The following is a 57,671-nucleotide window of genomic DNA, read 5'->3' on the forward strand; positions in this document are numbered from 1 at the left end:
AAAACGTAAAAAGGTTTAACCCACACGGTTAACCCCACCGAGTCGACGCATTAGCAATTGACGATAACACGGTCAGACCGAGAGCAATTGAATCTGGTTAGTTGGGAAGTACATCTTGCTCGAAAGAGTCAGTAATACTGTTTAACGAATGAGATCTTTGCTCAAGCGCAAATCATCAGGGCGATAGCCAAAAGCTGTTTAGGCAGCAAGCTAGTCAAACGCCGAATGTAGAGCAGCTGTCAGATCCACTGTTGTTGTCGGATTACTATTGCTTGACAAAGGGGAGTCCATGTAGCCCAACTAAGGGGCTGATAATTGTTGGCTAGAATGTGGAGCGAAGCGGAACTGAAGCCAACGGTTAGCAGTCCCTCTTAAGTTACTTGTTAGGTTGCACGCTACTAAACATTAAACCGCTATAAACGACGCCACTAATGCACGACAACACAAAACAAAATAATGAAACCAATTTAATTTTTAACTGAGGTGGGAATTACGAAGGAAATATAACTTATCGGCGCTCCCTGCCCAACAACTGCTCTTACGTTACACCAAAACATGTAAAACGTACAACCGCCCTACTTAGCCGATTCTGAAACATTGAGATGCAGCGGAAAACTTAGCGAACCTGATTAAACAACCAAACCTAAACGACCAGCTGATGCTTATTGATTTAGCGCAATGTGAGAATATCTATAACTGCCGATAAGTGACAACCTAACGCCCTGTTAAGGTGTGAGCAACGCAATACCGAAGCTAGCGCATACCGCCTTAAACACAAAAAGCAACGCATAGTAAAAATGCCACGCGTTGCGAATCACTCTTAAACAGATTGTTAGGCTTATTACCTATTCTCTGGGTGAATTTTTTCAACTAGTAATTGAACAATCTGGTCTTTATTCAGAGGAAAAAAGTTTATATTTTTCTGTATTTCTTTGAAAACAGGGAGCATTCGATAATATGTATCTAAAGTCGGACAATGTGCATTTAAGTAACGACCTTTAAACTCTTCAAAGCGATCTAGATCGTTTATAAGAAATGAAGCAACGCCCATGTACTCGGATTCATTGTTACCATCAAATCCATTAAACTTGGGATCCTTACCAAATGGATGCGCATCAGTTTCCACTTGCGCTTTTTGTTCATCGGTTAACTGACTATAGCTATACTCAATAACACTCCACATTTCTAAGATATCTAATACTTCTTTAACGATTTCTGGCGTTTCTTGCTGCTCAAAAGGTATACCCGAGTATTTCCATGGAATACTCCATGTATTTTCACTGAATATAGAGGAACGAATGAACTCTGGATCAATCTCACCTTCTACACCGGCACTGTCATACAACTCACTTAGCATTAGTAAAATAAGTTTCTCGCCATCTGTAATTTTCATATTTAGTCCCTAGTAACCGATTCTTTTTTATCATCTGAGAGGTTTTTAACAACAGGCATAAAACCATTAATCTTGTAGTAAATCCTTTTCCCTGCCTCTTTCTTTTCTGCAAAACTTTTTGCTTCCGATAAGTTTTCAATATCGTCTTTCAAGTCTTCGTATAACTTTTGTGCTTCATTGTCCATGAAGAACGCGAAGTGAGCACTTTGCTCATTAATGTAGCGACAATACTCTTCCACTTCACTTGCTATATCGGCACAGTTAATACCCTTAATTGAAGACGAATTGCAAGCAGGACCTACTTTTGATACCCGTTTCAAAATTCGCGAAGTTTCACTATAGACTTGTGAAACTTCAACGAGTTTCCTCTTATCAACAATTTCATCTTTGACTTGCTCCGCTTTAGAAGCCGCTTTGTCTGATTTGACTGCTTCTTTCCATGCCCATACAGCCCCTCCAATAGAAGCAATACTTCCTGCAACGGACAGCCATGTTTCGATGCTTCCCAAAAATAATCCTCCATAGCCAACTGATAAGCCTAACGCCTCATTCAGAGGCAAATAATTGTTGGCTAAAATAGCGACGCAGGAGCAAAGCCAACTGTTATTTGTCCTGCTGTAATGACTTGTTATATTTTTTATACAACAATGCTGCACTTTCGGGCTTGATAGCCTCATCTAGACTTAAGTAGCCCCATAGAAAAGCTGATAATACGAAAATAAGATAAACAGGGAAGCTTGAAGTATCATCGAATGGAACTTGAGGAATTATAACAATAAGACCTATAGCAATAAAAAACGATACAAAATACGCACAATATAATGACCATTTTTTAACTGTTAACCTTCTGGTGGTTATCTTGTTTTTATAACGTATTTCTTTATAGTCATCACAAAACTCGATATAACGCCTCCCCTGTATATAAGACAAAATATCAGATGTTGGAGTCTTAGATTTTAAAAAGAAGTTAATTACCGGATAATCAATTAGTACACCAAACCTATTTTGAAAAATTTGTTCAACGGTAAAATGATATTTAGGCGAACCATTTTTTTCTATTTCCGCAATCATTTCCGAAATTCTGGTAGTTTTTTCTTCTCTACTGCGATCTATTCGACTCTTGATTACTTTAAACAAAAACACAAATAGCAATACGATTAGAGCTCCCATTTTGGGAGTGCCTAATTCACCATAGCCGAATCTTATTAATGCTTCCATCGCTCACCGTTTCCTGAGAAAAATATAACAGCTTATTATATAGCTGCTCGATAATGTTCCTGTTCAAATTAAACTTAGTAGCAAGGATACTAAGCCAACCGACTGTTTATTATGAATAATAATATATAGTTCCTATTAATTTATTCTATATCAATAGGGCAAAATTGAGCGTCTTAATGTAGAGGTCTCTACAATCTTTTGCTAAGTATCATTATTTCAATAACTTAACAATATCTTAGAATTTTATCGAGCAAAGAACTATCATTTTTTGCTCACTTTACTCGCAATTTTTCAAAAAAGAATTATAACTGTATATACATACAGCTATAATTAAGCGATTCCTATGAAGAAGCCAACTTTTATTGAAGCTATCAGAGAACAAATTAGAGTTCGCCATTATAGTTTGCAAACCGAGAAATCTTATCTCTACTGGGCGCGCTATTTCATCCGATATACCCAAATCAAAAATGCACGCGAATTAGCGCCTTCTCATATTGAGTCCTTCCTGTACTATTTAAGTAACCAACGTGGGGTTAGTGCTAGTACACAAAAACAAGCATTGTGTGCACTTGTGTTCGTATTTAAGCATGTTCTTGAAGTTAATACTGATAACCTCAATTTTCCTTATGCGAAAGCCCCTAGCCGTATCCCTCAAGTATTAGATGCTCAACAAGCCAAGCTCATCATTAACCTAATGAATGGTCAGTACAAAATGATAGCAAGCATCCTATACGGGAGTGGACTTAGGCTTAATGAAGCACTCAGTTTAAGAGTGAAAGATATTGATTTCACTCACCGTACAATTTTTGTTTTTAGAGGCAAGGGGCAAAAGGATCGTGTCTGCTTGTTACCAGACTGCGCTGTTGATAGTCTTAAGGAGCAAATTGAAAAAGTTAAAGAAATACATCATAACGATATTAAAGCTGGTTTAGGCTTCACTTCATTGCCACCCTCATTGTTTAGAAAGTATCAGCAAAGCATTAAACAGTTTCACTGGCAGTATATATTCCCAGCTTCCCGCCTCTGTGTTCACCCTATTGATGGCTATATTTGCCGTCATCATATTCATCCGTCTGCATTTGGCCGTGCATTAAGAATTGCAACAATACAGGCACAAGTAACTAAACGAGTCACAGCACATACTTTCAGGCATTCGTTCGCAACTCAATTACTGCAACACGGAACAGATATAAGAACCGTACAAGAGCAGCTTGGACATAAGGATCTTAAAACAACTCAGCTTTATACCCATGCGGCGGGTATCAACCAAACAGGTATAGTCAGCCCAATGGACAGATAAATGACTTAAAACCTGGAATAATGTCATAGTAAAATACGGCGGCATCTAGCTTCAGTGTTACTTTATCCCCGAATTAAAATGAGATGGGCTATTTTAATTGGCGTTGCTCTTTCAATCATATTTTAATTAATTTTTGCTAAGTCGATAGGTTATGAGCCAAAAGTTAACGAAATCAGACTTTTACTCACAATGTGGCATAAACGAGTTATATCCCCTACATTGACGAGCTACAAACCTGTTAACTCTATAGTCAAACTCACTCAAATTCTAGAAAGCAAAAAGCCCGCTACAAAATAGCGGGCTTTTCTAAATATGGCGGAGAGATAGGGATTTAAACCCTACACTCATGCGCAACAAACCTTTTAACTCTCTAAGCAAACTCACTCAAATTCTAGAAAGCAAAAAGCTCGCTACAAAATAGCGGGCTTTTCTAAATATGGCGGAGAGATAGGGATTTGACCCTTACATTGATGCGCTACAAACCTGTTAAGTATATTCCGAAATAACTTAAAACCCAGAAAGCAAAAAGCCCGTCACTTTGCAGTAACGGGCTTTTCTAAATATGGCGGAGAGATAGGGATTTAAACCCTACACTCATGCGCAACAAACCTTTTAACTCTCTAAGCAAACTCACTCAAATTCTAGAAAGAAAAAAGCCCGCTACAAAATAGCGGGTTTCTCTAAATATGGCGGAGAGATAGGGATTTAAACCCTACATTGATGCGCTACAAACCTGTTAAGTATATTCCGAAATAACTTAAAACCCAGAAAGCAAAAAGCCCGCTACAAAATAGCGGGCTTTTCTAAATATGGCGGAGAGATAGGGATTTGAACCCTACATTGATGCGCTACAAACCTGTTAACTCTCTAATCAAACTCACTCAAATTCTAGAAAGCAAAAAGCCCGCTACAAAATAGCGGGCTTCTCTAAATATGGCGGAGAGATAGGGATTTAAACCCTACATTGATGCGCTACAAACCTTTTAATCTCTAATCAAACTCACTCAAATTCTAGAAAGCAAAAAGCCCGCTACAAAATAGCGGGCTTCTCTAAATATGGCGGAGAGATAGGGATTTGAACCCTAGATGGGCTACAAACCCATGCCGGTTTTCAAGACCGGTGCATTCGACCACTCTGCCATCTCTCCGAACGAGCGAGATAATAGCTATCTCCCTCACGTGTGTAAAGTAGAAATTGAAATAAATCGTTCATTTGGCTATTTGAGCAGCAATTTGCGCTTAAACGTCGAAAAATAGCGCTACTTCTCCATTTTAACGGGCGTTAATCCTTTAGCACGATCATCAATTGCATCATCCAGTTTAAAGCCTGCTTGCTTCCATGTTTGTGCTTCTTCAGGATTAAACTTCTCTTTTGACCACTCTGATGCAGACTCAACATCAAAACTTGCTTTGCTCCACTGCTGAGATTGTTCAGCATTAAAACCACTCTTACTCCAAGTTTGAGCTTTAGCAGCATCAAAGCCAATCGCTTTCCAATCAGCAATTTCTCGCTCGGACATACCTTTCCATGACGGTGCAGATGCGCAGCTAAACAATAAACCAGCAAGTGCTACAACAAGTAACTTTTTCATTTAATACTCCTTCAACAGTAAACTTATGTAACTGATTAAAAAAACATCAAATAAACTATAGTTAGCGATATGCTCAGTTTCAAGAAAGCGGCAAGTAAATCTGAGTAACCCTATTTAGTATTCACAATGACATGCAATGAAGTAATAAAAAAGGCCACCTTAGGTGACCTTTCTGATTCGTGAGTTTAGTTGACTTGTATCACGTTGAATAATAATGCTTAACTACGTTGACGAGTCGATTTAGGACGCGCGGCAGTTGTTTTGTGCTTTCGTACTGCTCGGCGAATTTTCGCGCCTTTAACTTTAGCACGTGCAACACTGTGCTTATCAGTGCCTAATAAAGTACGTGTTTCTGGCTCTAATCCCGCAAGCTGACGTAAGTAGTTAACCTGTTCCATATCCAGCTCTGTCCAACCACCACGTGGTAAGGCTTTTGGTAACTCAACCATGCCATAACGCACACGAATAAGTCGGCTTACCTGAACCTCTTGAGATTCCCATAAACGACGGACTTCACGGTTGCGCCCCTCTTTAAGAGTCACATGCCACCATTTATTGAGTCCTTCACCACCAGCAGGTTTGATACTGTCAAAGTTTGCTGGCCCATCTTCAAGAGTCACCCCTTTACGAAGACGCTGCACAGCGGCTTCTGGCACATCGCCAAAGGTACGCACTGCATATTCACGGTCGACTTCATTTGAAGGGTGCATTAGACGGTTAGCTAATTCACCATCAGATGTGAATAATAATAGACCTGAGGTATTGATATCCAAACGCCCTACCGCAACCCAACGTGAATCACGTATTTTAGGTAAACGATCAAAGACGGTTGGTCTACCTTCTGGATCTTTTCGACTACAAATCTCGCCTTCTGGCTTATGGTAAGCCAACACGCGACAAATAATATCATCTTCAGTTTTGATAACGATGGCACGGCCATCAATGCGTATTTTAGCATCTGCTTCAACGCGATCACCTAAACTGGCAATTTCTCCGTCTACACTAATACGGCCTGCAGCAATCCATGCCTCCATCTCACGACGGGAGCCATGGCCTGCACGGGCCAAGACTTTCTGCAATTTTTCGCTCATCTAGTTCGACTCTTCTGTTTGTTGTGGCGCTAATGAAACCTTTTCAAACAACGCCTGCAATGACTCATCATCCGTTAGCGACGGTAAGTCTGCTAAGGTTTTTAAGCCAAAATAAGATAAAAACTCTGTCGTGGTTGCATATAATGCAGGTCGCCCTGGCACTTCTTTATGACCAACGGTTTTTACCCAATGTCTATCAGCTAAACTCTTTATTATGTGGCTGCTGACGGCCACACCTCTTACATGTTCAATATCACCGCGCGTTACTGGCTGCTTATAAGCAATCACCGCTAGGGTTTCTAACGTCGCACGTGAGTATTTAGGGGATTTTTCTTGCCACAAAGGTTGTAAGAATTCACTCAACAACTCTTGGGTTTGAAAGCGATAACCACTGGCAACTTCAACCAGTTGTACCCCACGCTCTTGATAATCTTGCTGTAACTCATCAAGACAGCTTTTAATTCTGACTCGTGATACATCAAATTTGACTAAAACGGTTTCTTTAATCGCTTTAATACTTAACGGTTTACCCATCACAAACAAACTGGCTTCGATTAATTGCTTTAATTGAATGTCATTTATTTGCATGATGTCCTTTCTCATATCAACACTTGGTTGTTAAAACGCTTTAACGTAAATCGGTGCTAACGGTTCGTTTTGCACTAAATCAACCAACAACTCTTTGACTAATTCCATTAACGCTAAAAAACTCACTACCACACCAGCCTTTCCTTCACTGACATCAAATAAATCAGTAAATGGCACAAAATGTTCTGTTGAAAGTTTAGCTAATATTTGGCTCATTCTCTCGCGTGTCGATAACGCTTCACGCTTAACATGATGATGTTCGTTCGCATCAATGCGTTTTAACACTTCCGAAAACGCTTGAGCAATGTCAACTAGCGATACTTCTGGCGGCATGATGACTGGCTTGATATTCGGTGCTGTTTTAGCTTGTGCTAAAAACACATCTCGTTCCAATCGCGGCAAACCGTCTAAGTCAGCAGCTGCCTGCTTTATCACTTCATAAGCTTTAAGTTGGCGGATAAGTACCACGCGAGGATCTTCTTCATCTTCCTCTGCGGTCGCGACTTTAGGTAACAGGAGTCGAGACTTAATTTCTGCCAAGGTTGCTGCCATAACTAAATAATCAGCAGCGAGCTCTATACGTGCTTCAGTCAAAATATCAATATAAACTAAATATTGAGTCGTAATTTTTTCAATTGGCAGGTCAACAACATCCAGTTTTTGCTTGCGAATTAAGTACAATAATAAATCGAGAGGACCTTCAAAGGTCTCCAAAAACACTTCCAGTGCTTCTGGCGGAATAAACAAATCGGTCGGCATTGCATCTATTGCTTCGCCGCGTACAATCGCAAGAGGTAAACTTTTTTGTATCCCCTGCATTGAACAATTCCTTTATTAATATTCTCAATGTAATAAGTTTCAGCAAGTTACATAAAAACAGCTAAGCGATTTAAAAGTAAACTTGCCGCTGCGACTCTTACTACTAGCGCATATTGTTGAAGCTAGAAATTACCAAACGCGCGATTATACGCACTATTGGCAAGGGTTGAAACAACTATCCATTAATCTTGTGGCTAAAATCTAACACTTGTCGGTGGCATTACACCAAGCGTCAAGCGCAGGCATCTATCAACACCTGCAACAAAGACTTACTCAAATAAACTCGTATCACCTGCACCTTCACGGATAATATCAATGTCACCTTCTGACATATCAATCACGGTGGTTTGGTTTTCAGCTAAATAACCACCATGAATAATTGCGTCTACGCTGTGTTCTAATATATCTCGGATATGTTCAGGATCTGACTCTGCAAACTCTTCATCAGGCATCACCAAACTGGTCGACATAATTGGTGCTTCAAGCGCCTCTAATAAAGCCAAGGCAATTAAGTTATTTGGCACACGAATACCAATGGTTTTCTTTTTATCGCACTGTAAACGGCGCGGCACTTCCTTACTCGCTTTGAAGATAAAGGTATATGGCCCTGGAGTGCAGCTTTTCAGTAATCGGTAAGCTTGATTGTCCACACGAGCAAAATTAGCCAATTCAGATAAATCTCGGCACATTAGTGAGAAGTTATTATCATTTTCAATTTTACGAATACGCACCATACGGGTCATGGCATCTTTTTCGCCAATCATACAACCCAGTGCATAACCTGAATCTGTCGGGTAAACAATTACCCCACCTTGCTTTAAAATGTTCACCGCTTGGCTAATTAATCTTGCTTGCGGGTTTTCGTCATGTATATAAAAAAATTGGCTCATGTTCGCTCCGTCCAAGATTCTGTTTGCCACACCCACTGCACACCAGCAGGTTGGAATAAATTTTTGCCTAACTCAATCCAATTGCTTGGGAAATGAAAATCACTGCCAATTGAACCCGCTAGGTTGTTCAAATGACTTAAAGCGACTAAGTTAGCGCGATCATCAATGCTCTGTTGGCCTAATACCACTTCCATCGCATCGCCACCAGCCTCTTTATACTCTCGTACTAAGCGCTTTAACCACTTAGCTGAAAGCTTGTAACCACTGGGGTGTGCCAATACCGCTACGCCACCAGTTTGATGAATAATGTCAATCGCATTGGCCATGTCAGCCCAGTTATTGGGGACATAACCTGTTTTACCTCGCGCTAAATAGCGCTTAAAAACACTCGGCATATCTTTAGCATAGCCGTTTTCTGCTAACCAACGAGCATAATGGCCGCGACTAATAGCTGCGCCTGCGGCAAACTTTTTAGCACCTTCATAAGCACCTTCAATTCCGGCTTTGGCTAAACGGTTACCAATTTCTTGGGCTCGTTCTTCACGTAATTCACGTTGACGAGTTAAAAAATCCAGCAAAATTGAGTTTTCTTTATCCATATTTAAGCCAACAATATGAATATCGAAGTTGTTCCATCGAGTAGAAATTTCAACACCATCAATTAATTGTAGTGGTGTTTCATGTTGTTGGTTGAATTGATGCGCTTCAGCAAGTCCTGCCACAGTATCGTGATCTGTGATGGCGAGCATTTGAACGCCCTTTTCGATGGCACGTTCAACGAGTTCAGAAGGAGTAAGTACGCCGTCAGATGCGGTCGTATGGCTATGAAGATCGGCCAAGAGTGTGTCTGTTATCATAACGTTATTGTACTTTAATCTTTGTTGAAAAGCTTAACCCTATCGTGATTATTTGCTACATATTCAGCAAATTGATGGCCCTTTGACCTCAATGAATAAAAAAAAGCTAAATTTGAGAAATATTCAATTGACATTAAACGCCAGCTAAGGTCTTCTATAAGGCATACGTTAGCCAAACGCATTTTGCTAACTTTTTTAGATAACGACTACATTCAAGAGAATTAATTTACATGACCAACTTTAACGCACGTAACATCAATTGGTGGTGGCACTTCCCAAATTAACGGGTGGTGTGAAGCGTTGTGGTTATTTAAATAACACAAGATTTTACTAGAAAGCCCGCAGAGATGTGGGCTTTCTTGCTATTTACGGCTTGCACTCTGAAATAAAACTAACGCAAACCAAGCACGAAATTGCTTTAAAAAGAGTATCGAGTATGAAGAATCAATATCAGAGAGAGGCGCAATAAGCATTATGGAACATCAGTTTGCCCATGTCGTCACACAAAAACAATCGTTAGCATATCATGCTGATCCGCTTAGTCTTTATCAACATGTTACTGCCAATGCGCCGCACACCATGTTGCTTGAGTCGGCTGAAATCGACAGTAAAGATCACTTAAAAAGTATCGTGCTCACTCACGCCGCGATGATGGTGAGATGTGACGGCTATAAGCTTACATTCAGCGCGTTAACCGATAATGGTGCTAGCTTACTTTCTCCTATCAGTGCCTTTTTCAAATCAAGTGAGCAGCAACAGCGAGACAAAGTACTCACCGTACATCTTGCCAAGGCTCAAGAGCGACAGGATGAAGACGCACGATTAAAGTCTACCTCGCCGCTTGATGGGTTAAGAATGTTTATTCAGCACATTCAGACCGACAAAAAAGATGCTTTTGAAGATTTATTTTTAGGCGGAGTCTTAGCTTACGATTTAATCGATACCGTTGAACCTTTGCCTGAAGTCCCCAATGCTGATAACGATTGTCCTGATTACTTATTTTATCTCGCAGAAACCTTGATATTGGTTGATCATCAGCAACAAGATGCAGAAATCATTACTCACCAATTTTCAACTGATACTCAATTCGCTAAAACTCTTTCTCAGCGGGCAATTGACGTTAAACAGCAGTGCCAAACGCTTGCCCCCGTTCAACCATTAGTTGCCATCGACGCTGAAACTCGCGTCAATATCAGTGACGATACTTTCAAGCAAACGGTTGTGGATTTAAAAGAGCACATTGTTGCAGGCGATATATTTCAAGTTGTTCCCTCAAGAAGCTTTAGTTTACCTTGCCCGAATACTTTAGGGGCATACCGAGCGCTGCGTTTAACCAACCCTAGTCCATATATGTTTTATTTCCGTGGACCTGATTTCACTTTATTTGGCGCTTCGCCTGAAAGCGCACTTAAATATGATGCCGCCAGTAATCAAGTTGAAGTTTATCCTATTGCAGGTACCCGTAAGCGCGGTAAAACTGTCGATGGGCAAATTGACTATGATCTAGACAGTCGTATTGAGCTTGAATTGCGTCTTGATAAAAAAGAGCTCTCAGAGCATTTAATGTTGGTTGATTTAGCCCGAAACGACATTGCACGGATCAGCCAAAGTGGCAGTCGCAAAGTGGCAGAGTTGCTTAAAGTCGACCGATACTCACATGTTATGCACTTAGTTAGCCGTGTGACTGGGCAATTACGAGAAGATTTAGATGCTCTGCATGCTTATCAAGCTTGTATGAACATGGGCACCTTAGTGGGCGCCCCTAAAGTGCGTGCATCCCAACTAGTGCGAGAAGCAGAGCAAGCTCGCCGCGGCAGTTATGGTGGCGCGGTAGGATACATTAACGGCCTAGGTGATATGGATACCTGTATCGTCATTCGCTCTGCTTTCGTTAAAAATGATGTGGCCTTTATTCAAGCTGGTGCTGGTGTGGTATTTGATTCTGACCCACAAGCCGAAGCTGACGAAACCCGCCAAAAAGCACAAGCCGTGATTTCAGCGATAAAAATGGGCGGTGGGCTATGAGCACTCAACAAGCAAACGCTAATAAGATGAACACGAATAATATGAGCATTAGCAATATGAAACTGTATCTATTAGATAACTTTGACTCATTCACCTACAACTTAGTGGATCAATTTCGTAGCTTAGGATTTGAAGTACTTATTTACCGTAATGATGTCAGTGCCGATTATTTAGCTGAAAAACTGATAGCAGAGCAAGGACAAGCAGCATTAGTATTATCACCTGGCCCTGGCGCACCACATGAAGCTGGCTGCATGATGGAGTTAATTGCAAAAGTTGCTGGCAAAGTGCCTATGTTAGGCATTTGTTTAGGGCATCAAGCAATGGTCGAATATTACGGCGGTAAAGTTGAACGTGCGCCATTTGTCGTTCACGGTAAAGCCAGCCCTACAATTCATAATGGCGAAGGTGTATTTGCAAACTTGCCTTCTCCACTGCCAGTGGCTCGTTACCACAGCCTAGTCGCTACCCAAGTCCCCGATTGTTTGTCTGTCATTGCGACCACTGAAGACATGCCAATGGCTGTGATTCACCCACAAGATAAAGCGGTTGGTTTTCAGTTTCATCCTGAATCAATTTTAACCACGCTTGGCAGTACGCTACTGACGCAAACCCTGACTTACCTCACCCATACAATTGAAAGCAACAATAGCCCTAAAGGAGCCTTATAATGTCTCAGCTTCAACCACTATTAGACTCTCTTTATCAAGGTAACGCCCTTACCCGTGAACAAAGTGCACAATTATTCAGTGCTATTGTCGAAGGTGAAATGGATCCTGTTGCCATGGCTGGTATGCTTGTTGCCCTTAAAATGCGCGGCGAAACGATTGAAGAAATTACAGGCGCTGCAGATGCCCTTCGTCAAGCTGCTAAACCATTTCCTCGTAGCGCGAAGTCGCTCGCTACTGGGGTGGTTGATATTGTTGGTACGGGTGGTGACGGTCATAACACCATTAATATCTCAACAACGGCCTCTTTCGTCGCAGCTGCAGCTGGCGCCAAAGTCGCTAAGCATGGTAATCGTGGCGTATCCAGTAAATCTGGCGCATCGGATGTGTTGTCACATTGCGGCATCGGCTTAACCATGACACCTGAAGCCGCCAGTCAGTGTATCGAAGACTTCGGCTTATGTTTTTTATTCGCCCCACACTACCATGCAGGCGTACGTCATGCTGTACCAGTAAGACAAGCTCTGAAAACCCGTACTATCTTTAATATTCTTGGCCCGTTAATCAATCCAGCCAAGCCAGAGTCAATGCTGCTGGGCGTATACTCACCTAAATTAATCGCGCCAATTGTGAACGTGCTTAATGCACTCGGTGTTAAACGTGCCATGGTGGTTTATGGCAGCGGACTGGATGAGGTCGCCTTACATGGCGAAACCCAAGTTGCAGAGCTTAATGATGGGCAAATTCGTTTTTACAAACTTAACCCACACGATTTAGGCGTAGAACCTGCACCGATATCGGCACTAGAAGGCGGAGAGCCAAGTGATAATGCGCTGATTACACAAGCGATATTAAAAGGTGAAGGTCAACCAGCCCACCGAGATGCCGTTGCCATCAATGCAGGTTGTGCCTTGTATGTCAGTGGTGTGTGCGACTCTGTGCAGCAAGGGACTCAACTTGCCCTTGAAACCATCAATAGCGGCAAAGCTTACGCCGTATTAACGCAACTTGCTGAAGCAAGCCAGCAAGAGGAATCTTAATCATGCCTGAAGTTGTTAATCGCACAGCGAAAGAATCCAATGTATTAACCAAAATTGTTGATACTAAAGTCGCACATATTGCTTCATTAAAGCAGCGTTACCCAGAAGCGACTCTGCAACCTAAAATATCAGACCGTAGTCTATTTGACGCTCTTAAAGCCCCTAATGCGGGATACATTTTTGAATGCAAAAAAGCCAGTCCTTCAAAAGGGCTTATTCGCCCAGATTTTGATGTCGAAGCCATCGCTGATATTTATGGTAATTACGCCGCTGGGATTTCAGTGTTAACTGACGAGCAGTTCTTCCAAGGCGATATTGATTACATTCCACTTGTGCGGGCTCGAGTCTCTCAACCTATCTTGTGTAAAGACTTCTTTGTCGACCCATATCAAATCAAACTGGCAGCCCATCAAGGCGCCGATGCTGTCTTGTTGATGCTGTCTGTCCTTGATGATGAGCAATACAAATTACTGTCTGCAGAAGCGGATAAATACAATTTAGATGCCTTAACCGAAGTCAGTAACCAAGCAGAACTTGAACGTGCCATTGATCTTAATGCGCGTATTGTAGGTATTAACAACCGTAACTTACGTGATTTAAGTACCGATTTAGCCACCACTGAAGCTTTAGCACCACAAATACCTAACGATAGAGTCATTATTAGCGAGTCTGGTATCTATACCAACCAACAAGTGAAACGACTCAATCCATTGGTAGACGGTTACCTTGTTGGCAGCTCTATCATGGCGCAAGACAATATTGACCTTGCCTGTCGACAGCTCATTTTTGGCCATAACAAAGTTTGCGGCTTAACGCGTATCGAAGACATCAAAGCGGTAGCAAATTCAGGTGCTGTATTCGGTGGCTTAATTTTCCACCCAGCATCGCCACGCAGTGTCAATGTTGAGCAAGCTGCAGAGTTAGTTAAACAAAGTCAGCAAGCACAAGTCGGATTACATTTTGTCGGTGTCTTTGTTAACGCAGCTAATTCAGACATTGTGGCTACAGTAAAGGCGGTAGGATTATCAGTGGTGCAGTTACACGGTAACGAGTCGACCACTGAAATCAACGAGCTGAAACAGTTACTGAACAATGCGCAACTGGACTGCCAAATTTGGAAAGCAGTGAGTGTAGACAGTGAAACCAATACCCTTGGCGACAAACCACAAGGGGGCGATCGTTACTTATTCGATAGCAAAAATATCACTGGATTTGGCGGCACTGGCGAAACCTTTAACTGGCAATCGTTACTCGACACTTCTGCTATGACTTCTTCAGAACGAGAAAACAGCATGCTTGCAGGTGGGCTAACACCTGAAAACGCATTTGATGCTAACCAGCAAGGTTTTTACGGATTAGATCTCAACTCTGGTGTTGAGTCAGCACCAGGCATTAAAGATGCGCAAAAAATTGCAATGGCATTTGCCGCTATCAGAAAAAATTAATCACCATGGCTCAGAAGTAGCCCTGGCATCAAACAGTTAACAATATTACGAAATAGCCAATATGGATATTTCACCTAAATTTGATAAGGAAGACCCAATGACAAAGCTTAAGCTTGACCCTTATTTTGGCGAATATGGCGGCATGTATGTCCCGCAAATATTAGTTCCAGCGTTAAAGCAGCTAGAAACCGCATTTGTTGACGCCCAAGAAGATCCTGAGTTTCAAAAAGAATTTACTGAGTTACTGAAAAACTATGCCGGTCGCCCTACCGCATTAACCTTAACCCGTAACTTAAGCCCTAACCCTATGGTTAAAATCTATCTAAAACGTGAAGATTTACTCCATGGTGGCGCGCACAAAACTAACCAAGTGTTAGGTCAAGCATTGCTGGCTAAGCGTATGGGCAAAAAAGAAATCATTGCTGAAACAGGCGCTGGACAGCACGGCGTTGCAACGGCACTTGCCTGTGCACTGCTAGATCTTAAATGTAAGGTTTACATGGGCGCTAAAGATGTAGAGCGTCAATCACCAAACGTATTCAGAATGAAATTGATGGGCGCTGAAGTGATCCCTGTTACATCTGGTTCTGCAACCCTTAAAGATGCGTGTAATGAAGCTATGCGTGACTGGTCTGCAAGTTATGACAAAGCGCATTACTTACTTGGCACTGCAGCTGGGCCGCATCCATTTCCGACAATCGTGCGTGAATTTCAACGCATGATTGGCGAAGAAACCAAAAAGCAAATTATTGAAAAAGAAGGCCGTTTACCTGATGCCGTTATTGCATGTGTTGGTGGGGGCTCAAATGCTATTGGTATGTTTGCAGACTTTATTGAAGAAACCGACGTTGAGTTAATCGGTGTCGAACCCGCAGGTAAAGGCATTGATACCCCACAACATGGTGCACCATTAAAACACGGTAAAACCGGTATTTTCTTTGGTATGAAAGCGCCGCTGATGCAAGATACTGACGGTCAAATTGAAGAATCATACTCAGTTTCTGCAGGTTTGGACTTTCCATCAGTGGGGCCGCAGCACGCTTATTTGAATGCCACTGGTCGCGCACGATATGAATCAGCAACCGATGATGAAGCCTTAGAGTGCTTCCAACTGCTTGCTCGCTCAGAAGGGATTATTCCTGCGCTTGAATCTGCCCATGCCATTGCTTATGCAGTAAAAATGGCAAAAGAAGCCACTAAAGAAACAATTCTGGTGGTTAACTTATCAGGGCGTGGCGATAAAGATATCTTTACCGTCTCTGACATCTTAGAACAAAAAGCCTCAGCTGAAGCGGCGAAATAAGGACTTATTATGACTACTCGTTATCAAGCCGCTTTTGACCAATTAGCGCAAAAACAACAAGGTGCATTTGTACCGTTTGTCACCTTAGGCGACCCAAGTGTTGGCCTATCTTTAAAGATCATTAAAACCCTAGTGGATAATGGCGCAGATGCCCTTGAACTTGGCTTCCCATTTTCAGATCCACTAGCAGATGGCCCTGTTATTCAAGGTGCTAACTTACGTGCGCTAGAGTCAGGCACAACGGTTGCCGATTGTTTCTCACTTCTGTCGCAAGTACGTGAATTATACCCAGAGATGCCAATTGGTTTGCTGTTATATGCCAACTTAGTGTTTGCCAATGGCATCGACGAATTCTACGCAAAAGCAAAACAAGCTGGCGTCGATTCAGTATTGATTGCCGACGTGCCAGTTGAAGAATCTGCGCCATTTAGCGAAGCAGCACACAAACATGGGGTTGCCCCAATCTTCATTGCGCCGCCGAATGCGGACAGCGACACCTTAAAAATGGTGAGTGAGCATGGCCAAGGTTATACCTACTTGTTGTCACGTGCAGGTGTAACAGGTACGGAGTCAAAAGCAGGTCAGCCAATTAATGAAATCCTTGCCAAGCTTGCCGAGTTTGATGCGCCGCCTCCGTTATTAGGTTTTGGTATCGCCGAACCACAACAAGTAAGCGAAGCCATTAATGCAGGCGCTGCTGGTGCGATATCTGGCTCAGCGGTTGTCAAAATCATTGAGCGAAATAAAGATGATGAAAAAGCTTTATTAAGTGAACTCGGCGAATTTACTCGCAATATGAAAGCGGCAACACACAAGTCATAAATAATGGTTTTACTGCGGAAAAGTTAAGCTTAAATTAAGACTAAAGATGCCACTCAACCGAGTGGCATTTTGTTTTGATGTTTATGAACTTTTATTAACCCACAATCAAGGTAAAACCGCCAAACACAGACCTGAAGCCCTTCATATCAACCTAGCAGCCATGCTAGACTCTGAGCTTACTATTTTCACTATGATTAATATAAAACCCTGTTCTATCAGTGGGGAGCAATATTAGTCTGTAAATTGACTTATTTAGGCCTTAGCATCATATGAAACAATTGCTTGATTTTCTTCCGTTGGTCATCTTTTTTGCCATCTATAAATTTTATGACATTTATACAGCAACAGGCGCACTTATCGCTGCGACAGCTGTGCAACTTATTGTCAGCTATATCCTATACAAGCAAGTTGAAAAAATGCATCTAATCACCTTTGCAATGGTGACCTTTTTTGGCACCTTGACGTTAATTTTCCATGATGACGCCTTCATCAAATGGAAAGTCACCATTGTTTATGCCTTCTTTGCTATAGCGTTATTAGTTAGCCAGCTCATCGGCAAACCTATTTTAAAAAGTATGCTCGGCAAAGAAATGAAATGCCCCGACAAAATTTGGGCAAATGTAACCTGGTACTGGGTAGCATTTTTCGTCGCTTGTGGTCTAGGTAACATCTACATTGCCTTTAGCTTGCCCCTAGAAACCTGGGTAAACTTTAAAGTATTTGGCTTAACGGCCCTGACATTAGTCAATACCGTGGTTACTGTGATGTATTTATACAAGCACATGGAACACGATGAATCGGAACAAATAAAATAATTCAAGGAACCTATCTATGTGGTACATGATTTCGTCACAAGATGTAGAAAACAGTCTAGAAAAACGCATGAGTGCACGCCCAGCTCACCTTGCAAGGTTAGAAGCATTAGCCGCCGAAGGCCGCCTATTAGTTGCTGGGCCACATCCTGCAATTGACAGTGAAGAGCCAGCCGAAGCGGGATTTACAGGGTCGCTCGTGGTAGCAGAATTTGACTCATTAGCAACAGCAAAAGCATGGGCAGACCAAGACCCATACATCGAAGCGGGTGTGTATGCGAACGTTATTGTTAAACCTTTTAAGCGAGTACTTGTGTAATGAAAATTGTCTCATTTAACATCAATGGTATTCGTGCGCGCTTACATCAACTGCAAGCATTAATTGATAGCCACCAGCCAGACGTTATCGGTTTGCAAGAAACCAAAGTACATGATGAAGCTTTCCCCGTCGCTGACGTTGAAGCCATGGGTTATCACGTACATTACCATGGCGGTAAAGCCCATTACGGTGTTGCTATGCTATCAAAGGCCGAGCCAATCGAAGTCATTAAAGGCTTTAAAGATGACGGTGAAGATGCCCAGCGCCGAATGATAATGGGTAAATTCAAACAGGCTAATGGCCGCATTATTACCGTAATGAATGGTTATTTCCCACAAGGTGAAAACATCAGTCACGAAACCAAATACCCAGCTAAGCGTAAGTTCTACCAAGACTTAATGCAGCACCTTGCTGACAACCACACCCCAGATGAAGACATTGCCATTATTGGTGATATCAACATCTCACCAGTGGATTTAGATATCGGTATTGGTGACGTTAACGCTAAACGCTGGCTTAAAACCGGTAAATGTAGTTTCCAACCAGAAGAACGTGAATGGCTGCAACGTTTAAAAGACTGGGGCTTAGTCGATAGCTTCCGAGAGTTACACCCTGAGCGCACTGAACGTTACTCGTGGTTTGATTATCGCAGTAAAGGCTTTGACGATAACCGCGGTCTACGTATTGATGTAGTCATGGTCACCAAGTCATTGTTACCACGCTTAACCGAATCTGATGTGGATTACGATTTACGTGGCATCGAAAAGCCATCAGATCACGCGCCTATTTGGAGCACCTTTTCAGACTAGTGACTTTCTAAGCACTGAAAAAGCTGAATACTAAAAAGCCTAACTTTATTAAGTTAGGCTTTTTTATGGGGATAAACTTGAGCGACTAAATACTAATAGAACGAATACACCGTACCAGTATATAGCTAACGCCGCCATAAGCGATTTAAATTGGTTAGCTAAAACTGTAAGGGACGAACATAACCAACTGATTTATAAGCATTCCCTATAACCTTATTATACATGCTTTACACCGCCCTATTATTTTACTTTTCTAGGCTCTGGTGGCGGAGGTATTACCTCAGAAGGACTTTTAACGTCCAACAATTTAGGTATATTAAGTTTAATACTTTTACCTCCACACATAACAAGGCCACCACCTTCGGTGGTGGAATAATTTAAGTAAATATCATAATTATTTACCGAGTCAGGATGTACAACTATATCAGCCTCTTTATACCCAGGATACACAAAAGCATCGGTGAACTTTACGCTAATATGTTGCTCATTCTTTTTGTACATATAGATAGATGTTAAGAAATACTCTCCATTTTTTTCAGGCGCAAAAATTTGATAAAGCCTAAGTGCTTCTAGTTGATATTTTTCATCAAATTTAGCAAAAGGTACATCTTCGCTTTGCTTGCCATCGCCACAGGCATGAGATGGTAAAGAGAAAAATATAAAAAGAAATAAAGATAAGAATTTTTGCACGGACTTCCTTGTATGTATAACGCCATGCTAATAAGTGAACCATGTGCTGGCGGGCGATTTGCGCAGCAAATGACATGACAACTATGGTGAATCTAGATTTAGCAGCTTGTTAAGAGGCAATTTATACCTCAAATTCTCAGGTTTTTTGGCATCTTTCCATAATATAGTATCGAGATAATCAGGTTCGAACCAATCATCCCAAAACTCAAGAGCATAGTACGCATTAAGAAACTGCTTCATAATTCCTGAACCGTGTATTTCTGCACCAATCCACCCATTATCTCTGCAATCTTCATGTGGAAATAAAATACTGGATATAACTGGTTTCCTATTTCCTAGCACTTTCCAAATACGTTTAGTAAGAAGGTCCTTAGTTGTAAATTGGCAAGCTATTAACTTCGTTTCATTTAGCTCAAAAATTTCATCCATTGAAGGATAATGCTGAAACCTAATCTTAAAAAAAGCACATGTAATTGAGTTAAGGACTTCCGCCTCACGCCCAACAACTTGGCCAATAGAAAATGTCCCATCACTTAACTCAACAATAAAGATATTTCCTATATCCCAAGTTTTCTTAGCCACTTCCCTTTGCCTCTTAACGACTTGTTATGTTTTGAACAACAATGAATTAAATAAACTCACTGCAATGATTGAAAAAAATAGGCCTGTAAAACCCAGAAATACTAAGTAGAAAATCAATATAAACAAGCTTGGCTCACCAAAGGCGCTTACTAATAAAGAGTTTTGTTGTTCTACAGTGACCCCTTTTAATAGCTCATAAATAGAAAAGGCCAAAAATGACATGATTCCACATAATACGAATCTTGTTTGATATGATACCTTCACTTCCCAATCAGAAGATTGAAGTTTCAATAAGCCACTTACAAATGCTAAGAATTTAAAAATAACCACACCCTCAGTAGAAGCATAACAGCGTATTAGCGATAATTCAGATAAGCACCCTTGGGAGTTTTACCAAAACTCAATCACACATAGATTTATCAATAACTTTAATAACTTAACAGTCAACGTTAACTAAATCAATCAGCTTAACTATGAATAAAAACGAGAATTGAGTTAACCAAGAGTTATTTTGGGTCGTTATGTGAATATTCATGATTAAAATTTTAAAATGAGATTTCGGTTACTGACATAAAATAATCATTCACTCAACGCGAAAAGGCGCTCCCAACGCTGCTTATAAATGATGAAGCCAATCACCTCTCAATGAGTTAGGAAAGACTGACTTATCTCGTCAATTATGTATGCTAGTGGGCTAACGTCCCTATCTCTAGTATCACAAGCATTAACAGGTTCACATAATGTTTAATGCGCTTTCGTAAACGTGAGAAATGATTCTGCGGTTGCTGATGGCACTTCAACCATAGGCAAGTGCCCCACATCCGTCATAACGGCTAATCTGGCATGTGGAATAACCTGCTTGAGAACCGATGCCCCTGATACATGCAATACTCTATCTTTGTCTCCCCACATTACGAGTACAGGTCCTTTATAATTATTCAAGACCTTATCAAGAGGTAAATCTGGGTGCGGTTCACCATTTTTCATTCTATGAATTTGTTCAAATATTTTGCTATTTATTGCTATATTCTCACTTACTTGACTTGCTAAATAACGAATAATTGGCGATGGGATGAATGGCGGTTCGACAAATAAAAAATCAAATAACGCTGAGAATTCCGCTTCTGTTTTCGGTAAAACAATGGGGGCTAGTCCCTTCTTAGTCGCAGCAAACATGTCACTGATTTGGGCAGTTTCAACTCCAAATGGGCTTATAAGCCACAATTTATCAACTGAATTAGGATATTGAGCAGCAAAATTTCCTGCAATGTATCCCCCCATAGAACTACCCGCTAAACTAAACTTTTCTAAGCCAATTGCCGCTGTTATGCGATGTAATCTATCGACCTGAGAAGCAACATCGTAGTCTAATGCTATATTCTTTGTGCTATTGCCAAATCCTGGTAAATCAATTGCGATAACATCAAATTTATCGACTAAATAGCCCGATAAACGATTCCAGTTATCTTTATCTGCGCCAAAACCATGCAGTAAAACTAATTGTGGTCCGCTACCTCCTCGCAGATATTCAATTTCAAGTTCCCCAACATTAACTCGATTAACGTCTAGGCTAGCCATATTGCGTTCAGTTTTGATTAGGTAATGAAATAATGTCGAAACTGGCGTGACGGTATACAAAAAAACTAAGCTGACACTGAGCCCCAACAATAAAAAAGTGAAACGTTTTTTCATGTAGTCAATTCCTTTTAACATTACAACAAGCCTTCCTTCACGACATTTTATAAAAACTTAAACCATAAAAAGCCCAAGCTAGTTAATAGCTTGGGCGTAAATACGACGATAAATACTTCGTCTACATTTTTAACACTTTACTCAATGGCAAATCGCGATAACGTTTACCAGAGGCTGCAAATATCGCATTGGTTAAACTCGGGGCCACTGGCGGCACGCCGGGTTCACCAACGCCTGCAGGTTTGGCATCTGACTCAACAATTATGGTTTCAATTTCTGGTGACTGACCGATGCGTAGCAGCGGATAGTTATGGAAATTAGATTGCTCGACTTTACCGTCTTTGTAACTAATTTCGCCCATCATTGCGAGGCTTAACCCAAATATGATCGCGCCTTCCGTTTGCGAGTGCACTCTATCTGGGTTCACCACTGTGCCTGCATCAATGGCGGCGATACTCTTCAGAACCTTTAGCTTATCGCCATCCATTTCAACTAATGTGGCGACAGCAACATAACTGACGAAGCTGCGATGCACGGCAAAACCCCAGCCTTGATTGGTTTTGATTTTAGGCTGTTTAGCCATAGCCTTTTCAACGGCATCAATCACACCTAAATAGCGGCCAATATCAATGGGGAAATCTTCTAGCGTCTCACCATAGTTACCGTATTTCACCACTTGGTTTTCAAGCTTTTCTTGTCGCGGTTTGCCCAATAGCTCACGCCACATGCTAATACAGGGTTTGCCTGCATTAACAGCAAGTTCATCGACAAAGCTGCCGACACCAAAACCATGCTGAATATTACACACTGAGCGCATCCAACCGATACGGGAATGCGCAGTAGCTTTGACTGATTCCAATTGAATTTGGCTTAAGTTAAACGGCATATCCGAAAAACCAAGATCTAACTCCCCTGCTGATGGCATATCGACGCCTTCAGCAAAGGTCGAGCTAATTGATGGAAAACCTGTACGGGCAAGTAACGCCGTTGGGGCTTTATTGCCATCTAACTTAGCTTGGTAATGCTGCGCACTAATCGCATGGTAATACCCGTTTTGAATTTCATCTTCACGGCTCCATAACAGCTTTACAGGTTTGGCGATTTTTTGTGATAACCACGCGGCCTCGGCGCTAAAGTCAGGTTTTGATTTACGGCCAAAACCACCACCTAGTAAAGTGACATTCACTTTAACTTGTTCATCTTTTAAACCTAAAACGCCAGCGACATTCTTTTGAGTACTTTGCGGCGTTTGGGTCGATGCCCACAACTCACAGCCGTCTTTGGTGACAGATGCTGCAGCCGCTGGCGGCTCCATCATGGCATGGGTTAAATAAGGCACGGTATAAACCGCTGACAAGCTATTATCATCGCTCCAACCGGTCACTGAGTCACCTAACTGTCGAATCACAGTCCCTGGCTCACCGACCCGTTTAACAAGCTCTGCTAAATCGGCATCCGAGTCATATTGGCTGTTTGCTGATTCTGTCCATGTGATGTTTAAGGCTTTTCGCCCTTGCAGCGCACTCCAGCTATTGGTTGCGATAACGGCAACGCCCCCTAATGGCTGAAATAACGGCGCACCTTTTGATATCGGGATTTGAATCACATCCAACACCCCTGCGACTTGACGGGCGGCGCTATCATCTAAAGTAGCCACATCACTACCTAATACTGGCGGGCGAGTAATTGAGGCGTGCACCATTCCTGCTACTTTGACATCAAAACCATACTCAGCTTGGCCGTTAACCATATCGTCCATATCAACAATCGTGGGCGATTTTCCGATATGGGTAAATTTTGACGCAGGCTTTAATGTGACACTATCAAGTGCGGGTGTTGGTAGAGCGGACGCTGCAATCGCGAGCTCACCAAATGATAAGCTTTTACCATTGGTTTTGTGATGCACTTTACCCGCTTTTGCATACACATCTGATGGAGAGACTTGCCACTGGTTAGCGGCGGCTTGCTCTAACATGCTTCTTGCTGTTGCGCCCATTTGACGCATTTTTTGATAATGCTTACGAATACTGCGGCTGCCATCGGTGTTTTGACTGCCAAACTCTTCATCTGCTAGGCCTTGTACGACAACAATTTGATCCCAATCGGCTTCTAATTCATCGGCTAAAACTTGTGGCACACCTGTTCTGATCCCCTGACCCATTTCTGAGCGGTGACAGGTTAAATACACCTTATTATCTTCGCCAATGGCGATAAAGATATTCAGCTGTGCTTGCTTACCTTGGGCTATTGCCTCTTGAGCTATAGCCATAGGGCTCCAAGCTAAACCTGATGCCCCTAGTGCTAAACCGCCTCCTACTGCACCAAACAGCTTTAGCACATTACGGCGACTAATATTCTCTACTGCGGTAAATGTGGTCATGGTTATGCCTCCACTTTACTATTGTCTGCAGCGGTATTGATCGCAGCTTTAATACGGGGATAAGTGCCGCAGCGACAAATATTGCCTGACATCGCATCATCGATTTGCGCGTCAGAAGGTTTGGCTGTGGTACTAAGTAATGCTGCAGCAGACATGAGTTGCCCTGCTTGGCAATAACCACATTGCGGCACATTGTGTTTCTCCCATGCCGCTTTTAACTTGTCAGCTTCAAGTCCTTCAATGGTCGTAACAGACTTACCTGCGGCCTGCTTAATGCTGGTTAAACAACCGCGAACAGGTTTACCATCAACATGCACAGTACAAGCCCCACATAGACCGGCACCGCAACCATATTTAGTACCAGTTAATCCTAAGATATCTCGTAGTGCCCACAATATCGGCATATTCGGATCTGCATCTAAGGTGAAGCTCTTTCCATTAATTTCAAGTGTTTGCATCTCTTGTGACATCACTTACTCCTTGTTAGCCAACCACCAATTAAGATCGGCTTTAGTATCAATATCAATGGCGGCTTGCTCTAACGGTAGTACTGCCAAGCTTTGATTTGATAAATGTTGTAATAATAATTTTTTAGCACCAGCATCACCTGGTAATTGTTGTAGTTGTTGAAAATCTTCAGACAAAAATATCGCAGGTACTCCAGGATTTTGTTGGTAATACGCTGCTGTGGTTTGACCAAAAAGGCAAAACACACGAAAAAGGCTCATATAGTGTTGTTGAGTGATAGCAACTTGATCAGCCAGAGATAGCAATAAAGCATCGGCATGTTGTGCTTGGGCATATTCCGCCGCCATCGCAACTGAACTGCCAATACCTGTCTGCCAATCTGGGTTGACTAGGTACTCAGTGTTACTTGGTAATAAAGGAAGCAAAGTATTTTTATGACCACCGAGCATCACAGCTGGTTTATCCATGCCCATCTGCTCAGTTGCTTGCGTCAGTTCATCTAAGCTGTGAGCTAGCAAACTTTGGTTTTTAGCCTGAACATCAGGATCGTTCACTTCTGGACCTGACACCAAAGCAGCAAGCTTAGCGCCATCAAATCGGCTGCTTTGTCCTGCCGCTAACATCACTGTGGTAATTTTGGGAATAGAAGACAAAAAAGTCATCAGTCCATCACCCTATCAAGTCTACTGACATCATCTTGTTGCGCAAAATGATGATGAAGTACTCCATGACACTGAGATAAAATACTCAAAGCGACTGAGCTCGGTAGCTCCCCACCAATCGCTAATCCGGCTGGAGCTGAGATAAATCCACTAAAATCTTGTGGGCGTAAACCTGCCATGGCAAACACTTTGTCACGTCGATGACCAGGTCCAAGTAATGCAATATATCTGATTGCTGTCGGCTGTAACGCCGTTAATGCGTCGCTATCTAGCTCAAGGTTATGGTTCATCACAACGGCAGCATCTAAGTGAGAAAAATCACTCTGCTGACATTGTGTTAATGGGGTTTTATTAATTTTGGCGGTTGGAAAGTCATAACTTCTTGCATAGGCCGTGCGGCTATCAAAAACGGTAACTTTCCAGTCTAACTGATTTGCCATGGCTGCTAATGGTTGCGCATCTAATCCACCACCAAAAATGCCAAGATGAAAAGGTGCTCTAACTGGCACTTGTAGAAGTTCACCTTGCTCGTTTGTTATTTGGGTTGTTTTAGTTAACGAAGAGGATTGTAACTGCACTGCAGGAATAAACTTCCCTCGAGTATTTGCGGCATGGGAACCGTCGTCATTCAGTGATAATTGATAATAGCCCTGTTGGCCGACAGTGAGTTGCTGATGTAGCTCATGCAAACCTAGGTATTGGTTATCAGCCAGTAAAGGAACCATCATAATGTGCACAATGCCGCCACAGCCTAACTGATAGCTGGTGTCATTTTCATCGGTAGCATCATAGGTAAGTTGCAATACTTGTTGTGATTGAATCGCATGTTGGGCATGACGACGTAAATCAGCTTCTAAACATCCACCGCTGAGCATTCCTAATGTTTTACCCAAAGGATCGAATAACATCATTGCCCCAGGCTTACGGTAAGATGAACCTTCAACAGAGGTAATAATGGCTAATGCCCAATCTAATTGCGGCTTTTCAGCCCAAGTATCTAACAATGATAATAAGTGATGTGCCATAAATCCTTGCCTATCATTTTAATTCCTTTTCGCACTTATTGCGCTAACCCCACAAGGGAGCTGACAACATAACGCTGCCAAAGCGAACTGACCTTTGCACCTCAAGTCATTGGATATAGACAAACGAAAATGAGCATACTGCAAAGCTAGTCTGTATAAGCTAACAAAGGATTGGCATAAAGCAAAGATTAGTAACGCCTAATTAAAATACCGTTTACGATTTAGTCGGCGTATTACCAGCAAGACGGGGCTCTTGCTGGCTTATGAAGTAGAAGTAAAAGCGTAATAAAATGTAACAATAACTGAATCAATGACCCATTAATTATTGATAACGGTTTAACCAAGCAGCTGATCTGCTACAAACGGGTTATGCTGACGTTCTTCTTCAAATGTTGACATCGGCCCATGGCCCGGAATAAAGCTGACTTTATCGCCTAATAGCCAAAGCTTTTGAGTAATTGAATGAATTAATTGCTTATGGTCAGATTGCGGAAAATCAGTGCGACCAATAGAGCTTCTAAATAACACATCGCCAACCCAAGCTAAATGCGACTCAGCAGAGTGAAATACAATATGGCCAGGTGTATGGCCGGGACAATGCAATACCGATAAGGTTTGTTCGCCGATTGTCACCTTATCACCTTCATTGAGGTATTGTGTCGGCTCAAAGGGGTCGATATGCGGAAAACCAAAGTTTTGACTCTGTTTAGCTAGATTATCAAACCAAAACTTGTCGGCACTATGTGGGCCAACAATATCAATATTTAATTGATTAGATAACATTTTGGCGCCGCCAACATGGTCAATATGCCCATGTGTTAATAATATTTTCTCTAAAGTAAGCCCAAGTTTTTCGACTTCAGTGACGATGCGGTCAATGTCACCACCAGGATCAACGACTGCAGCGAGTTTGGTTTTTTCACACCAAATCACACTACAATTTTGCTGGAACGGGGTCACTGGAATGATTTGGTATTTCATGTCTTACATCCTCACTTTAGCAGGCGTTTGCTTTGTCGCTATTATGCGTTAAGTGGCGCAAAAAAGTTTGATCTATCTTTGCAATCAACAAAATAAATTGACGAAAAATGATATTCAAAAGCCACTTGAATTAAATCACTCGGTTATTAACACGTGAAAAGCGATTAAAAGGTCAAATAATCAACAAGTTAAAAACGCTGTAAATGATAACAAACATAAATCAGTAAAAGCGAAAGGTAAATTACTAATATACCCTCAGTTTTTGATTGTGATTGATAGTTAAGCTTTCTACAATACTACCTTTCTCTAGCCTTTATTCACAGGTACAGCATGCAAATGGATAGCATACTTTCAGGTATTGTTTCAAAGAAACATTTTTTCTCGGTTCCCTTAAATTATCAACAACCTGAAGGCGAGAAAATTACTGTATTCGCCCGTGAAATTGTTAGCACTGAAAACCAGCATAAAGACTTACCTTATTTGGTTTATTTTCAAGGTGGGCCTGGCTTTGGCGCTGTAAGACCTGTTGAAAACAGCGGCTGGATTAAACGTGCATTGCAAGAGTTTCGTGTTATTTTACTCGATCAGCGTGGCACTGGCTTATCAACCTTATTAAATCATGTCACCCTGAGCCATTTATCCCCTGAAGCACAAGTTGAATATGTCAGCCAGTTTCGCGCCGACAATATTATACGGGATGCTGAAACGATTCGATTGCAGCTAACTAACAATACCCAATGGAGTATTTTAGGCCAAAGTTTTGGTGGCTTTTGTGTGCTGCAATATTTATCAGCGGCGCCAGATTCAATTAAAGAAGCCTATATTACGGGCGGCATTCCTTCATTAACGCGCCAAGCTGACGATGTCTACCAAGCCACTTATAAGCGAGTGATTAAAAAGAACAATGATTTTTATCGCCGCTTCAGTGACGCTGCCAAACTGACTGCCGAATTAGCTGAATTTATTGAAAACAACAACGTTATATTAGCCACGGGTGAGCAGTTAACGGTTGAGATGTTGCAGTTATTAGGCGTTAACCTCGGTATGGAACAAGGGCCTGAAGCAGTTTATTACTTGTTGGAACAAGCCTTAATCGACACCGCAAACGGTAAGAAAATTAACCCGTTATTCTTGCATCAATTTTGCCAATTGTTAGATTTTAACACCAATCCAATTTTTGCTTTAATGCATGAATCAATCTATTGCCAGCAGTTCCATCAACGTGGCGCAAATTGGTCAGCACATCGTGTGCGAGAACAATTTCAGCAATTTAACTATCAAAAAGGTCAACGATTGCTCTTTACTGGTGAAATGATTTATCCATGGATGTTTGAACAATTTAATCAGCTTAAGCCTCTTAAAGACTTAGCTGATGCTGTTGCAGCCAAATCTGATTGGACTAATTTATATGACGTCGATATTTTGATGCAAAATACGGTGCCGGTAGCTGCGGCTATTTATAGCGAAGATATGTACGTTGATATGAACTACAGCCTTGAAACAGCGGCATTAGTCGATAACTTACAGTATTGGGTGACTTCGGAATATGAGCATAATGGGATCCGCGTCGATGGCGAGCACATTCTAGATAAATTGATTTCATTAAATCGCTCTAAAAGCCTGAGATAAATACTTTTAAGCTGAAAGCAGCGTCAGATCACACTATTGAACGCTAAATTAATCTTCAGTTAAGTAAGTGCATCCATACTCAAACCTGTTCCGCCCTTTATGTTGTGAACTAGTGAATTTTATGAGTAGGTTCTTAATGAGCTTACTCATTTTTTTTTGCCTTTAATTTATTGAATTTAAAAATAAAGATTATAAAGCAATAGGTTGGATTAACCTTGCACTGTAAACACAAATAAAAAAGCCAAAGCAAACTCAGCTTGCTTTGGCTAATCAGAAAATCCCTTATCTAGCTGTCATCAGTTATCAAATCAACTGAGTTGATTTTACCTAGGCAATATCGGTCTTTATGCAGTGGTCTCTGATTCGTTGTCACTTGGCTTATCACGCAATGAAAAGTATATTTTTGACACAATAAATTCAGCAATCAAAATACCAAAGACCAGAACAAAGAACGCAACCAAGCCATCAACAGGCCCCGTAAAGGTAATGGCATCACCAAATGCTAAGTTAATTGCTTCAAGCATGATTATTTTTGAAAAGAACAAAATCGCCCAAGTGCTTAGCGCTCGATAGATTTTAGGTGCAGTTCCTGGCTTACTTTTAAAGTAATCAGCTAGCTTATGTTCAAAAGCAATAGTGAGCTTAAGTAATAATTGCAGCAAAATAGCCACAAGTAATGAAATCGAAAATGATGACACGTTAATGTGTTGCCAAAACTCATCAAGTAAGTTCAATACCGTTAAATCGACTAAAACGGCGAGAGTGTAACCCACGAAGTACCGTTGAGGACTATTAAAACCATGTAAGGGTCTTGCTAAAGTTGTTTGCTCTTCAGACATCATAAACCTCTAATATTTAATCAAATAACACCACTTACATCATCCTAACAAGTTGACAACAATCTTCAATCTAAAATTCCGTTTATATTGGGCTATATTGGTTTCTTTTTACTGCAAACTCGAAGCTGATTAATCATTTTGCTATATGTAAACTAAATGAACCTGCTAACAAATTCGACTCTGTTAGCAGGTTCATAGGACGTCTTTCAGTCTTAATGATGACTAGAATGCGCCAAAATAACTCTTCATAGCTTTTAGTCTTAATGATGACTAAAATGCGCCAAAATAACTCTTCATGGCTTTTAGTCTTAATGATGACTAAAATGCGCCAAAATAACTCTTCATGGCTTTCAGTCTTAATGATGATTAGAATGCGCCAAAATAACTCTTCATGGCTTTTAGTCTTAATGATGACTAAAATGCGCCAAAGTAACTCTTCATAGTTTTCAGTTTTAATGATGACTAGAATGCGCCAAAATAACTCTTCATGGCTTTTAGTCTTAAGGTTGCTGCGCCTAACATGTCAATCGGTCCAAGTAACGAAAAAGGTTTCTCAGTTGATATCCAAGCTGACCCTCGGGCGCCTATTGGAATTTCAATGCCCTCTGGATCAGTAAACTCAATTAGCACTGTGCGGCCAATATTTTTAGCGTTACTCACTAACTGCTGTGCTACGCCTTGCTCTTGGCTACTATGACTGCCTCGTGCTTCACCTGTTGCCAATGACACAGAATGGACTCGTCCTCTAAAAATATGGCCTGGATACGCATCGACATAAAACTCAGTAAACTGACCTTGTTTGACTCTGCTCCATAGCTGATCTGGAATACGCATTTCTAAAATTTTTGTTTCAGTATTCCACAGTTGGATGTTACCAACCCTTGACCCTGCAGCGGTATCAAGGCGGGTGACGGCACCATCAAATGGAGCTCTAATTTCAAGTTGGCTTGCTTCGAATTCCACTTGTTGTTTTTGAGCAACTAAAGACTCTCGATCAAATTTCAATGCATTCAGTCTTGACTGATACTGGTCAATATCGCGCTTAGCAACCACGTTTTCAACTTGCGTTAATCTAGCTAAATCTTGCTCAGTTTGGCTGATTTCAGTATTTAAACTGTTAATTTCAGCCTCTATTTTGCGCAAGTTATTCGTTTCTTCATTGTTGACCAATGTATAAAGCAACTGACCTTTTTTAACCTTCTGATTATGCTGCACATAATATTGGTCAATCGACTCTGTAATTGGGCTTAACACTGCCGTTTGCGCCCGAACAACCGATGAGTCAGTTAAGTCTACTGGTGAATAAAAGCGATGCGCAAAAAACACAGCAAGGTTAATAAGCACACCTACCACCACCATTGAAATGTAGTTAGCTGTGGTTTTTTTCACTAAACCGGTTTTTAATAAAATCCAGCAAATTAAAATGTATGGGTAAAGTAATTCTTTCATTATGCTTATCTCGCTTTTATTACTGCAGAAATTTTCTTCCAATCTGTCACCACGATAAGGATGGCCGCTATCCATAACTCGTTATAAAAAAAGCCGATCGTACATAGCCAGAACACTAACTTGGCTTGCCCTGTATGCGCCGCATATTTTTTAGGCAGTGAGTGCAATTTCCAATACCCCCAAATCGCTAAGCAAATTGTCACTATTAACATCATTGTTAATGCGCCAATAAAGACTTCAGTGTCTAAGAACTTGTCTTTAAGTGCTGATGTTGTTGTCCAGTAGTCAGCTGGAATATCTTGATGATGGACAGTAAAGCCACTGGCCAAAAATACCGAACCAAGCGCCACTGTGATTAATGCCAATAAGATAAAAAACTTAGCTTTATGACGAGCAAAAAAGCCGTTAGCTGACTGAGTGCTAGGATGCGTTGTAGTAACTGTATCTGTCATAACCTGCCTTAACGTAATGAGAATGAATCATCGGGTATGGCAGAAATTATAGGGAGTGCACGCGCGCTAAACTTACCATTGTGCGCCACGTTTTTTTACTTGATAAAATCGGTCGCAATACATTGGAGCAAAAAAAGCGCAATAGTAAGACTATTGCGCTTATCGATTGTAGCTATTGGCTACTGGCTACTGGCTATTCAGGGCTGAACTGGATTTAATGACTTTTAGTCTCACGAATATCCATAATAGGCATAACCCCCTCACCCATCATGGTGCTAGGCAACTTACCATCCCACGCTTGGGCTTCTGTTAACTTCACAATTAGTGGATTGTTTTTAAGAGCTTTCGCCTTTGCTTCAATGGCTTGTGCTTCTGCCTTACCTCTTAACAGAATTGATTGCGCCTCAGCTTCGGCTATTTTTAAAATACCTTTTGCTTTAGCATCTGCGGTATTCACCGCACGTAATGCTTCTAGACGCTGTCTTTCAAGCTTGTGCTCTTCAGCTGCTGCTAAGTTCTTCTCAGTTTGTTTAATCTCAATCGAGTTAATGTATTTTTGCGGAAGAATAATATTCTCGATTTGAATGTTATCTACAACCACTGGGAAGTTTGCCATTTCTTCTGATAAACGACGCTCAATCCCTTGTATTGCACTGGCCCTATCTTGAATTAACTGCTCAGCTTCAAACTGTGGGATCGTATCTTTGGTCGCAGAACGAAAACGAGGATCTAAAATACGCTGTTCAAATTGACTTAAGCCGCCATAACTTTTAAACAAATCTAAAGCGGCTTCTTTGTTGACAGTCCAGTTAACCGATACTTCGATGGTTACAGGCATTTGCTCTTTAGTGCTTGAAGCCATTTTTTCAGCATTTTTACGGGTTCTAACTTCAATGACTTCGACAGTTTCAATAAATGGGATTTTAAAATGTAATCCAGGGTTTTGTTGATCCATTGCTTCGCCAAAGCGTTTAACAACCCCTACATGCCCCTCGATAACGATGTAGTAAGAGTTAAAAACTGCAATGATTAATAATAATAAAGGCAAGGCTTTAAATAACGAACCTGTGCTAAAAACATCCTTGATATTCATAAACTTCCTTTTGATTTAATGATGTAGTTAAATTAAAGGCGCTAGATTACCTAAAACAAACAAAATCGCAACATCAAATCAAAAAGAACCTTGTAAAGCTTGTATTCGCACGCGCGTTACTCAGTAACAGTAACGCTATTCGAGCAACACTAAGCTAATCAATAGCCATACCTTTATATTGCTTGGCTTACTCCATAAAACCAATTAACTCGTTGCCTTCTTTGATGGCCTTTTCTTAGAGGCCGATTTTGCACCCGTTGTGGACTTGCGTTTATAACCCGTTTTTGCGCCGCTTCGGCGTTTTTTGTAACCTGGACCTGTCACACCCGCTAAGGCATTAGGTAACTGATTAGCAGCTTGAGTAACCAACTCATTGAGCTGGGTAATTAAAGGAGACATAAACGCATCGTAACGTAATTGCTTTTGGCTAATGGCATCTAAACTACTTTCCCACAATGCGGTCATATCAGGTGTGGTCGCACTTTCTGGTAGTGAATGAACGAGTCCGACTCCGACTTGGGTTGCCACAATTGACTTCCCTTGACGCTGTAAATAACCTCGTTTAAATAATAATTCAATAATGCCTGCACGAGTCGCTTCAGTGCCTAGTCCATCGGTATCTTTAAGGATTTTTTTTACTTCGCTATTGCTCACAAAACGATTAATCCCTGTCATGGCGCCAAGTAATGTCGCATCAGTAAAATGCTTCGGTGGCTGGGTGGTTTTCTCAAGCAGTTCACCACGAGCGCAATGTAATTGCTGACCATTTACGAGCGGAGGTAAGGTGCTGAGTTCCTCTTCATCTTTATGCCCACTTGGGCCATTTGTATCACTCATGCTTGTTTTGCTCGATTGGCTTGAAGCAAATAGTTGTTTCCACCCCATTGCAGTTTCTTGTTTCGCTTTAGTGGTAAAGAGTCCTCCAGCAATGGTCACTTCCACTTGGGTTTCATCATAAAGATAAGCTGGATAAAACTGGGCTAAATATTGCCTCGCAATGTGCGAGTACAATTTCGCTTCTTTGCTCGATAAAGAGGTTAAATTAGCCATTTTTTCAGTGGGAATGATGGCATGGTGAGCGTCGACTTTTTTATCATCCCAAGCTTTAGATTTAAGCTTAGCGTTTGGCGAATCAATTTTTGCAGTTAACGTCGCGTCATTACTGACAATTGCTTTTATCACCTGCGGTGCGAGGCCGTGTTGTTCAGCAGGTAAATAACGACTATCTGAGCGCGGATAAGTAATCAGTTTATGGCGCTCGTATAAGCTTTGACAAGTATCTAAGACGTCTTTTGCGCTCATACCGAAACGTTTAGCTGCATCAATTTGCAGTGACGATAAGCTATAGGGCAAAGGTGGATTTTGGCGTTTACTTTTTGCTTCAAGCTTAGTTACTTGTGCAGGCTGATCAGTAATTCGACCAACAACATTTTCAGCTAAGCCCTTTGCTAACACGCGACCTTCTTCATCCATATATGGCTGGCACGCTTCACTTGGCTTCCATTTAGCGGAGAATGATTCATTTTTGTCAGTTAATAAATGCGCAAGTACTTCATAAAAAGGTTTAGGGACAAAATTGGCTATTTCCTCATCACGCCTCACGACCAAACCTAAAACCGGTGTTTGTACTCGGCCAACCGACAATACCCCCTGATAACCCACTTTTTTGCCTTGAATGGTATAGGCTCGGGTCATATTCATGCCATATAGCCAATCAGCACGGCTGCGAGCTAATGCTGATGTTGAAAGCGGAACGAACTCTTTATTGCTGCGCATTTGTCCTAGTGCTCTTTTGACAGCACTTGGGTTTAAATCACTAATAAGTAGACGCTGGGTTTGGGCAAGTTTGTCGGCTTTTACACCCGCATGTGCTATCACTTCATCAACCAGCAATTGCCCTTCTCTATCTGGATCGCCCGCATTAACAAGACTTGAGGCTTGTTTTATCAATTTTTTAAGGGTGGATAACTGCGAACGCGTTTTAGATTTAGGCTTAAGCTTCCAACTGTCAGGCACAATTGGTAAATRTGCCAATTGCCAGGACTTGTAGGCTGGATCGTAAGCGTCTGGCTCAGCTTGCTCTAGCAAGTGCCCGACACACCAAGAAACATAGTTGCCATTAGCATCCATGATATAACCGTCGCCTTTTTTATGGGGCTTTGGCAATACATCGGCAATAGCGCGACCTAAGCTGGGTTTCTCGGCAATATACAGGATCATTCAATTCAAACCGTTTAAATCAGTTAAGCCTTTTAATGCAGGCTTTTTAATATCATGCTGATACTGTATATAATTACAGTGGGCAATTACAGTAATTATTTAAAGTTTTTTTATTTTATCCATAAAAAATTTAGTTTGGTAATCGATGGCAATAAATGACGCCTGCACGACAAAATATTACCTTCAAGCATGTTAACGAACTAGAATTGGCGAGCTTTACTGCTTTTTTTGTAGTTTATTTTCATAACCGAAACATAAAGAATATAAAATCGCTCCAACAGCCATATAATTGACTTTTCATACCGCTAAAAACAAACGTTTCATCTAAATTAAGATAATTAAAGCTGAAATAAAGTTGATCTGGATCATCATTGTTAATGAATTCTTGGGATAGGTTTAGTTATCGCAAATTCTGAGCTCAGGAGCCCGTTATGGAATTGAAACAATGTGAGAAGTGTTACACAGACGTCTGTGTTAACGGGAAATGGTTTCATCATGATCATTTGACTACAAGTGCTTACATGTTAAATGGTGGCTCACCAGAAATGGTTGAACTTGCAAAAATGCCAACTACTGAAACTGAGTTAATCGATATGCTGACCAGCACTTTCTAAGTAAAGCTTGCTGATTTTATACAGCTAAAAGTGGCAACAAAGCCCTATGAATTTTGATAAAAGAGCAGTGCTAACACTGCTTTTTTTATGGCTGCTATTTAAGCTCATAACCAGAGTGTATTTTGGCTTTAGTGCTATTTTAAATGATAAATTAAGTGCTATGTCGTAAAGAACGATGTGCAGACGATTTATCCCCTAATCTGCATTGTCTGCTAGTTGCTTCGCTTTCATAGTACGTAGCACTAAAATAACGATAGCAGTGACTGCTGGACTCAATATTGTCAGTGCAGTTTTGGTTGACCATACCGTTATCAGAGCATCGAGATCGTTATGGGATGTGTAATAATCAACAGGGTAATAGAAAATCAACAACCACAATGGTATTGAGCTTAAGACAGTATGAAGCATGTACTTGCTGTCAACCTCTCGCTGCTTAGCTTTTTTATTGCACAGATGAATAACACCAATGGTGATAACAGAGAAAACCACTGCCACACCCCATAAAAGAAAAGCAATCACCATTCCCATTCATTACCTCAATAAACGATTAATTAAACTTCATTACTGCATTTAACGCAGCTTAAAATACGACTGTTATCGCTTTATTAAACAGGCTTATTCAACTTACGAATTCAACTCAAGTAAGTCCCATTTATTGCCGTATAAATCTTGAAACACCACGACTGTGCCATAGTCTTCTACCCTAGGTTCTTCATTGAATACCACTTCATTGGCCTGCATTAACTTATAGTCACGCCAAAAGTCGTTAGTTTGAAGAAACAAGAATACCCGACCTCCAGTTTGATTACCCACCGACTGTTTTTGAGTTTCATTGCTAGCTTGGGCTAATAGCAACTTGGTGCCATTGCCATTTGGCGGTGACACTAACACCCAACGTTTTCCGCCACCTAAATCGGTATCTTCGACTAAGGTAAATTGTAGTTTTTGGGTGTAAAAGGCAATAGCGTCATCATAATCGTCAACGACTAAAGCAATCATTCCGATTTGCTGTTGAGTAACAGTCGACATGCAATATCCTTTTAATTGAATACGAAATTAGCACTAAGATTGTAAGGGTTTAATTAGAAAAAAATCAGATTTATTTTATTGATATAAAACAAGTTAAACTTTTAAAGGTAGGATTAAATTCAGCGAGAAGTAAAAATAAGCCACTCATTAAGGTGTGGCTTATTTCGAATTAATTGGTCAGCAAAGAGTAAAGTGCTTTAGTGACAATTTAGCCTCTTTTAGCCACTGACAAGGGAATGGAAAAATCTATCATGCCTAGGTAAATAATAATTATCATAATTAAAAGACATCACAACACGCTTTGTGCGTCCGATGATTTCATTGCGAGGCACAAACCCAATCACACGTGAATCAGCACTGTTATCCCGATTATCACCCAATACAAGATAATACCCGGTTGGCACAGTAACCTCGTTAAACTTTGAGCGTATTGAGCCCATTTTATTCACTCTTATTGAATGCGCCACGCCGAGTAAATCTTCAATCTTATCCTGCGTATCATCTTGATAACTTTTACCTTGATTACGATTACTCTTATAACTAAGATCATGATAATTAATGTTTTGATGGTTAATCACTAGTTTATTGTTGTATAACGCTACGGTGTCGCCAGGTACGCCAACGACACGCTTTACCAGTCTATTTCCAGCAGCTTCGGAGTCAAAAATAATGATATCTCCGCGAGCTGGATCGCCTGTTTTATATAAAGAAACATGAGTAAAAGGAATGCGAACATCGTACGCCATTTTGTTTGCAAGAATTCTGTCACCAATTAATATGCTTGGCTTCATTGAGCTTGTAGGCACGGTATACCAATCAGCAACTGCGCTTCTGAATACACTCATTAACGCAATAAAAATCAGCAGTGATTTATACTCTTTTAGCAACTTTGTGAGTTTATTTATCATCATAATCCCTTATGTTTAGCCATGAACCTAGTGCTAACGCTAAGCTTGCGGCTTTACGCTTACCGTTTTATGTAATGCACTTTCTGTAATGAACCTTACGTAATAATTTGAGCACTTGATTAAAGCAATTATAAGGCCACTATTATTTACAATAAAATCAGTATCTTAATATTTTTAGGCTTAACTGAAATGAGTAATATCACCACCTTTTAGTCTTTTAACCTAAACAAGTGATACGTCGTCATATGAAAATGAGTTAAACAAACCACTCGTTCAAAATTTTCGCATTAAAAAAGGAAGCCGAAGCTTCCTGTTATTGTGGCACCATCAATGACGAGTCGTTAACTTAATTTCTCTGTAAAAAAGCTAATGGTACGATCCCATGCCAGTTTAGCGTTGGCTTCATCATAGCGACCTGTCGAATCGTTATGAAAACCATGCTTGGCGCCTTTATACATATGCATTTGATAAGGCACTTTATAACGCTTTAAATCAGCTTCGTAGTCAGGCCATGATTTATTAACCCGTTCATCTTCTTCACCAAGTTGTACCATTAATGACGCTTTAATATTTTCTCGAAGCTCTTTCTTAGCGGGTGTCCCGTAAAAAGGCACCCCTGCGGTAAGCAAGTCAGATTCGACTGCTGCAAGATAATTGACGATATAGCCGCCGAAACAAAAACCTACCGCGCCTAGTTTTCCATTACTGTTTTCATGGGATTTTAAGAACTTGGCTGCGGCAATAAAGTCCTGCTGAATTTTATCGCGATCCATTGATCGTTGCATCGCACGGCCTTCGTCATCATTACCAGGATAGCCACCAAGTGGATACAGCGCATCAGGTGCGAATGCAATAAAACCTGCCTTAGCTAGGCGGCGAGCGACATCTTTAACATAAGGATTTAAGCCACGATTTTCGTGAATCACTAATACAACAGGTAATGGACCTGTTTTATTCGCAGGTACCACAAAATACCCTTGACCTTTACCGTGCCCCTGTGGCGAGTCAAACGTCTCATAAGTCGCTTTAATATCTGCATCATTAAATGATACTTGCTCAGCAAGAGCATAATTAGGTAAAAGCGCAGATGTCAAAACACTCATGGAGTATCCCACAGCGACTAAAGTACCCAGCTTCTTCATGAAGGTTCGACGGTCCATACCGCCGTGGGCATATTCATCATACCAATCAAACGCTTCTTGCGGGATATCATCTCTTTTGGGTTGAGACATTGTTTTTCCTCCATCAAAATAATGATACACAGATCACGATTTATCTAACCTAGTGGAGCGAAGGAAAAAAGTAAATAGCGATTCCCATTTCAGTTAGTTGACGTCTTTTTCAATACCATAAATGTCTTCATCAATTGTTTCTATACGAGCCTCAAAAATAGCTCTTGCATCGTGCAATCCTTGGTTGTAAAAATGCGCGCCAATATTTTTGCCTAAAAAATCTAACAAGAACTCTGCTTCAAATTGACCTAAGTCTTGGTCTAGCTCATCTTCAAAATAACGTTGAAGCTTATTCACCATCACTTCTCTTTGTTCTGCTGTCAGTTCAATTTTAGACATTAAGCCCTTCTCCTAAACCACAATATTGTGGGGGTAACGATGTAAAAACAGGTTGTATTTAATCTTATATCATAAATGTTTGATTGAGTTTCAGATACAAAAAAGCCAGCTTTCGCTGGCTTTTCAAATGCAATGACGTCACGTCAAATTAAGGATGACAAACGTTGTGCATCTCTAAGTTAGTACCAATGTCTTTGCTATTTGCTTTAGCATCGTCATTACGTAACTGTGTTAGGTGATCTAAGTAAGCTTGGTCAACATCGTTCGTGATGTATTGACCATCAAATACTGAGGTTTCAAAACGTTTAATTTCTGGGTTTTCCATGCCGACTGCATCAACTAAGTCAGTTAAGTCTTGGAAGATAATACCGTCAGCACCAATGATTTTAGCAATTTCATCAGCATCACGGCCATGAGCAATAAGCTCATTAGTGGTTGGCATATCAATACCATAAACGTTAGGAAAACGGATTTCAGGAGCAGCAGAAGCAAAGTAAACTTTCTTTGCGCCAGCTTCACGAGCCATTTCAATAATTTGCTCAGAAGTGGTACCACGTACAATAGAGTCATCCACTAACAATACGTTTTTGCCTTTAAACTCAGTGTTAATAGCATTGAGTTTACGACGAACAGACTTCTTACGCTCTTGCTGACCTGGCATGATGAACGTACGGCCAATATAACGGTTTTTAACGAAACCTTGACGGTAAGGAAGATCCATACAACGTGCTATTTCTAACGCGATATCACATGAGGTTTCAGGAATTGGAATAACAACATCAATGTCGTGATCTTCCCATTCTTTTTGAATTTTAGCGCCCAACTTTGCGCCCATATTTACACGGCTGCCGTAAACAGAGATTTTATCCATTGACGAATCAGGACGTGCAAAATAAACAAATTCGAAAATACATGGTGCATAGCTTGGTTCAACTGCACATTGGCGAGTAAATAGCTGGCCATCTAATGAGATATAAATCGCTTCACCTGGCGCAACATCACGCATCACTTCAAAGCCTACGGCATCTAATGCAACGCTTTCAGAAGCGACCATATACTCAGTACCCGTTGGGGTTTCGTGCTTACCAAGCACTAACGGACGGATACCAAACGGGTCACGAAATGCAACTAGGCCCTGACCAATAATCATCGCTGCAACAGCGTAAGCACCACGAGTTTGTGCATGAACTTTAGCCACGGCATCAAACACTTCATCAGCGCTTAACGTTAAGCTTCTTGTTTCTTGTAGTTCGTCAGCTAACAGGTTTAACAACACTTCAGAATCTGATGTGGTGTTAACGTGGCGACGTTTTTTCACTAGGCCTTCAGCCAACTCAACTGTATTGGTTAAGTTACCATTGTGAGCCAATGAAATACCAAACGGTGAGTTAACATAAAACGGCTGTGCTTCTGAAGCACTTGAGCTACCTGCGGTTGGGTAACGCACGTGTCCAATACCGGCTTTACCTTGCAGGCGTTGCATATGTTTTACTTCGAAAACGTCTTTAACTAGTCCATTTGCCTTACGTAAACGAAACGCGTTCTTGTCAACAGTCACAATACCTGCTGCGTCTTGACCACGGTGCTGAAGCACGGTCAATGCATCATAAATGGTTTGATTAACCGATGACTGACCAACTATTCCGACGATACCACACATGGGTAAGCTTCCTCATTGTAAGATGTTTTATATTTATATTTTGGGTACAAAGCTGGAGGTATTTTCCAGATAGTCAAAAAACCACTGAATAACCACACCAAATTGGGGTACAAGTTCTGATTCTTTCCACCAGTCCTGATTTGGCGAACCGGTAAAAGCATCAAGAAAAAATAATATCGCGCTGACAATTAATGCCCCGCGCAGCGCACCAAAACACAAGCCTAAGACTCGGTCGGTGCCTGATAAACCGGTTTTAGAAACCAGTTGACCAAGTAAATAGTTAACTAACGCGCCAATGATCAGTGTGGCGATAAATAAGATGGCAATGGCTACGCCATTTCGCATAGTTTCGTCGCTCATTTGAGTCAAATGAACGGCTAAATCTTGATAAAATTGGCTAGCAATAAAGAAGGCAGCAAACCATACCACTAAAGACATGGCTTCTTTGGCAAATCCGCGAACCAAACTGATGACAGTTGATATGCCGATGACGATGAGAATAGCGTAATCAATCCAAACCATTGAGATGGGGATCCGGTATAGATGTTAGGACGGCGCGATTCTAACAGAGACAGAAAACTTTCTCACCCACTGCTAGATAAATTGACTTTGCGCTGTACCAAACAATAGTGAATAGTTAGTTTTCTAGGGGATTGTATTTAACAATTTTACCTTGAAGACCCGTTATTTTTTTAATTTTCTGTTGCTGAGTTTTTAGCTTGTCGGCCGATAAATCTGGGCCAACAAACACCTTTGTGAGCGAGCCATCAATTGGTTTTGCAGGTAAGGTATAAGCGGTAAACCCATTTTGACGCAGTTGTTTTACTAACCCTTCAACATTTTTGGCATTATTAAAACCACCGAGTTGTAGCGTATAACCCGCTTTAATTGGGGTCGCTTTTTTCTCTACAGGCTCAGATTTAGCCACTTGCTGCGTTTGAGTATTCGTTGGTTTTTTAGCTGGTTCAGTTTGAGCTTGCTCCACAGTCTCTTCAGAAGAGCTAACCAAATCTTGAGTCTGCGCTATTTCTTCGACTTCAAAAGTCTCAGGTTTATACCCTTCACCGATATCATCTTTAGCTTGTTCAGTGATAACAGGGCGAAGTGGGATCTCGGTAAATTGTTCGACTTCTCGTTGTTTTTTCCCATCGAGCAAATCAGGTAAAAAAATCACCCCGAGCGCCACAATTACGACAGTTCCAACTAAACGATTTTGAAATTGAGCAGACAATGTGTATTCCCTTTTATAATAATTCGCTAAAGCCAGCCACAGTGTAAAATGAGCCAAAAACAATTACCACATCATCAGTGGTAATATTTGCATTAAGACTTTGCCATGCTTGATTTATCGAAGAAAAATGTGACGATTTTAGCGGTGGTTCATGTTGTGCAAGCATACCAGCTAATGCAGTGGCCTCTAGCCCTCGTTCCACTGGTAAATCAGTAAAGTACCATTCATCAATAACGCCTTTCAGTTCAGACAAGACTGCGGCTGCATCTTTGTCTTTTAACATGCCACATAAAGCAATAATACGTGCAGGTTTATATTGCTGTAACTGGGAAGCCAAATATTTTGCTGCATGTGGGTTATGCGCCACATCGACTAACACCTTTGGGCTGTCTTGTACTTGCTCTAAACGCCCGGCTAATGATGCTCTAGCAATACCCGTCATAATATCTTTAGGGCTAATGCTTGGCCAAGTTTGCTCTATTACTGCAACAGCTGTGGCGGCATTGGCAAGCGGCAGTTTTGGTAAAAGCAACTTATGAAAGACACAATTAGCACCAATGTACTGCCAAGTGTCGCCATTAAGGTGGTAATTAAAGTCATGGTTAACGCGATAAACATTCGCATTAATTTCTGCTGCGTAATCTAACACCGTGTGAGGCAGGTCAGGCTCGCCGATAATGGCTAGGCATTCAGGACGAAACACGCCTGCTTTTTCACGCCCGACTAGCTCGCGGGTATCACCTAAGTATTCTTGATGGTCAATATCAATCGAGGTGATCACACTGACATCAGCATCAATAATATTGGTGGCATCTAAGCGCCCACCTAGCCCAACTTCCAATAGCACGACATCAGGCTTTTCAATATTAAATAAGTACAGGCCAGCTAAGGTTGCATATTCAAAAAAACTCAAGGATATAGTGGCGCTATCTGGCAAAGTTCTCGCTGTTTCGATTGCATTAAATGCTGCTATTAATGCGCTGTCAGAAACATCTTGCTGATTAATCCGCACTCGCTCATTAAAATTTAATAAATGCGGTGAGCTATAAACGCCAACAGTAAAGCCGGCTTGAATTAATACTGACTCAATCATGGCGCAGGTTGTCCCTTTACCATTTGTGCCAGCGACAGTAATCACTTTTGATTGAGGGGATAGTACATTTAATCGCTTAGCGACCTCTGTTACACGCGTTAACCCCATTTCAATTTCGGTTGGATGAATAGATAAAAGATAATCCAACCACTGAGACAAGCTTGCCGAATCTGTCGGTGCTGAACAAGGTTGATTGTCACTAACTGAACTCATGTTATTCCTTAACTCAATGTCATTGATTACCGGATGGATTAATCAATCCAACATAAATAATGGCCCCATAGGTGGCTTAGGTAACTCAAAATGCTCAGGGTAAGTTACATCCACTAAATATAGACCATTAGGTTTGGATGTTGGTGCGGCAAACTTGCGATCTTTTAGCGCCAAAAGCTCATTGACCCACTCGACTTTTTGATTAGATTGTCCAATCTCGATGAGTGTACCAACAATATTTCGCACCATATGATGTAAAAAAGCATTCGCTTTAATATCCACAATAATGAATGCGCCTTGGCGAGTGACATTCACAAATTCTATCGTTCTTACTGGACTATGAGCTTGGCACTGTAACGCGCGAAAACTAGTAAAGTCATGTTCGCCAACAAAAAGTTGAGCCGCTTGATGCATTAATTGATGGTCAAGTGCGTAATGATAGTGACTTAATCCGTGACGTAATATACCAGGCCTAAATTCACTATTATCAATAATATAACGATATCGACGCGCCGTGGCAGAAAAGCGAGCATGAAATGTATCATCGACTTCTTTTGCCCATCGAATGGCAATATCATCTGGTAATTTGGCATTGACCCCTAAGGTCCACGCCGACATTTGACGTGTAGACTGGGTATCAAAATGGACCACTTGTCCAGTACCGTGCACACCTGAGTCTGTTCGACCTGCACAAATAATTTCAATGGATTCATTGGCTATTGATGATAAAGCGGCTTCGATTTTTTCTTGCACAGACACAACTTCTTTTTGTCTTTGCCAACCGAAATATTGACTACCATCGTATTCGACACCTAACGCCACACGCATTAAAATTACCCTCAGATTTAAAGAGCGCGCATTTTAGCACAAAAAAAACGGCGCATGCATTTAGCGCCGTTTGTTCGTGATGAAATAGGAAATTAATCGAATGAATGATGATTAATTAATTTCCAGCTTAACTCATCTCGTCAAGTAGTTTGCCAGCTTCGGTTTGCTGGCGTTCATTACCGTCAATTTGAACTTCTTTTAAGATTGCTTTTGCTGCATCTTCATCTTCAATTTCAATGTAGGCTCTGGCTAAGTCTAACTTGGCGTTCACTGAGTTTTCTTCATCGTCAACATCAATCATTTCAGCATTACCAATGAGTGAGTTCACTTCACCCATTTCAACAGCAACATCTTTATATTGATCGCTAATTTCGACATCTTCATCAGCATCATTTAACAATTTATCGATGTCGATAAAACCATTTTCTTGCTCGAAGGTATTTAGCGCAGTATCTGAAACCATGTCAGATGACTCATCAGAATCTAACCTAGCATCCTGTTTATTACTTTCTTCTGCATCAAGGGCCGCTAGCGCTTCATCAACCGTTAAATTGTCATCGGTTAATTGGAAAGTCTCATCATCGATATCATCAACTTGCGCTTCCGATGCTGGATGATTTGACGCTTGTTGGAATAAATCAGCTTCCCAATCAAGACTCGCTGCATCCGCTTTTTTAGATTTTAAATCGTCGAAAAAGCCTGACTCTTTCGATAATGCCTCTGTATCAGGTTGTTGTTCGATGATGGTATCTGGCTCATCGGCAGATAATCCCGCTAACATGGCATCAAAATCTTGTTCTGAGATGCTGTCCTGCTCATTTATTTCTTCATCAGATACAAATAATGGAACGTCATCTTGTTCATTAAGTTCAAGCTCATGAAGATCGGTCTCAAGTGTGTCGGCCACCTTTGGCGCAGTAACTTCACTGTTGCTACTATCTAACTCACTCTTGTCTGAATCACTCTTGTCAATATCAAAGTCTTCAACATTGAAATCAGCCAATAATGCGTCCAATTCATCAATATCAGAGTCTTGCTCATCATGACTTTGCTGCACTTGTTGATCGGCTTGCTCAGCTGCTAATAACTCAGCAACTAAAGGATCCTCTTGCTGCTCACCGGTCGGTATATCATCTTGAATATTCAGTGTTGATTCATCGCCCGGTGCAAATTTCAACTCGTCTGAAGGTTCGGTATTATTTACCGAAACTGGCTCTATTGCTTCAACATCGGCTAGCAACTCATCTAAATCTGATTCAGAAACCGCGGTGCTTTCTTCTAACGTTTCAGCAAACTGATTTTGAGCTTCATTTGTAGAGTCCGTTTCTAAATCAGAAATAAGCGAGTCAATATCATCATTATCAGTGTCAATGGCTAACTCAGATTCAATTTGCTCAAGCTCTGCTGTCAAAACTTGTTCAACATCCAATCCGTCGTTGCTTAATGGAGCAAACTCTTTCTCTGTATCAACATCAGCAAGGAGGTCATCAATATCGGACGATTCATCCAAACTGACAGCAACATCCTCTTCGAGCTCTGCGGCAATCTCTGCAGTGAAATCTTGCTCTTGTTCCGCAGGTACATCTATTGAAGCAAGTAAGCTGTCGATATCATCTTCTGCACCACTTTGAGTATCTGTCTCAGTTGACTCTTCTGCGGCAGGCTCATTAACCGCTGGTTCATCAAAGCCTGCTAGTAAATTGTCGATGTCATCTTGCGCATCACTTTGACTATCTGTTTGAGCAGGCTCTTCTGCGACAGACTCATTAACCGCTGGTTCTTCAATTGCTGGTTCATCAATTGCTGGGTCATCAAAGCCTGCTAGTAAGCTGTCAATGTCATCTTGCGCATCACTTTGACTCTCTATTTGAGCAGGCTCTTCTGCGACAGACTCATTAACCGCAGGTTCATCATTTGCTGGGTCATCAAAGCCTGCTAGTAAGCTGTCAATGTCATCTTGCGCATCACTTTGACTCTCTATTTGAGCAGGCTCTTCTGCGACAGACTCATTAACCGCAGGTTCATCATTTGCTGGTTCATCAAAGCCTGCTAGTAAACTGTCGATATCATCTTGCGCATCACTTTGACTATCTGTTTGAGCTGGTTCTTCTGCAGCAGACTCATTAACCGCTGGTTCATCAATTGCTGGTTCATCAAAGCCTGCTAGTAAACTGTCGATGTCATCTTGCGCATCACTTTGACTATCTGTTTGAGCTGGTTCTTCTGCAGCAGACTCATTAACCGCTGGCTCATCAAAGCCTGTGAGTAAATTATCTATGTCGTCTTCAGCAGCACTTTCATCTGAGTCACTATCGGCAGGAACACTGTCAACAGGTAATGGTTCTTCCAATGAAGCCTCAATGACATCATCATTGGTATCGAGCCCTTCAAGAAGGCTGTCTAAGTCATCCTCATCCGCTTCAAGCGGCTGCATGTCCTCTTCTTGCTCTTCCATCGCCTCAGCCCAAAGATCATCTAAAGAGGTGCCTTCATCAGATTCTTCCGCTGGTTCTTCTTCGGTGATATACATATCAGCATCAGATTCACCATCGAGAGTGAGCTCTCCTGTGTCTTGGTTATCTAGATCTAATAAGTCTTCAATGTTTTCTGGCGATTTCTCATTTTCATCTAAGTGAACCGCTAAATTATCAATATCATCGACTTCTGATACGGCCTCTTCACTAGCTTGATCAATCACAGGCTCTGTTTGAGCTGCAGAATCAGGTTCAGTTTTATTTTTACGACGCATGAGCCAGAAGATAGCGAGGAAAATAATAATCAGTGGTAATGCTGCAACAATCGCTAGCAAAATCATATTTTCTGACAATGAACGCCAAAAATCTGTTGGCTCTTCAATAACCTGAGGCTGATTATTTTTTTCAACTAATGCCTGATGTTCTGTATCTAATGCTTGATACTTCTCGGTAAGTAATTGCAAATCCTCTTGCATTGCAGATAACTGCAAAGTGAGCTCTTGGATTTTTGCTTTCAATGCATTGTTATCTGCATCTTTGACTAATAATGTATCCTCAGCGCGAGCCAGTTCATCAGTCAGTGACAATGCTTTGGTTTGCGCGTCTTCTAATTTCGCTGTTAGCTCGTCAATTTCAGGCTGCGCTAATAAAGCCGCTTGCTGAGCCAATTCTTCAGCTGTCGGTTGCTTGGCAACAATTTGTAATGGTTTTTTACCCGTAGCAGGCACTGATGTTTCAACGGCAGTAGTATTGTTCGCTGCAGGTTTAGCCGGATTAGCGTTGGGTAATCTCTTGTCATTATTTTCGGCACGTAACTTAGCATCTGCAGCACTGTTCTGTGCCATCACATCAGCCGATGGCACGAGTAGGGTCATGCCACGTTCAAGTGAGTTATAATTATTACTACTGAACGCATGAGGGTTAGCATCAAATAATGCCGCCATCACTTGATAAACAGAAACGTTCTGGTTTGGCCTAACTTTTTGGGCAATACTCCAAAACGTATCCGAAGAAGTCGTTGGCCCATATTGACGGGTTGGAGCGTTGACAACTTCTCCATTGGGGCCGGTAATTTTGAGCGTTTCTGCGTGGGCAGGCTCGATAATTTGAGATGCAGAAACAGCGGCCAATGCACAGGCCATCATGCCAACAAAATAAGAGGTTCGAAAAATCATCAATCTTTCCCTTTGAGCGCGATCGGGTTGTCTTCATGACAACTGGCTTTAGGTAATTGTTTTTATTAATTACGACTATAAACCAGAATTAGTCACCCTGCTACTGCTGACAGCGGTAAAACGAAAAAAGCCTGCAGGCTGCAGGCTTTTTAGTCTAAATAACTCTATTCATAGTAGATTAATAATAATCTCTGATCAGAACTTCAGCTATTTGAACACTGTTTAAAGCAGCACCTTTACGGATGTTATCGGCCGTAACCCATAAATTTATACCGTAATCGTGAGAAATATCTTTTCTTACTCGGCCAACAAATACAGGGTCGGTACCTGCTGAGTCAGTTACTACAGTTGGATAGTCTTCATCATTCTCGAAAAGCACCACACCTTCAGCGTCACTTAAAACCGCTTTAATTTGTTCAGCTTCAACAGGTTGACGAGTTTCTAAGTGGACTGCTTCTGAGTGACCATAGAACACAGGAACACGTACAGCTGTTGGATTAACAACGATATCGTGGTCACCAAAAATCTTTTGAGTTTCCCACACCATTTTCATTTCTTCTTTGGTGTAACCGTTTTCCATAAACACATCGATTTGTGGTAACACATTGAAAGCGATTTGCTTTGGATAAACTTTATTTTCAGCAGGTAAGCCTTGTAACAATTTAGCGCATTGCCCTGCTAATTCATCAATAGCTTGTTTACCTGATCCAGACACTGATTGGTAAGTTGCCACGTTAATACGTGAGATACCAAATGCATCATAAATAGGTTTTAATGCCACTAACATTTGAATGGTTGAGCAATTAGGGTTTGCGATAATGTTTCGATTACGGAAGTCAGCAATCGCTTGTGGATTAACTTCTGGCACAACTAACGGCACGTCAATGTCGTAGCGGAAATGTGAAGTATTGTCGATGACCACACAACCATGCTCCGCTGCTATTGGCGCCCATTTAGCTGAAACGTCACCACCAGCTGAGAAGAAACCAATTTGTGCTTGGCTCCAATCAAACGTGTCCACATCAAGAATTTCTACTTGTTTACCATTAAAGCTTACGGTTTCGCCAGCACTGCGGCTACTCGCTAATGGGTATAAGTTTGCGACTGGGAATTTTCGCTCTTCAAGGATCTCAATCATAGTTTGACCCACTGCGCCCGACGCACCTAAAACAACAACATTAAATTCCTGTGACATAATTAACGCTCGACTCCTGAAAAACCTAATTTAAACATCCAATCTACCTCACAATGACCCGTGTTGACTAGCGACAATGCACTAAATTCACGTCGATGAGTGTGATTTTTTCTCATATGGTCAAACCCATGGTTATTAAGGAAGCTATTTCTAAACAAATAGTCGTCATCAGCGAGGTTGTAGACCAATCTTGCTAGCGTGAGTAATTGAGTTTCAGATACCTTGTCAGTGATGTGTAACTGACTAATGTTAAATTTAGGCAGCAAGTTCAACAGCGATTTTTGGTGTTCAAGACCAAAGATTTCACACAGTTTTTCGAACAACATATAAGTGCCGCGAGCTTTACCTTCTAAGCTGTATCCTGCGATATGTGGCGTCGCAAACTCTACAAAAGGCACTAATTCTGGCATAGGGTTAGGCTCGCCTTCCCACACATCGAGTACCAGTTTGAGATCATCCCGTTGTTGTTTCACCTTAATCAAAGCGCGATTGTCAATAACCTCACCACGGCAACAATTCAGTAACCAAGCATGCGGTTTTAATTGATTCAATTTAGCTTCGTCAAACAAGTACCAGGTTTTGTGCGGTCCAGTTTTAGTGATAGGAACATGTAAGCTAATTATGTCAGCTTGCTCGATAATGGTGTCTAACGACACAAACTGACGGGAATTTTTGTCGCTAAGATCAGTCGTGTTGTGGTTCGCTAACTGCTGTTCCTCAAGTAATGGATCGCACAACAAGACCTTCATACCATAAGCATTAAGACAATGCTCAAGTGCGCTACCTGTGTTACCTGCGCCAACAATTCCTACCACTTTGTCTTTTAAAGGCTGTTTGAATCGTTTAGCTAATTCCAGCATAGCAATAAAGGCAAACTCCCCCACTGCTGCTGCGTTACAGCCAGGTGCATTAGTAAAAGGGATATGACGTTGTTCTAGTAAGGCTAAATCAATATGATCAGTACCAATGGTGGCACTACCAACAAATTTAAGTTTATTGGCTTGTGATAACAACTCTGCATTCACTTTAGTGACAGAACGGACTAGAAGAACATCAACATCAATAAGCTGCTCTGGCGTTAACTGGCGACCATTTACACGGGTAATCTTTCCGATTTCACCAAATAACGCTTCGACGTACGGCATATTCTCGTCTGCAACTATGTTCATTCTAATGTTTGACCTTATTTATGTGAGTTATTCGATCATTCTATCAACTAATTACACTCAGCAGTTATCTACAAAAAGAAATAAAGTGTTCTTAATTGGTAATTTGACTGACTGTCAAAGTGGGTTAATCGCAATAAAAAAGCCTTTAGCATTCAGCTAAAGGCTTTATCGATATCAAAACACTAGCCTACGCCAGCGATGAGATAATATATTACTTCATTTTACGCATAACTAACGTGGCATTAGTTCCGCCAAAGCCAAAACTGTTACTCATTACAGTCGTCAGTTCAGCATCACGATATTCTGTAACCAATGGGATGCCAGCCGCTTTTTCATCTGGAGTATCAATATTGATGCTAGGTGCAATAAAGCTGTTTTCCATCATTAATAAGCTGTAGATGGCTTCATGAACACCTGCAGCACCCAAGGCATGACCAGTCATTGACTTAGTCGACGCTACTGGTGGAATATTGTCTTGGAAAACTTCATGAATCGCTTCAAGTTCACGAACATCACCAACAGGAGTCGATGTGCCATGAGTGTTGACGTAATCAATCGGAGTATCGACATCAGCAAGTGCCATTTGCATACAACGCACAGCGCCTTCACCAGAAGGTGCCACCATATCGTAGCCATCTGACGATGCACCATAACCAATAATTTCAGCATAAATTTTAGCGCCACGAGCTAATGCATGCTCAAGCTCTTCAACAACAACGATTCCGCCGCCACCAGAGATAACAAAACCATCTCGGTCAGCATCATAAGTACGCGATGCTTTTTCTGGGGTTTCGTTATATTTAGTTGATAATGCACCCATTGCATCGAAGCCCATTGTTAAGGTCCAATCCAATTCTTCTGCACCACCAGCAAACACCATATCTTGCTTACCCATTTGGATAAGCTCAGCTGCATGACCAATACAATGCGCAGAAGTTGCACAAGCAGAACTGATTGAATAGTTCATGCCTTTAATTTTAAATGGTGTGGCTAAACATGCACTTGCCGTACTCGCCATAATACGAGGAACAATGTAAGGACCAACACGTTTTACGCTCTTTTCACGTAACGTATCTGCCGCTTGAACTTGGTTTTTAGACGAAGCACCACCTGTACCAACAACTAAGCCAACACGATGATGAGAATATTGTTCTTCTGTTAAGTTGGCATCACTGATCGCTTCTTGCATTGCAATGTATGCATATGCGGCAGCATCACCCATAAAGCGTAACGCTTTACGATCAATGTGGTCCGCTGGGTTTAATTTAATATCCCCCCACACATGACTGCGTAATTTCATTTCTTCGAATTGGTCAGAATGGGTAATACCACTGCGTCCAGCTTTTAGTGAATCTGTCACTTCTTGCTTGTTATTACCGATGCTAGAAACAACACCTAAACCTGTTATTACGACTCTTTTCATTATTTGCTATCCATTTTGTACATGTCAGTACCTAATTTTGCTGCCGCAATGATATCCGCTTTAGACGAATAAAGTGGTCAGCTTTCAATAAACATAGGTAAAATAATCTCAATTGAACCACATTGAGTAATGAGCTTTGACCCAAATAACCACTGACTTCCCTATAGTTACCCGAGATTGTGCAACAATATCGACTAATTTTCCAAGTAGTTACTGTCAAAACCCTAATTATGCAGCAAGCATAAGGCATTATTATGAAACTGTCTTGTCCAACAAGGCAAACTCAACTAAAAGCTGCTCGATTGGGCAAATTGGCTTCGGTAACGCCATGGAAATCATGTTGTTGTGGCAATTATCTCAACAATTCAAACGTCCTGTAAGGCTGAGTGTTTTTGACCCCTATTCAATTAATAGCATTGAGTTGGGTCAATTTTTAGCAATGCCGCAAAATCAAGCAACGATTAATTCACAGCACTTAGCGGAGTTTTCAAAGCAGTTACACACTGCTTGCATTGCCAATATTCAAGGTTGTCAGCGGCTCATATTTGATCATGGTCAATTCATTGTTGATATTTATTTTGGTGATATTGAGCATAACCTTAAAGGTATTCAAAGTGTCGAAGCTGATGCCATTGAGTATTGGCATTGCCTTCCTCATACGACCTCAACTGAGTATATAGATCACCATATTTCAGAAAAATTGTTTTGGCAGATGGGAAGGTTAAGTAAAGATAATGCATGCTTTTATGCTTATCCGCAGGAAATTGACCGTGTTGAATGTTCAGCGATAACAGTATTAGCGAGTCAATCAGGCTTTATCATCAATGCGCAAAGTAGCAATAGAGACGACATTAGCAATACCAGTGAACGCTCAAGTACGCCAGATTGCGACATTCCTGCTGCTGAAAGAAAAGCATTAAGGTATTCCCATCAGCGCCAGTACGCTTATTGCATACCCAGTGCAAGCGCTCAACCTACGAATACATCGACTTCAAAAGAGAGTGTGGCCATTATCGGCGGTGGTATTGCAGCGGCTCACCTTGCACTATCGCTCGTCGAAAAAGGCAAAAGCGTCACGATTTATTGCAAAGACAGTATGCTTGCTGATGGAGCTTCAGGTAATAAACAAGGCGCTATTTATCCGCTTTTAACGCCTGATAACAACTTAATGAGCCAATACTTTCAGCAGGCTTTTTTATTCAGTCGTCGTAGGCTTAAGCAACTTGAAAATGCAGGTTACGCTGTTGAGCACCAGTTTTGTGGCGTGTTACAAACTGGGTTTGATGAGCGTAGCGATGCAAGATTAACTAAAATCATCCAAGGACAAGCTTGGCCAAGTGAAGTTGCAGCCCAAGTGTCACCAAGTGAAGCTAATATGCTCGCTGGTATCACCATAGATAAGCCTGCCTTTTACTACCCTTGGGCTGGTTGGATTTGTCCGCATCAATTCGCTCAATCGGCCGTAGACTATGCGCAAGCTATTGCGAAAAACAAAGGGCTTACAGTCGAGATCAGACTTGATACCCCAATTAGTGAACTAACTCGTCAAGGAACCCTTTGGCAGTTAAACACGACTGAGCAAACCTCAGACTTACACCCTAAATCCCCCCCTAACTCGAACAAAAATTCTGCGGTACAATCATTTCTTCATTCTGAGGTCGTTGTTGCATCAGGGGCGCAACTCACTGAGTATCAACAAACAAAACAACTGCAAGTCACAGGCTTTAGAGGGCAAGTAAGCCATATTCCGTCAAAAGGACAATTAACTAAACTTAATAGCGTTATTTGTGCTCATGGTTATTTAACCCCTGAAAATAATCAGCACCATTGTGTTGGCGCTAGTTATGTAAAATCGCCTGATGACTTACGTTTTTGCCCTACCGAGCAACAAGAAAATGCGCAAAAAATGCATCATAGTTTTCCACAAAGAGACTGGGTGAGTGATATTGATGTATCAGACAACAACGCCAGAGTGGGTGTCAGAATGGTCACTAGAGACCACTGTCCTATGATGGGGCTTGCACCAGATATTGACGCCATATTAGATCAATATAATACCGAGCCTTTGGAGCAACATCAGCTCACCGTAGCCAGTCGTGACTTTTGGCGCCATCACTCCGCACCAGTATATAGCGGACTTTATGTTTTAGGAGGGCTCGGCTCAAGAGGACTAAGTTCAGGACCTTTGGCTGCAGAAGCTTTAGCTGCAATGATTTGTCATCAAACCCCACCGATCAGCTATGACATGTTTGCAATGTTAAACCCAAATAGAATGTGGTTAAGAAAGCTATTGAAAGGTAAATCTTTGCTTAGCTAAAACCCCGACACAGGAATAACAATGAATCAGCAAATACATCAAGCGTATCTAGGCGAACTTTATGGCATTGCCTTTTTTACGTTATTTAAAAATATTGAAGAAGACGCCACGCGTATTGCGTTGTGGGATAAATTAATTGAAGTTGAAAGCATCACTGCGGAGATACTGTTGTCTCACTTATTAAAACAACCTGAGACATATCCCTTTGACGTGGTAACCATGACTGAAAAAGGTCAGCAAGATGCACGCAAGTGGCTACACCTTCCCTGGGAAGAGTTATTAAAAACACTTTATGATTGGGCTAAACCCTACGAGCAAGAATACCGTGACTGGCAAGCCTCTGCGACAGAGCATCAATCAATCATGACTATCATCGCACAACATGAAACAGCCATTTTGAACTGTTTTTCAGCTGAATTACAACAAAAAAATGGCCAAGAATATCTTGACCATTATTTAGAAAACACCCAATTATTATCTAGCATCAAAAGAGGCTGAAGTTACTTCAACCATTTTTTGACTTTAGTTCGATTATTGTTATCTCGGCTTTCTTTAATCAGTTCATCATCTGCTGTCACTTGAGCACTTTTCGATAAACGATCATAAAGCAACACATTGACTGAGGCCGCAAGGTTCATACAACCAACAGTTGGCACATAAACCACCTCATCCGCAGCATCAATAATTTGCTGCGGTATGGTGCCATCCTCAGGACCAAAAATATAAAAGGCATTTTGAGGATGTTCAAATAAAGGCAATGGCGTTGCGCCAACAACAAGATCAACACAGACCAACTTACTGTCTTCAGGTACTTGTTCCAGCAATGATTCAACGCGAGTTAATGGAATGGTTTTAGCTGCATTTTTAGTATCAACGTCATACTGAGCCTCACCTGAACGGGCCGCTAATTCATATCTATTTCCGGTATAGAAAACTGAATTAGCTTGATAACAACCAGCCGCGCGCATGATGCCACCTACATTTACTGGCGTTTTAGGGTTAACAAGGCCAATCATGGCACTGTGCTTTTGAATAGATTCAGTCATGCCTTTTGCTTATTTAATTTCACTGATAATTTGACGCAATTGTTGCCAAGCCGATTTTACCAGTTCAAAGTCAGCGGTTTCTAATTCATCATCAGCCAATCCCAAGCAATCTACCATTTTTTCGTCAAGCGACTCTAAACTTGTAGATTGTTCCTGTTCCAGTTGAGACAAGACGACAGCGATGTGACCTTGTAGGTATCCACAGGCAAATAAGGCATCATCATCGCCATTAGCAACCGTATTTTCAATCCACCCTTCTAATGCTGCATCATACTTCTCTAACATGGTCTAACTCTCCAATAAATCTGGGTTGGCAACTTGGTACATCACGTAATCATGATATCCAGTGGTAATTTTATAATAACCACTTAATGCACTATCTAATTCTGGGTCGCCACTATCCACAATTAATGGCCTTCCTTCAAGTGCTTTTAACTTAGTTTTTGTCGCAAGAATAATTATATTGTCTTTTCCTATCCGTTTTATCAGTTCAGGAGACAATTGCTGATTACCCCGTCCTAGAATATGTCCTTGCCCACCAATCAAGGTGATCACTAATTTCGTCGGCTTATTTTGGGTCAGTTCGAGTAATTGGTTTGCAGTAACATCACTGGCAACGATCTGCTGCTCATGAATAACATCAACACCCAATAAGGTGTTATCTAAATTAAGCTCTTCCATAACTGCTGCCACAGTGGAGCCACTGCCGATGATATATAACTCATCTTCCATTTGATTTATAACATCTGCTGCGATATCAGCTAATACAAGCTCATCGACTTCTTTGCCGCCCATTTTTACCGCTTGGATATATCGTGGCTCTGCAGGAACGAGCATTTCACCAAATCGTTTGGCTTTTACCGTTCCTTTTCTGAATGCTTCTTCGTCAATATCCATCACATCAGCGCTCATCAAACTCACTAACTCACCTTGAAGTAGCATGCTCACGACAACCCCTGCAGCGTTAGGGGTAATTGCGTACACTCCGGAATGGATTTTTACTCCAGCAGGCACGCCTAAAACAGGTAATGAGTCATCAACGACTGAATAAATATCTCTAGCAGTGCCATCGCCACCAGCAAACAGTAACAAGTCGAGTGATTCATCTTGCAACGCTTTTACAGTTTGCTTGGTATCCGCTGCAGAGGTGTTGTTATTACTACTCCCTGGTGATATCTGATAAACACACTTGACCGAAAAGCCTAATTCAAGCGCTAAAGTTTCGCCCATATCACCACTGGCGGTCACAATATCAATTTGTTCGCTAAAGGGCTTTATGACAGTTAATGCTTGCTTCATTCTCAATCCGGCTTTAGCTTCAGCCCCTCTTGAGATCGCCAGCTCTGCCACATTATCAGACCCCTTTAACCCAACACTGCCGCCTAAACCTGCTAATGGGTTAATAATTAAACCTAACCGAAAATGCTTCACTGCATACAATCCTTTCATTTATATCTAAGCTGGGCGATAAAGCCCTTTCTTTATCACCCTTTGCTCATCACTTTCTATGGGTTAATACTGTCACTTTTTATAATGGGTTTAGGCTCAGTAATCGCTAACGCTGCAATGAGTGATAACCCTGCACACGCTGCGGCAAAAAACCAAGTATGGGTTGAGCCTGAGCCATCCCCCCAAATAACGCCACTTATCCAAGTGCCAATTGCGCCACCTAAACCAAAACTCAAACTGGCATATAGCGCTTGGCCTTTACTGCGGTGGGCAATGTCAAAATTGCGATGAATAAACTGGATTGAGGCCGCATGGGTTAACCCAAATGTAAAGGCATGCAACGCCTGACTCAATGAGAGTAAAGCAATATTATCCACACCATATGCTAACAAAACCCATCTTAATACCGTTAACAAGATACTGACGAGTAGAAGTAATTTAACCCCAAATCGACCTAATAACCTCGGCGCCAACATGAACATTAAAATTTCAACGACAACACCTAAAGCAACAAATAAACCGGCAACGCCCTCTGAATAACCAGCCTGTTTTAAATACAATACAAAAAAGCCATAAAATGGCCCGACACTCATTTGAAGTAAAATGGCTGAAATAAGAAACCATACAACTGCAGAAGATAATTTAAGTGGTGGTCTTGGTGCTGAACTTGACAGTTTGACGCGATTACTCGGCAGAGCCATGGCACAAATAAACATGCCGATAAATAATACCATTCCAAGCGCTGGCACAATCTCAGCGCCAAATTCACCAATAGCAAATCCTGCTGCAATCACCAAGCATATATAACCGACACTTCCCCAACTTCTAATTGCACCGTAACGATGAGATTCATCGCCTAACGACTCTAATGTAATCACCTCTAGCTGAGCTAAAATTGCATTCCAAAAAAAAGTATAAATCATCAAACTGATGGCAAGGTAAGTCAAATTGCCATCAAAGAAAAAACTGACATAAGTGATAGCCGCTGCCGCTGAACCAAACTTGACTAGCTCTGAACGCATTCCAGTTCTGTCAGCAACCATTGCCCAAACATTAGGTGCAACAATCCGTGTTCCCATCAATATCGCCATAAGAAAGCCGATTTCTTGCGCGTTAAAGCCAC

54 protein-coding genes and 1 tRNA gene (1 of these 55 running past the window's edge) are annotated in these 57,671 nt (G+C 41.4%); 14 read left to right on the plus strand and 41 right to left on the minus strand.

All coding sequences use genetic code 11. The annotated features are described in order from the left end of the window. Positions 1-841: 841 nt before the first annotated feature. The 3 genes from A9267_RS20910 to A9267_RS20920 form a co-directional block, all read right to left on the minus strand. On the minus strand, positions 842-1,393 hold the full coding sequence (locus tag A9267_RS20910) for a YfbU family protein (RefSeq protein WP_065110620.1): 552 nt from the start codon (positions 1,391-1,393) through the stop codon (positions 842-844). A 2-nt stretch (positions 1,394-1,395) separates the two neighbouring features. Further along, a complete protein-coding gene (locus A9267_RS20915) occupies positions 1,396-1,902 on the minus strand; it encodes a hypothetical protein (RefSeq protein ID WP_065110621.1) in 507 nt (168 codons plus the stop codon). Positions 1,903-1,996: 94 nt separating this feature from the next. Continuing rightward, positions 1,997-2,611 (minus strand): hypothetical protein, encoded by a 615-nt coding sequence (locus A9267_RS20920; RefSeq protein ID WP_065110622.1) that lies wholly within the window; start codon positions 2,609-2,611, stop codon positions 1,997-1,999. Positions 2,612-2,954: 343 nt separating this feature from the next. Here A9267_RS20920 and A9267_RS20925 point away from each other — a divergent pair, with 343 nt between their 5' ends. Beyond that, a complete protein-coding gene (locus A9267_RS20925) occupies positions 2,955-3,911 on the plus strand; it encodes an integron integrase (RefSeq protein WP_065110623.1) in 957 nt (318 codons plus the stop codon). A gap of 1,057 nt (positions 3,912-4,968) precedes the next feature. Here the strand turns inward: A9267_RS20925 and A9267_RS20930 are convergent. The 7 genes from A9267_RS20930 to rnm form a co-directional block, all read right to left on the minus strand. Beyond that, positions 4,969-5,059, minus strand: a tRNA-Ser gene (locus tag A9267_RS20930). Positions 5,060-5,170: 111 nt separating this feature from the next. Further along, a complete protein-coding gene (locus A9267_RS20935) occupies positions 5,171-5,503 on the minus strand; it encodes a hypothetical protein (protein WP_055026458.1) in 333 nt (110 codons plus the stop codon). Between the two features lie 218 nt (positions 5,504-5,721). Continuing rightward, positions 5,722-6,594, minus strand: coding sequence for a 23S rRNA pseudouridine(2605) synthase RluB (gene rluB, locus A9267_RS20940; RefSeq protein ID WP_055026457.1), 873 nt, complete (start codon positions 6,592-6,594; stop codon positions 5,722-5,724). After that, the gene (gene scpB / locus A9267_RS20945) at positions 6,595-7,182 is read right to left on the minus strand and encodes an SMC-Scp complex subunit ScpB (protein ID WP_055026456.1); all 588 of its coding nucleotides are present in this window, start codon (positions 7,180-7,182) and stop codon (positions 6,595-6,597) included. Between the two features lie 30 nt (positions 7,183-7,212). Beyond that, positions 7,213-8,001: a segregation and condensation protein A gene (locus A9267_RS20950; RefSeq protein WP_065110624.1), complete on the minus strand. Its 789-nt coding sequence runs from the start codon at positions 7,999-8,001 to the stop codon at positions 7,213-7,215. 269 nt (positions 8,002-8,270) lie between these two features. Beyond that, positions 8,271-8,891: an L-threonylcarbamoyladenylate synthase gene (locus A9267_RS20955; RefSeq protein WP_055026454.1), complete on the minus strand. Its 621-nt coding sequence runs from the start codon at positions 8,889-8,891 to the stop codon at positions 8,271-8,273. Next, positions 8,888-9,748, minus strand: a complete 861-nt coding sequence (gene rnm, locus A9267_RS20960) for an RNase RNM (protein ID WP_065110625.1) — start codon at positions 9,746-9,748, stop codon at positions 8,888-8,890. The genes A9267_RS20955 and rnm overlap by 4 nt, the downstream gene beginning before the upstream one ends. A gap of 471 nt (positions 9,749-10,219) precedes the next feature. Here rnm and A9267_RS20965 point away from each other — a divergent pair, with 471 nt between their 5' ends. The 9 genes from A9267_RS20965 (at position 10,220) to xthA (ending at position 18,991) form a co-directional block, all read left to right on the plus strand. After that, positions 10,220-11,773 carry an anthranilate synthase component 1 gene (locus A9267_RS20965; RefSeq protein ID WP_065110626.1) on the plus strand — a complete coding sequence of 518 codons (1,554 nt, stop codon included), beginning with the start codon at positions 10,220-10,222 and terminating at the stop codon, positions 11,771-11,773. 56 nt (positions 11,774-11,829) lie between these two features. Continuing rightward, positions 11,830-12,444 (plus strand): aminodeoxychorismate/anthranilate synthase component II, encoded by a 615-nt coding sequence (locus A9267_RS20970; RefSeq protein WP_055026459.1) that lies wholly within the window; start codon positions 11,830-11,832, stop codon positions 12,442-12,444. Then, entirely contained in the window at positions 12,444-13,481 is a 1,038-nt protein-coding gene (gene trpD, locus A9267_RS20975; protein ID WP_065110627.1) for an anthranilate phosphoribosyltransferase, read from the plus strand. The genes A9267_RS20970 and trpD overlap by 1 nt, the downstream gene beginning before the upstream one ends. 2 nt (positions 13,482-13,483) lie before the next feature. After that, entirely contained in the window at positions 13,484-14,926 is a 1,443-nt protein-coding gene (gene trpCF / locus A9267_RS20980; RefSeq protein ID WP_065110628.1) for a bifunctional indole-3-glycerol-phosphate synthase TrpC/phosphoribosylanthranilate isomerase TrpF, read from the plus strand. Between the two features lie 97 nt (positions 14,927-15,023). Continuing rightward, positions 15,024-16,229: a tryptophan synthase subunit beta gene (trpB, locus tag A9267_RS20985; protein WP_055026449.1), complete on the plus strand. Its 1,206-nt coding sequence runs from the start codon at positions 15,024-15,026 to the stop codon at positions 16,227-16,229. Positions 16,230-16,238: 9 nt separating this feature from the next. Then, positions 16,239-17,051: a tryptophan synthase subunit alpha gene (gene trpA / locus A9267_RS20990; RefSeq protein ID WP_055026448.1), complete on the plus strand. Its 813-nt coding sequence runs from the start codon at positions 16,239-16,241 to the stop codon at positions 17,049-17,051. Positions 17,052-17,320: 269 nt separating this feature from the next. Beyond that, on the plus strand, positions 17,321-17,866 hold the full coding sequence (locus A9267_RS21000; protein WP_055026446.1) for a septation protein A: 546 nt from the start codon (positions 17,321-17,323) through the stop codon (positions 17,864-17,866). Between the two features lie 16 nt (positions 17,867-17,882). Continuing rightward, positions 17,883-18,182, plus strand: a complete 300-nt coding sequence (locus A9267_RS21005; RefSeq protein WP_055026445.1) for a YciI family protein — start codon at positions 17,883-17,885, stop codon at positions 18,180-18,182. Next, on the plus strand, positions 18,182-18,991 hold the full coding sequence (gene xthA / locus A9267_RS21010) for an exodeoxyribonuclease III (protein ID WP_065110630.1): 810 nt from the start codon (positions 18,182-18,184) through the stop codon (positions 18,989-18,991). Before A9267_RS21005 ends, xthA begins: the two co-directional genes overlap by 1 nt. A gap of 240 nt (positions 18,992-19,231) precedes the next feature. Here xthA and A9267_RS21015 read toward each other — a convergent pair whose 3' ends face one another. The 8 genes from A9267_RS21015 to A9267_RS21055 form a co-directional block, all read right to left on the minus strand. Further along, on the minus strand, positions 19,232-19,681 hold the full coding sequence (locus tag A9267_RS21015) for a hypothetical protein (RefSeq protein ID WP_082972498.1): 450 nt from the start codon (positions 19,679-19,681) through the stop codon (positions 19,232-19,234). Positions 19,682-19,762: 81 nt separating this feature from the next. Beyond that, a complete protein-coding gene (locus A9267_RS21020; RefSeq protein ID WP_065110631.1) occupies positions 19,763-20,263 on the minus strand; it encodes an Imm26 family immunity protein in 501 nt (166 codons plus the stop codon). A gap of 744 nt (positions 20,264-21,007) precedes the next feature. Then, a complete protein-coding gene (locus A9267_RS21030) occupies positions 21,008-21,955 on the minus strand; it encodes an alpha/beta fold hydrolase (RefSeq protein WP_065110684.1) in 948 nt (315 codons plus the stop codon). Between the two features lie 121 nt (positions 21,956-22,076). Beyond that, positions 22,077-24,335: a xanthine dehydrogenase family protein molybdopterin-binding subunit gene (locus tag A9267_RS21035; protein ID WP_065110633.1), complete on the minus strand. Its 2,259-nt coding sequence runs from the start codon at positions 24,333-24,335 to the stop codon at positions 22,077-22,079. A 2-nt stretch (positions 24,336-24,337) separates the two neighbouring features. Next, on the minus strand, positions 24,338-24,805 hold the full coding sequence (locus A9267_RS21040; protein WP_055026096.1) for a (2Fe-2S)-binding protein: 468 nt from the start codon (positions 24,803-24,805) through the stop codon (positions 24,338-24,340). A 3-nt stretch (positions 24,806-24,808) separates the two neighbouring features. Further along, positions 24,809-25,465 carry a nucleotidyltransferase family protein gene (locus tag A9267_RS21045; RefSeq protein ID WP_082972500.1) on the minus strand — a complete coding sequence of 219 codons (657 nt, stop codon included), beginning with the start codon at positions 25,463-25,465 and terminating at the stop codon, positions 24,809-24,811. Beyond that, the gene (locus A9267_RS21050) at positions 25,465-26,490 is read right to left on the minus strand and encodes an XdhC family protein (RefSeq protein ID WP_065110634.1); all 1,026 of its coding nucleotides are present in this window, start codon (positions 26,488-26,490) and stop codon (positions 25,465-25,467) included. Before A9267_RS21050 ends, A9267_RS21045 begins: the two co-directional genes overlap by 1 nt. A 336-nt stretch (positions 26,491-26,826) precedes the next feature. Next, positions 26,827-27,471 (minus strand): MBL fold metallo-hydrolase, encoded by a 645-nt coding sequence (locus A9267_RS21055; RefSeq protein ID WP_055026099.1) that lies wholly within the window; start codon positions 27,469-27,471, stop codon positions 26,827-26,829. A gap of 330 nt (positions 27,472-27,801) precedes the next feature. Between A9267_RS21055 and A9267_RS21060 the strand changes: the two genes are divergently transcribed. Next, positions 27,802-29,100, plus strand: coding sequence for an alpha/beta fold hydrolase (locus tag A9267_RS21060; protein ID WP_065110635.1), 1,299 nt, complete (start codon positions 27,802-27,804; stop codon positions 29,098-29,100). A gap of 344 nt (positions 29,101-29,444) precedes the next feature. Here A9267_RS21060 and A9267_RS21065 read toward each other — a convergent pair whose 3' ends face one another. From A9267_RS21065 to A9267_RS21085, 5 genes are all read right to left on the minus strand, one after another. Beyond that, positions 29,445-29,939 carry a hypothetical protein gene (locus tag A9267_RS21065; RefSeq protein ID WP_055026101.1) on the minus strand — a complete coding sequence of 165 codons (495 nt, stop codon included), beginning with the start codon at positions 29,937-29,939 and terminating at the stop codon, positions 29,445-29,447. 462 nt (positions 29,940-30,401) lie between these two features. Continuing rightward, positions 30,402-31,388, minus strand: a complete 987-nt coding sequence (locus A9267_RS21070) for an HlyD family secretion protein (RefSeq protein ID WP_065110636.1) — start codon at positions 31,386-31,388, stop codon at positions 30,402-30,404. Positions 31,389-31,393: 5 nt separating this feature from the next. Further along, the gene (locus tag A9267_RS21075; RefSeq protein ID WP_082972502.1) at positions 31,394-31,840 is read right to left on the minus strand and encodes a hypothetical protein; all 447 of its coding nucleotides are present in this window, start codon (positions 31,838-31,840) and stop codon (positions 31,394-31,396) included. Between the two features lie 214 nt (positions 31,841-32,054). Beyond that, positions 32,055-32,933: a prohibitin family protein gene (locus A9267_RS21080; protein ID WP_065110637.1), complete on the minus strand. Its 879-nt coding sequence runs from the start codon at positions 32,931-32,933 to the stop codon at positions 32,055-32,057. 204 nt (positions 32,934-33,137) lie between these two features. Continuing rightward, complete coding sequence (locus A9267_RS21085; protein ID WP_065110638.1) at positions 33,138-35,153, minus strand: DNA topoisomerase III; 2,016 nt, start codon at positions 35,151-35,153, stop codon at positions 33,138-33,140. 431 nt (positions 35,154-35,584) lie between these two features. On the opposite strand from A9267_RS21085, the gene A9267_RS21090 reads away from it, so the two are divergent. Further along, entirely contained in the window at positions 35,585-35,767 is a 183-nt protein-coding gene (locus tag A9267_RS21090) for a hypothetical protein (protein ID WP_055026106.1), read from the plus strand. Positions 35,768-35,962: 195 nt separating this feature from the next. Here the strand turns inward: A9267_RS21090 and A9267_RS21095 are convergent, their stop codons facing one another. From A9267_RS21095 to fabB, 14 genes are all read right to left on the minus strand, one after another. Beyond that, positions 35,963-36,289, minus strand: coding sequence for a hypothetical protein (locus A9267_RS21095; protein WP_065110639.1), 327 nt, complete (start codon positions 36,287-36,289; stop codon positions 35,963-35,965). 102 nt (positions 36,290-36,391) lie between these two features. Beyond that, positions 36,392-36,796, minus strand: a complete 405-nt coding sequence (locus tag A9267_RS21100) for a VOC family protein (protein ID WP_065110640.1) — start codon at positions 36,794-36,796, stop codon at positions 36,392-36,394. Between the two features lie 218 nt (positions 36,797-37,014). After that, entirely contained in the window at positions 37,015-37,704 is a 690-nt protein-coding gene (gene lepB / locus A9267_RS21105) for a signal peptidase I (protein WP_065110641.1), read from the minus strand. A 341-nt stretch (positions 37,705-38,045) separates the two neighbouring features. After that, positions 38,046-38,936, minus strand: a complete 891-nt coding sequence (locus A9267_RS21110; RefSeq protein ID WP_065110642.1) for a dienelactone hydrolase family protein — start codon at positions 38,934-38,936, stop codon at positions 38,046-38,048. Positions 38,937-39,029: 93 nt separating this feature from the next. Beyond that, the gene (locus tag A9267_RS21115; protein ID WP_065110643.1) at positions 39,030-39,275 is read right to left on the minus strand and encodes a DUF2164 domain-containing protein; all 246 of its coding nucleotides are present in this window, start codon (positions 39,273-39,275) and stop codon (positions 39,030-39,032) included. A gap of 148 nt (positions 39,276-39,423) precedes the next feature. After that, entirely contained in the window at positions 39,424-40,935 is a 1,512-nt protein-coding gene (gene purF, locus A9267_RS21120; RefSeq protein WP_055026113.1) for an amidophosphoribosyltransferase, read from the minus strand. A 33-nt stretch (positions 40,936-40,968) separates the two neighbouring features. Then, positions 40,969-41,457 carry a CvpA family protein gene (locus A9267_RS21125; RefSeq protein ID WP_055026114.1) on the minus strand — a complete coding sequence of 163 codons (489 nt, stop codon included), beginning with the start codon at positions 41,455-41,457 and terminating at the stop codon, positions 40,969-40,971. A 115-nt stretch (positions 41,458-41,572) separates the two neighbouring features. Further along, positions 41,573-42,166 carry an SPOR domain-containing protein gene (locus A9267_RS21130; protein ID WP_065110644.1) on the minus strand — a complete coding sequence of 198 codons (594 nt, stop codon included), beginning with the start codon at positions 42,164-42,166 and terminating at the stop codon, positions 41,573-41,575. A 13-nt stretch (positions 42,167-42,179) separates the two neighbouring features. Continuing rightward, positions 42,180-43,472, minus strand: a complete 1,293-nt coding sequence (gene folC / locus A9267_RS21135) for a bifunctional tetrahydrofolate synthase/dihydrofolate synthase (RefSeq protein ID WP_065110645.1) — start codon at positions 43,470-43,472, stop codon at positions 42,180-42,182. 42 nt (positions 43,473-43,514) lie between these two features. After that, a complete protein-coding gene (truA, locus tag A9267_RS21140; RefSeq protein ID WP_065110646.1) occupies positions 43,515-44,300 on the minus strand; it encodes a tRNA pseudouridine(38-40) synthase TruA in 786 nt (261 codons plus the stop codon). Between the two features lie 127 nt (positions 44,301-44,427). Continuing rightward, positions 44,428-47,949: a FimV/HubP family polar landmark protein gene (locus A9267_RS21145; protein ID WP_065110647.1), complete on the minus strand. Its 3,522-nt coding sequence runs from the start codon at positions 47,947-47,949 to the stop codon at positions 44,428-44,430. A 178-nt stretch (positions 47,950-48,127) separates the two neighbouring features. After that, a complete protein-coding gene (locus A9267_RS21150) occupies positions 48,128-49,144 on the minus strand; it encodes an aspartate-semialdehyde dehydrogenase (protein ID WP_065110648.1) in 1,017 nt (338 codons plus the stop codon). A 2-nt stretch (positions 49,145-49,146) separates the two neighbouring features. Further along, positions 49,147-50,313, minus strand: a complete 1,167-nt coding sequence (locus A9267_RS21155; protein ID WP_065110649.1) for a 4-phosphoerythronate dehydrogenase — start codon at positions 50,311-50,313, stop codon at positions 49,147-49,149. Between the two features lie 211 nt (positions 50,314-50,524). Then, positions 50,525-51,736 carry a beta-ketoacyl-ACP synthase I gene (gene fabB, locus A9267_RS21160; protein WP_065110650.1) on the minus strand — a complete coding sequence of 404 codons (1,212 nt, stop codon included), beginning with the start codon at positions 51,734-51,736 and terminating at the stop codon, positions 50,525-50,527. A 328-nt stretch (positions 51,737-52,064) separates the two neighbouring features. Here fabB and mnmC point away from each other — a divergent pair, with 328 nt between their 5' ends. Both mnmC and A9267_RS21170 read left to right on the plus strand, forming a co-directional pair. Next, positions 52,065-54,053 carry an FAD-dependent 5-carboxymethylaminomethyl-2-thiouridine(34) oxidoreductase MnmC gene (gene mnmC, locus A9267_RS21165; protein WP_156669221.1) on the plus strand — a complete coding sequence of 663 codons (1,989 nt, stop codon included), beginning with the start codon at positions 52,065-52,067 and terminating at the stop codon, positions 54,051-54,053. 21 nt (positions 54,054-54,074) lie between these two features. Then, the gene (locus A9267_RS21170; protein ID WP_065110651.1) at positions 54,075-54,551 is read left to right on the plus strand and encodes a hypothetical protein; all 477 of its coding nucleotides are present in this window, start codon (positions 54,075-54,077) and stop codon (positions 54,549-54,551) included. Between the two features lie 2 nt (positions 54,552-54,553). Here A9267_RS21170 and A9267_RS21175 read toward each other — a convergent pair whose 3' ends face one another. The 4 genes from A9267_RS21175 to A9267_RS21190 form a co-directional block, all read right to left on the minus strand. Next, positions 54,554-55,099, minus strand: a complete 546-nt coding sequence (locus A9267_RS21175; RefSeq protein WP_055026124.1) for an RNA methyltransferase — start codon at positions 55,097-55,099, stop codon at positions 54,554-54,556. Positions 55,100-55,108: 9 nt separating this feature from the next. Further along, positions 55,109-55,384 (minus strand): YfcL family protein, encoded by a 276-nt coding sequence (locus A9267_RS21180; RefSeq protein ID WP_065110652.1) that lies wholly within the window; start codon positions 55,382-55,384, stop codon positions 55,109-55,111. Positions 55,385-55,387: 3 nt separating this feature from the next. After that, on the minus strand, positions 55,388-56,530 hold the full coding sequence (locus A9267_RS21185) for an ATP-NAD kinase family protein (RefSeq protein ID WP_156669222.1): 1,143 nt from the start codon (positions 56,528-56,530) through the stop codon (positions 55,388-55,390). A gap of 74 nt (positions 56,531-56,604) precedes the next feature. Continuing rightward, a protein-coding gene (locus tag A9267_RS21190) for an MFS transporter (RefSeq protein WP_065110654.1) crosses the window boundary here: on the minus strand, positions 56,605-57,671 show its 3' portion. Its footprint extends 115 nt past the window's final position; 1,067 of the gene's 1,182 nt are visible here — the last part of the coding sequence; its start codon lies off the right edge, out of view; it ends in the stop codon at positions 56,605-56,607.

Source organism: Shewanella sp. UCD-FRSSP16_17 (genome assembly GCF_001675935.1).
GTDB classification, from domain to species: domain Bacteria; phylum Pseudomonadota; class Gammaproteobacteria; order Enterobacterales; family Shewanellaceae; genus Shewanella; species Shewanella japonica.

Coding starts and splice junctions, on each gene's coding strand:
- xthA (WP_065110630.1), top strand. CDS start 18,182: ATGAAAATTGTCTCATTTAACATCAATGGTATTCGTGCGCGCTTACAT.
- folC (WP_065110645.1), bottom strand. CDS start 43,472: ATGAGTTCAGTTAGTGACAATCAACCTTGTTCAGCACCGACAGATTCG.
- trpB (WP_055026449.1), top strand. CDS start 15,024: ATGACAAAGCTTAAGCTTGACCCTTATTTTGGCGAATATGGCGGCATG.
- mnmC (WP_156669221.1), top strand. CDS start 52,065: ATGGAAATCATGTTGTTGTGGCAATTATCTCAACAATTCAAACGTCCT.
- A9267_RS21100 (WP_065110640.1), bottom strand. CDS start 36,796: ATGTCGACTGTTACTCAACAGCAAATCGGAATGATTGCTTTAGTCGTT.
- A9267_RS21155 (WP_065110649.1), bottom strand. CDS start 50,313: ATGAACATAGTTGCAGACGAGAATATGCCGTACGTCGAAGCGTTATTT.
- A9267_RS20910 (WP_065110620.1), bottom strand. CDS start 1,393: ATGAAAATTACAGATGGCGAGAAACTTATTTTACTAATGCTAAGTGAG.
- A9267_RS21030 (WP_065110684.1), bottom strand. CDS start 21,955: ATGAAAAAACGTTTCACTTTTTTATTGTTGGGGCTCAGTGTCAGCTTA.
- A9267_RS20970 (WP_055026459.1), top strand. CDS start 11,830: ATGAAACTGTATCTATTAGATAACTTTGACTCATTCACCTACAACTTA.
- A9267_RS21170 (WP_065110651.1), top strand. CDS start 54,075: ATGAATCAGCAAATACATCAAGCGTATCTAGGCGAACTTTATGGCATT.
- A9267_RS20955 (WP_055026454.1), bottom strand. CDS start 8,891: ATGAGCCAATTTTTTTATATACATGACGAAAACCCGCAAGCAAGATTA.
- A9267_RS21005 (WP_055026445.1), top strand. CDS start 17,883: ATGTGGTACATGATTTCGTCACAAGATGTAGAAAACAGTCTAGAAAAA.
- scpB (WP_055026456.1), bottom strand. CDS start 7,182: ATGCAAATAAATGACATTCAATTAAAGCAATTAATCGAAGCCAGTTTG.
- A9267_RS21000 (WP_055026446.1), top strand. CDS start 17,321: ATGAAACAATTGCTTGATTTTCTTCCGTTGGTCATCTTTTTTGCCATC.
- rnm (WP_065110625.1), bottom strand. CDS start 9,748: ATGATAACAGACACACTCTTGGCCGATCTTCATAGCCATACGACCGCA.
- A9267_RS20935 (WP_055026458.1), bottom strand. CDS start 5,503: ATGAAAAAGTTACTTGTTGTAGCACTTGCTGGTTTATTGTTTAGCTGC.
- purF (WP_055026113.1), bottom strand. CDS start 40,935: ATGTGTGGTATCGTCGGAATAGTTGGTCAGTCATCGGTTAATCAAACC.
- A9267_RS21115 (WP_065110643.1), bottom strand. CDS start 39,275: ATGTCTAAAATTGAACTGACAGCAGAACAAAGAGAAGTGATGGTGAAT.
- trpA (WP_055026448.1), top strand. CDS start 16,239: ATGACTACTCGTTATCAAGCCGCTTTTGACCAATTAGCGCAAAAACAA.
- A9267_RS21070 (WP_065110636.1), bottom strand. CDS start 31,388: ATGAAAGAATTACTTTACCCATACATTTTAATTTGCTGGATTTTATTA.
- A9267_RS21180 (WP_065110652.1), bottom strand. CDS start 55,384: ATGTTAGAGAAGTATGATGCAGCATTAGAAGGGTGGATTGAAAATACG.
- A9267_RS21055 (WP_055026099.1), bottom strand. CDS start 27,471: ATGAAATACCAAATCATTCCAGTGACCCCGTTCCAGCAAAATTGTAGT.
- truA (WP_065110646.1), bottom strand. CDS start 44,300: ATGCGTGTGGCGTTAGGTGTCGAATACGATGGTAGTCAATATTTCGGT.
- A9267_RS21075 (WP_082972502.1), bottom strand. CDS start 31,840: ATGACAGATACAGTTACTACAACGCATCCTAGCACTCAGTCAGCTAAC.
- A9267_RS21095 (WP_065110639.1), bottom strand. CDS start 36,289: ATGGTGATTGCTTTTCTTTTATGGGGTGTGGCAGTGGTTTTCTCTGTT.
- trpCF (WP_065110628.1), top strand. CDS start 13,484: ATGCCTGAAGTTGTTAATCGCACAGCGAAAGAATCCAATGTATTAACC.
- A9267_RS21040 (WP_055026096.1), bottom strand. CDS start 24,805: ATGTCACAAGAGATGCAAACACTTGAAATTAATGGAAAGAGCTTCACC.
- A9267_RS21125 (WP_055026114.1), bottom strand. CDS start 41,457: ATGGTTTGGATTGATTACGCTATTCTCATCGTCATCGGCATATCAACT.
- A9267_RS21150 (WP_065110648.1), bottom strand. CDS start 49,144: ATGTCACAGGAATTTAATGTTGTTGTTTTAGGTGCGTCGGGCGCAGTG.
- A9267_RS21080 (WP_065110637.1), bottom strand. CDS start 32,933: ATGAATATCAAGGATGTTTTTAGCACAGGTTCGTTATTTAAAGCCTTG.
- A9267_RS21045 (WP_082972500.1), bottom strand. CDS start 25,465: ATGACTTTTTTGTCTTCTATTCCCAAAATTACCACAGTGATGTTAGCG.
- A9267_RS20950 (WP_065110624.1), bottom strand. CDS start 8,001: ATGCAGGGGATACAAAAAAGTTTACCTCTTGCGATTGTACGCGGCGAA.
- trpD (WP_065110627.1), top strand. CDS start 12,444: ATGTCTCAGCTTCAACCACTATTAGACTCTCTTTATCAAGGTAACGCC.
- A9267_RS21050 (WP_065110634.1), bottom strand. CDS start 26,490: ATGGCACATCACTTATTATCATTGTTAGATACTTGGGCTGAAAAGCCG.
- fabB (WP_065110650.1), bottom strand. CDS start 51,736: ATGAAAAGAGTCGTAATAACAGGTTTAGGTGTTGTTTCTAGCATCGGT.
- A9267_RS20925 (WP_065110623.1), top strand. CDS start 2,955: ATGAAGAAGCCAACTTTTATTGAAGCTATCAGAGAACAAATTAGAGTT.
- A9267_RS21065 (WP_055026101.1), bottom strand. CDS start 29,939: ATGTCTGAAGAGCAAACAACTTTAGCAAGACCCTTACATGGTTTTAAT.
- lepB (WP_065110641.1), bottom strand. CDS start 37,704: ATGATAAATAAACTCACAAAGTTGCTAAAAGAGTATAAATCACTGCTG.
- rluB (WP_055026457.1), bottom strand. CDS start 6,594: ATGAGCGAAAAATTGCAGAAAGTCTTGGCCCGTGCAGGCCATGGCTCC.
- A9267_RS21110 (WP_065110642.1), bottom strand. CDS start 38,936: ATGTCTCAACCCAAAAGAGATGATATCCCGCAAGAAGCGTTTGATTGG.
- A9267_RS21175 (WP_055026124.1), bottom strand. CDS start 55,099: ATGACTGAATCTATTCAAAAGCACAGTGCCATGATTGGCCTTGTTAAC.
- A9267_RS20920 (WP_065110622.1), bottom strand. CDS start 2,611: ATGGAAGCATTAATAAGATTCGGCTATGGTGAATTAGGCACTCCCAAA.
- A9267_RS21060 (WP_065110635.1), top strand. CDS start 27,802: ATGCAAATGGATAGCATACTTTCAGGTATTGTTTCAAAGAAACATTTT.
- A9267_RS21090 (WP_055026106.1), top strand. CDS start 35,585: ATGGAATTGAAACAATGTGAGAAGTGTTACACAGACGTCTGTGTTAAC.
- A9267_RS21145 (WP_065110647.1), bottom strand. CDS start 47,949: ATGATTTTTCGAACCTCTTATTTTGTTGGCATGATGGCCTGTGCATTG.
- A9267_RS21035 (WP_065110633.1), bottom strand. CDS start 24,335: ATGACCACATTTACCGCAGTAGAGAATATTAGTCGCCGTAATGTGCTA.